This is a genomic window from Delftia sp. Lp-1, from assembly GCF_020523835.1.
Taxonomy (GTDB): Bacteria; Pseudomonadota; Gammaproteobacteria; order Burkholderiales; family Burkholderiaceae_C; genus Comamonas; species Comamonas acidovorans.
In genome coordinates, this window is record NZ_JAJALJ010000003.1 from 771,002 (window position 1) to 826,836 (window position 55,835).

Genomic DNA, 55,835 nt, shown 5'->3' on the forward strand with positions numbered 1-55,835 from the left:
CCGCGCGCAACAAGACGGCGCTGGTGATTGCCCACCGCCTGTCCACCGTGGTCGATGCGCACGAGATCCTGGTCATGGACGCGGGCCGCATCGTCGAGCGCGGCACCCACGCCCAGCTGGTCGCGGCGGGCGGGCGCTATGCGGACATGTGGGCGCTGCAGCAAAGCGGGGAGCCCGCTGTGCTGTAGCGCGGGGCGGCCGAGGGACCGGGCGGCCGGGCGCCTGGGTGGCTTCAGGGCTTGAGGTGCGTGACCAGGAACTGCTCCATGGCCTCGTAGAACTCGAACTTGTTCTCGTCGTTGTGAAAGCCGTGGCCCTCGTTGTCCTTGACCATGTACTGCACCTCGACGCCGCGCTCGCGCAGCGCCTTCACCACCTGGTCGCTCTCGTCCTTGTTCACGCGCGGATCGCGCGCGCCCTGGGCGATGAACAGCGGCGCCTTGATGCGGTCCACATGCAGGGCCGGCGAGGTGGCGGCCAGGCGCTCCCTGTCGCGCTCGGGATCGCCCACCATGGCGTGCATCTGGTCCAGCAGCGGCTTCCAGTAGGGTGGAATGGTCTTCATGAAGGTGAACAGGTTGGACACGCCCACATAGTCCACGGCCGCCGCATACAGGTCGGGCGTGAAGGCCACGCCGGCCAGCGTGGCATAGCCGCCATAGCTGCCGCCGTAGATGCCGATGCGCGCAGGGTCGGCAATGCCCTGGTCGATCAGCCAGTGCACGCCATCGGTGATGTCGTCCTGCATCTTCAGGCCCCATTGGCCGAATCCCGCTTCCCAGAACGCGCGGCCATAGCCCGTGGAGCCCCGGAAGTTCACCTGCAGCACGCAGAACCCCCGGTTGGCGAGGAACTGCACCTCGGGGTTGTAGCCCCAGCCGTCGCGGGCCCAGGGGCCACCGTGCGGGTTGATGATGCAGGCCAGGTTCCTGGGCTCGCGGCCGGCCGGCAGGGTCAGGTAGCCGTGGATGGTCAGGCCGTCGCGGCTGGTGTAGCTGACGGGCTGCACGCGCGACATGGCGGACTCGGGAATGGCCGGGTTGATGTCGGCCAGCTTGGTCAGCGCATCGGCGGCCGCGTCGTAGATGTAGCGCGCGCCCGGCGTGCGGTCGTTGAAGGCGGCAACGATGAACTTGTCCTCGGCGCGGTTGGCGCCCTGGATGGCGAAGTCGTAGCCCGGCAACTGCGCGGCCAGCCGGCCGTACAGGGCTTCGGTCTCGGCATCGAAGAAGTGGTACTGCGGCTTGTCGGTCTGGTAGGCGGCCAGGGTCAGCACGCGGCGCTTGCGCGAATAGGCGGCTGCGCCCAGATCGACTTCTTCGGGCACGAAGATTTCCTCTTCCTCGTCGGGCCGGGCCGGGTCGATGACCACCAGGGCCAGCTTGTCGCGGCCCCGGTTGGACAGGGCGTAGAGCCTGCGGTCATCGAAGGTGAAGAAGGCCGGGCTGACGCTGGTGCGGTAGTCGGTGGTGATCAGGGGCTGGAACTCGCCGGCCTCGTCGTCGCGGTAGAGCAGGGCGCTGTTCAGGCCGTCGCTGGCCACGGCGGCCCGTACGCGGCCCGCATGGTCGGTCTGCCAGCCGACGATGTTGCCGGGGTTCTGCGCCACCAGTTGCGCCGCGCCCGTGTGCACATTCACGCGGTACACGTCGAAGACCTCGGCATCGCGCTGGTTGTGGCTGATCAGCACATGGTCGGGGTCGTCTTCCAGATCGTCCTCGATGCTGGCGCGCACACCGTCCCAGGGCGTCAGGTCGGTGGCTTCGCCGCTGCGCGCGTTGACCGCCAGCACGTGGAAGTTCTCGTCGCCGCCGAAGTCCTTCTGGTAGAGCACCACATCCGAGCCCTTCCAGAAGAAGTTGCTGATGTCGCGCTCGGTCTCGGCCGTGATGCGGCGCGGCTCGCCCACAGGGGTGCTGCCCTCCAGCGCCTGCACATGGATGTTCATGCGCGCCGGATGGCCGTCCACGCTGACGGGCTGCATGAAGCCCAGCATGCTTCCGTCATCGGCCAGGCGGAAGAAGCCGCGCTCCGGATTGCGGAAGAAGTCCTTGATCGGATAGGCCTGCGGAGCCTGCGCATCGGCGCTGGCATCCCGTGCCAGGTTGAGGATGTGGGCGGCCATGGCGGGGTGTCGGGAAAACGTCGGCAAGGGTGACCTCCTGGGTTGCAGCGGCAGGGGAAAAGGGAGTCGGCCATGATGCCATGGCGATGTATACAAACAGGCGGGTCACTGTCTTTGTTGGGATTGGTTGTATACATTTGATTGGTGTTTTCCCGTGTTTTTGCGGAAAAATGCACCATGAATCGCCTTGGATGTATACATTCACGCCATTCCATCCAGACAAAGCCCCATGAGCCCCCAGCTTGCCCCCGCCGCCTCCGAAGCGGAAAGCCACTCCCAGGTCATCAAGGCCCAGCTGCAACTGCGCGAGATGATTCTTGCGGGCGAACTGCCCGCAGGCGAGCGCATCGCCGAGCTGACCGTGGTGCAGCGCCTGGGCATTTCGCGCACGCCGGTGCGCGCCGCGCTCATGCGGCTGGAGCAGGAAGGCCTGCTCGAAGCCATGGCCGGCGGGCGCGGCTACCGCGTGCGGCTGTTCTCCGAGGCCGATGTGGCCGATGCCATCGAGCTGCGCGGCACGCTGGAAGGCCTGGCCGCGCGCTGGGCGGCCGAGCGCGGCGTGGCCGAGCCGCTGCTGGCCCAGGCCGGCCGCTGTCTGGATGCCATCGACCGTGTGCTGGAGACGGCCGACTGGGGCGATGAGGCCTTCTCGCGCTATGTGGCGCTGAACTCCGAATTCCACGACCTGCTGCACTCCATGGCCGGCAGCAGCGTCATGCAGCGCGAGCTGGAGCGCGTGGTGCGCATGCCCTTCGCCTCGCCTTCGGGCTTTGTGCTGGCGCGGGCCGAATCGCCGCGTGCGCGCCACAGCCTGATGGTGGCCCAGGACCAGCACCGCCAGGTGCTGGACGCCATTGCCGCGCGCGAGGGCGCCCGGGCCGAGGCGCTGATGAAAGAGCACTCGCGCATCGCGCGCCGCAACCTGCGCGAGGCCGTGAGCGAGCCCGGCAGCCACGCGGTTCCTGGCGTGCAGTTGATCCGAGCCTGATTCGAGCCCGATCCGCGCTTGATCTGCGCTTGATACGTGCCGGCGGCCTCGGCCGCCCGTGCCCCAGCCACCGCAGCGCCAAGGACTGCGGAACCCACCCATAAAGGAGACCCCCCATGAGCACATTTCCCAAGAACACCTGGTACGTGGCCGCCACGTCCGACGAGATCCAGGACAAGCCGCTGGGCCGTCGCATCTGCGGCGAGCGCATTGCGTTCTACCGCGCGCAGCACGGCGTTGCCGCCGTGGAGGATTTCTGTCCGCACCGCGGCGCGCCCCTGTCGCTGGGCTTTGTCTGCGAGGGCAAGCTGGTCTGCGGCTACCACGGGCTGGAGATGGGCTGCGACGGCAAGACCATTGCCATGCCGGGCCAGCGCGTGCGCGGCTTCCCCGAGATCCGCAGCTATCCCGTCGAGGAACGCCACGGCTTCATCTGGGTCTGGCCCGGCGACAAGGCGCTGGCAGATGCCGCCCTGATTCCGAAGCTGCCCTGGCACGACAACCCCGAATGGGCCTACGGCGGCGGCATGTTCCACATCCAGGCCGACTACCGGCTGATGATCGACAACCTCATGGACCTGACGCACGAGACCTATGTGCACGCCAGCTCCATCGGCCAGGCCGAGATCGACGAGACGCCCTGCAAGACCGAGACGCGCGGCGAGGGCGCCGATGTCGAGGTCGTCACCAGCCGCTTCATGAACGACATCCCCGCCCCCCCGTTCTGGAAGATGGCGCTGCGCAGCAACGGCCTGGCCGACGAGGTGCCCGTGGACCGCTGGCAGGTCTGCCGTTTCACCCCGCCCAGCCATGTGCTGATCGAGGTCGGCGTGGCCCATGCAGGCCACGGCGGCTACGACGCGCCCGACGAGCACAAGGTCTACAGCATGGTGGTGGACTTCATCACGCCGGAGACCGAGGAGTCCATGTGGTACTTCTGGGGTATGGCGCGCCGCTTCAATCCGGGCGATGCCGAAGTCACCGACCGCATCCGCGAGGGCCAGCACAAGATCTTCAGCGAAGACCTGCAGATGCTGGAGCTGCAGCAGCGCAACCTCAGTGCCCACCCCGACCGCAAGCTGCTCAAGCTCAACATCGATGCGGGCGGTGTGCAGTCGCGCAAGGTCATCGACAAATGGATTGCGCAGGAGCAGCAGGCGGCGGCGGTGGCCGCAGCAGCGGCCCAGCCTGCCGCCGCCGTGGCCTGAGGCTGCCGACATGGCCAGGCCAGCAGGCGCGGGCGGCGCCGGGGATGGGGTAACCTCGGCGTGCTTCAACCCCAGGGCCGCAAGGCCTGCCGCCACCGATGGTCCACTCCGCCTCCGATCCGCTTTCCATCGACCTCTACGACCAGCCGGGCCACCTGATCCGGCGCGCGCAGCAGATCGCGGCGCAGCTGTTCCGCGACGTGCTGGGGCCGGACGTGACGCCCGTGCAGTACGCCATCCTGCGCATGCTGCAGGAAAAGCCGGGCATCGACCAGGTGACGCTGGCGCGGCTGGTGGCGCTGGACAACTCCACCACGGCCGACATCGCGGCGCGCCTGGAGGCCAAGGGCTGGGTGCTGCGCGAGATCCTGCCCCGGCGCCAGCGGCGCCTGACGCTCACGGCCGAGGGCGAGACCATGCTGGCCGGCTTCGTGCCCAATGTCCACGAACTGCACGAGCGCATGCTGGCCGCGCTCGAACCCCAAGAGCAGGCCGAGTTCAAGCGCCTGCTGCGCAAGTTCGTGCAACTGCACGACGCACGCGACGCCCTCGACGCTTCCTCATCCGACTGACGGCGGCCCGGCCGCCTCCGCGTCCGAGTCTGCGCGGCCCCGCCTGATCGGGGAAATCCCGGTATCTGGCGCAGATTTTCATTCAGTAAACTGAATCACATTCAGCATACGTAATGATGTGCTGAGAACACAAGAAAGCTTCCACAGAGCTTCAACCCAAGGAGACCCACGATGACTGCCTCTACCCCTGTCCCATGGCTGCAGCGGCCTTGCGCCGCTGCATCGTCCAACTGCCCGTTGCGGGAGCTGCGGCCATGAGCGCCGACCTGCGTGCAAGCGTCGACCAGCGGCCCATGACGCGCTTCCAGTGGTCGGTCATAGCCCTGTGCATGGTGCTCAACATGATCGACGGCTTCGACGTCCTGGTCATGGCCTTCACGGCCTCTGCCGTGTCGGCGCACTGGCAGCTCAGCGGAGCCCAGCTGGGCTTTCTGCTCAGTGCAGGCCTGTTCGGCATGGCGGGCGGATCGCTGCTGATCGCGCCCTGGGCCGACCGGCTGGGCCGCCGGCCGCTGATCCTGGCCTGCCTGGCCCTCTCGGGCGTGGGCATGCTGGGCTCGGCCTTCAGCCACAGCGCCATCCAGCTTGCCGCGCTGCGCGTGCTCACGGGCCTGGGCGTGGGCGGCATCCTGGCCTGCAGCAACGTGATCGCCAGCGAGTACGCCTCGCAGCGCTGGCGCAGCCTGGCCGTCACCCTGCAGTCCACGGGCTACGCGCTGGGCGCCAGCATTGGCGGCTCCATCGCGGTGTGGCTGCTGGGGCGTCATGACTGGCGTGCGGTCTTCCTGTTCGGCGGCTGCGTGACGCTGGGCGTGCTGATCCTGGCCTGGTGGCGACTGCCCGAATCCATGGATTTCCTGCTGGCGCGGCGCCCGGCCGGCGCGCTGCAGCGGCTCAACGCCCTGGTCGGCCGGCTGGGCCTGCCCACGCTGGTGGCGCTGCCGCCTGCCGCGCCCGCATCGGCGGGGCCGGTGCGGCAGGGCCCGCTGCAGCTGTTTGCGCCGGGCCTGCGCCGGCCCACGCTGCTGGTCTGGCTGTCGTTCTTCGCGGTGATGTTCGGCTTTTACTTCGTCATGAGCTGGACGCCCAAGCTGCTCGCCGCCTCGGGCCTCACGCCCGAGCAGGGCGTGACCGGCGGCGTGCTGCTGAGCCTGGGCGGCATCCTGGGCGCCACTTTGCTGGGCCTGCTGGCGGCGCGCTATCCCGTGCACCGCGCACTGGCCGGCTTCATGCTGGCCACGGCCGTGCTGCTGTGCTTCATCGTGAGCAATCCGGGCTCGCTGCTGCTGTCGTACGCGCTGGCCTTCCTGATCGGCGTCTTCGTCAACGGCTGCGTGGCGGGGCTCTATGCCATCGCGCCCATGGTCTATGGCGGCGAGGTGCGTGTGACCGGCGTGGGCTGGGGCATAGGCATAGGGCGCATCGGCGCCATCGTCTCGCCCATGGTCGCGGGCTCGCTGCTCGACGCCTCCTGGTCGGCCAGCCAGCTGTACGTGGGTTATGGCGCGGCCTTCGTGTTCGCGGCCTGCATCGTGTCGCTGCACCGGCTGCAAGGGCCCGAAGCCGGCAGGCCCGCAGCCACGGGCCGCACGCTGTCGGCGCATTGAGCGCGACTTGCAGACAAGAAGGAGAACCCCATGACCGAATGCACCACCATTGCACCCGCCTCCACGCCCGCCTTCCCGCTGGACCAGTGGTATGTCGCCGGCTTTGCCTGGGAGCTGCAGGACGCGCCACTGGCGCGCACCCTGCTGGGCCGGCCCGTCGTGCTGTTCCGCACGCCCGATGGCAGCGTGGCCGCACTGGAAGACCGCTGCTGCCACCGCGAGCTGCCGCTGTCCTGCGGCACGGTGGAGGCGCGCGGCCTGCGCTGCGGCTACCACGGCCTGCTGTTCGACCGCGCCGGGCAGTGCCTGGAGATTCCGGGGCAGCAGCGCATACCGCCCAAGGCCTGCGTCAAGTCCTTCGACCTGCGCGAGCGTGACCAGATCCTCTGGATCTGGATGGGCGCCACGCCCGATTCCGTGCCCGCGCAGGAGCCGCCCGCCTATCCCGTGCACGGCGATGCGCGCTACCGCTTCGGCGGCGATGTCTACCACTACGACGCGCCCTACCAGCTCATCCACGACAACCTGCTGGACCTCAGCCACCTGGGCTATGTGCACCTCAAGACCATCGGCGGCAATGCCGGCGTCCACATGAATGCCGAGCTCAAGGTCCGCCAGGAGGGCGACAGCGTCACCGTGCTGCGCTGGATGCCCGACTCCGACCCGCCGCCCACCTATGCGGCGGCCTGGCCGTTCGCGGGCCGCATCGACCGCTGGCAGGAGGTGGAGTTCCACCCCTCGCATGTGCGCATCTGGACCGGCGCCATGGACGCAGGCAGCGGGCAGCTGGACGACCCGCAGCGCGAAGGCTTTCACATGCGGGGCTTTCACGGCGTGACGCCGGAGACCGAGCATTCGGCCCACTACTTCTGGACCATTGCCACCAACCCGCATCCGGATATGCAGGACACCACGCGCCTGGTGATCGACCAGACGGCCGCCACCTTCGAGGAGGACAAGGTCGTCATCGAGGCCCAGTTCCGCAACCAGCAGCGCTTTGGCGCGCGCCCCGTCATCGACATCCACGTGGACGCCGGCCCCAACCGCGCGCGCCGCGTCATCCACCGGCTGCGCGAGGCCAGCGCCCAGGCGCTGGCGGCGGCCTGATTTTTCCGAACCCCTCCATTCCCACGTTTCCCCATGCAAGCCAACCCCATCCTTCAAGTGCGTGTCGCGCGCAAATGCGCCGAGGCGCAGGACATCTGCAGCCTTGAACTCGTGCCGCTGGACGGCGAAAGCCTGCCCGCCTTCACGGCCGGCTCGCACATCGACCTGCACCTGCCCGGCGGCCTGGTGCGCCAGTACTCGCTGTGCAACGACCCGCAGGACACCGGCCGCTATGTGGTCGGCGTGCTGCGCGAGGCCGCCTCGCGCGGCGGCTCGGCCGCCGTGCACGAACAGGTGCAGGAAGGCCAGCAGATCGCCATTGGCGCGCCGCGCAACCACTTCGCTCTGCATGCGGGCCAGCCCGCACGGCATCTGCTGCTGGCCGGCGGCATAGGCATCACGCCCGTGCTGGCCATGGCGCGCCAGCTGGCGCGCGAGGGTGCCGATTTCGAACTGCACTACTGCGCGCGTTCGCGCGAGCGCATGGCCTTCACGGCCCTGCTGCAGTCGGTGCCCTGGGCCGACCGCGTGCACCTGCATGTGGATGGCGAGGGCGCGCTCGACATGGCGCAACTGCTCGGCGCCCCGCAGGCGGGCCTGCACCTGTATGTCTGCGGCCCGCGCGGCTTCATGGACGCGGCCCTGGGCATGGCACGCACGTCGGGCTGGAGCGAGGACAGCCTGCACTACGAATTCTTCGCGGGCGAGGCCGTGCAGCGCGAGGGCGATGCCGGGTTCGAGATCGAGATCGCCAGCACCGGCCAGGTGGTGCGCGTGGCGCCGGAGCAGACCGTCGTCCAGGCGCTGGCCGGCATCGGCGTGGAGGTGCAGACCTCGTGCGAGCAGGGCGTGTGCGGCACCTGCCTCACGCGTGTGCTCTCGGGCGAGCCCGAGCACCGCGACATGTACCTGACCGAGGACGAACAGGCCGCCTGCGACCAGTTCCTGCCCTGCTGCTCGCGCGCCAAATCCGCCCGGCTGGTGCTGGACCTGTAGGGCTGGACCCGGCCGGCCGGCGCACAATGAGGTTTTCCCCCAAGGCCCGCCCTGTGGCGGCGGGCGCCGCCTTCCTGCCATGCAACCTGCCCTGCTCGTCCTCAACTTCAATACCGAGGCCCATCTGCGCCAGATGGCCCAGGCCTTTCCCTCCTTCGAACTGCTCTACGCGCCCGACGCCGCCCAGTGCGAGGCCGCCATCGCCGAGCACGGCACGCGCATACAGGCCGTGCTGACCATCGGCTCCATCGGCCTGTCGGCCGCGCAGATGCAGCGCATGCCCGCCCTCAGGCTGGTCTGCGCGCTGGGCGCGGGCTACGAGAACATCGATGTCGCCCATGCGCAGGCCCACGGCATTGCCGTGGGCAACGGCGCAGGCACCAATGACGACTGCGTGGCCGACCACGCCATGGGCCTGCTGATCGCCTCCGTGCGCGGCCTGGTGCGCCTGGACCGCGCCACGCGCGACGGCGTCTGGCGCACTGCCATGCCGCTGCCGCCCAATGTCTCGCACAAGCGCCTGGGCATCCTGGGCATGGGCGCTATCGGCGCCAAGATCGCCCAGCGCGCGCTGGGCTTCGAGATGGAGATCGGATACCACAACCGCAGCCAGCGCAGCGAGCTGCCCCACCGCTACTTCGGCGACCTGCTTTCCCTGACGCAATGGGCCGATGTGCTGCTGGTCGCCACGCCGGGCGGCCCGGGCACGCGCCACCTCATCAACACGCAGGTGCTGGATGCGCTGGGCCCGCAGGGCCATCTGGTCAATATCGCGCGCGGCAGCGTGGTCGATACCGTCGCCCTGGCCGCTGCCGTGCGCGAAGGCCGCCTTGCCGGCGCGGGCCTGGATGTCTACGAAAGCGAACCCGCGCCCCCGGCCGAACTGCTGGACCTGGACGCCGTGGTGCTCACGCCCCATGTGGGCGGCTGGTCGCCCGAAGCCGTGCAGGCCTCGGTGGACCGCTTCATCGCCAACATGCGCTGCCACCTGGAAGGCCGCCCGCTGGTCTCGCCCGTCACGGCCTGAAGCTGGATTCAGCCCCTTACCTCCCAAGGGCTGCGGCCAGGTGCAGCAGTCCCATGACCAGGCAGATGGCCGAGGACACATGCCAGAAGCGGTCGCTGTTGTCCGGAAAGCGTGGTTTCAGCCACGGATAGGCCACGGCCCGCGCCACCAGCACCAGGCCGGCCCCGGCCAGCACTGGGCGCATGAAGGGCAGGGGACCCAGCAGGCCCGCGCCTGCCAGCGCATACCCCGCCAGCAGCGACAGCACTACGCCGATGGCCGCCGACACCAGCGGCGGATACCAGTGCCCCGCCTCGGCCATGCGCGCCATGCGCTCGCCGGCACCCATGAGCCGCAGCCCACGTCCCCCCCAGACGATGCAGGCGAAGTGGGCCAGCGCGGTCGCCGTGTCGAACAGGGCGGCGGCCAGGGCCAGCAGTTGCACGCCCTTCACGGCAGGGCTTCCCACGCGCCGGTGTGCTGATGCTTCTTCATGGTGTATTCCTTGGGATTTGCTGCAATGGCCGGCCACTGTAGTGCTTAAACTCCGGGCAGAAAACTCGCCTTGTGCTCAGGTTTTGCCGCATGCCCTCCCATACCTCCGCTACCACTGAATCCCAGAGAAGAAGACAGCCCGTACAGGCCCGTGCGCAGCGCACGCTGCAGGCCATTGTTCAGGCAGCAGCTCAGATTCTGGTCAAGGAGGGCGAAGCCGCGCTCACCACCAACCGCATTGCCGAGCGCGCAGGCGTCTCCATCGGCACGCTCTACCAGTACTTCCCCGACAAGCAGGCCGTCTTCCGCGCCATGGTCGATGGCCAGCGCCGTGCGGCCGTCGCGGCCATCGAGACCTGGCTGGAGCAGGCGTCGGAGCAGGGCCTGCCCCGCGAGGCCGTGGCGCGCGGCGTGGTCGCCTGCATCGTCGAGGGCTTTGCGGGCCGCACGCCTGCGCGGCGCAAGCTGGCGCGCTTTGCCTGGCGGCAGGATGGTGACGAGCGCATTGCCCTGTCCATGCGCGAGACCGCCGAGCGCATGGCCGCCCACCTGCAGCGCTGGGGTGGCCCCTCGCTGTCCTATGCGCGCCTTTACGTGGCCACGCGGGCCGTGCTGGGCACGGTGCGCTTCGCCTCGCTGGAGGCCTCGCCGCTGATCGCCTCGGGCGCACTGGAGGAGCTGCTGTGCGAGATGGGGACAGACATGTTGCTGGGTGGCGCGACGGGTGCGGGAACCGCTGCCTCATCGTTGCCCCCTAGGCAGTAGGGGCTCATTTCGCTGGACCAGCTTCGCAGCAAGGCATGCCTTGATGGGCCGGCTGAAGTCCTGGTCGCCCTTGCGAAGCAAGATGGCGAAAAAAAGGCCCCGCAGAGCGGGGCCTTTTGCTTCTACCGGAGTGTGCGATCAACCGATAGCATTCTAACGAGTTCGCGCGGCAATGGCTTTCTCCGCCACATCCACCAGGTCGGCGCCGACCTGCTGCTTCCACTTGTCGTAGACGGGGCGGGTGGCCTTGACGAAGGCTTCGCGCTCGGCAGGCGTGAGCTGGGTCACGGTCACGCCGTTGGCGGCCAGGTCCTTGAGCAGCGGCTTGTCGGCCTCGATCATGCCCTTGCGCGCGATCACGATCTGCTCCTTGGCGGCGTCCACGGCGGCCTGGCGCACGATGTCCTGGTCTTCCTTGGTCCAGGTGGCCCAGATGTCCTTGTTGACCACGAAGATCAGCGGATCGTTGATGTAGCCCCACAGCGTCAGATGCTTCTGGCCCACGGACTGCAGCTTGGCGGCCATGTAGACCGAGACGGGGTTTTCCTGGCCGTCCACAGCGCCGCTGGCCATGGCGGGCTGGGCATCGGCCCAGCTCATCTGCGTGGGGTTGGCGCCCAGCGCGGTGAAGGTGTCCAGGAACAGCGGCGAGCCCACGACGCGGATCTTCAGGCCCTTGAGGTCGGCAGGGGTCTTGATGGCGTGCTTGGAGTTGCTGATCTCGCGGTAGCCGTTCTCGCCCCAGGCCAGCGGCACCACGCCGGCCTTTTCCAGGCGCTGGAACAGGCGCTTGCCGGGCTCGCCATGCGTGAGCGCGTCGGCGGCGGCGTAGTCGGGCATGAGGAAGGGCAGGGCGAACAGGTTCAGCTCCTTGATCTGGGGCGACCAGTTCAGCGTGGAGCCCACGGCCATGTCGATCACGCCCTGGCGCAGCGCGCTGAATTCGCGCGTCTGGTCGCCCTGGATCAGGGACACGCCCGGGTAGAGCTTGATGTTGATGCGGCCGTTGGTGCGCTCGCGCACCTTGTTGGCCCAGATCTCGCCGCCCTTGCCCCAGGGAAAGGCCGTGCCCAGCACCAGCGACATGCGGTACTCGCTCTTGTACTTGGCCTGGGCATGGGCCATCAGAGGCGCAGAAGACAGGGCCAGGGCCGCTGCTGCGGCCAGGCCGCTGGCGAGGAAGCTGCGAAGTTTCATTGCGAAGGTCTCCTTGTTGAATTTTTGGGAAATCAGTAGCCCAGACGGGCGGGCAGCCACAGGGCGAGCTGCGGGAAGGCGATCACGGCGATCATCACCAGGAACATGGCCAGCAGCATGGGGCCGACCCAGCGCACGGTGGACTCCATGCGCACGCCCGCGATGCGGCAGGACACCATCAGGTTCACGGCCAGCGGCGGCGTGAACTGGCCCAGCGCCACCTTGAGCGTGAGGATGACGCCGAACCACACCGGGTCCCAGTTGTAGTGCTGCATGATCGGCAGCAGCAGTGGCACGAAGATCAGGAAGATGGAGATGCCGTCCAGGAACATGCCCACGGTGATCAGCAGCAGGATCAGCAGCGCCATCACGCCGTACTCGCCCAGGCCCGAGTCCACGATGGCCTTGGCCACCGGATCGATCACGCCCAGCGTGGACAGCGAGAACGCGAAGATGCCGGCCAGCGACACCACCAGCAGGATCACGGCCGACAGCTCGCCGGCCTCGCGCAGGATGGGGTAGAGGTCGCGCAGCGTGATGGTGCGGTGGATCACCATGCCCACGAACAGGCCGTAGAACACGGCCACCACGGCGGCCTCGGTGGGGGTGAACCAGCCGGCTCGCATGCCGCCCAGGATCAGCACCGGAGCGGCCAGGCCCCAGGAGGCCTCCCGCAGGCTGCGCCAGAACGGCGGGCGCGGCATGGACGATTCCAGCGCACCCATCTTGTGCTTGCGCGACATCCACACGGCAGGAATGATCAGCGCCACGCCGGCCAGGATGCCGGGGATCATGCCGGCCGCAAACAGCGCCGGCACCGAGGCGCCGGGCACCAGCACCGAGTAGATGATGAAGGCCACGGACGGCGGGATCAGGATGTCGGTGGCCGCAGCCGCGCCCACCACGCTGGCCGAGAAGCTGCCGGGATAGCCGGCGCGGCTCATGGCCGCGATCATCACGCCGCCCACGGCGGCGGCATTGGCCGGACCCGAGCCCGAGATGCCGCCCAGGAACATGGCCACGGCAATCGCCACCAGGGGCAGCATGCCGGGGCCGCGGCCCACGATGGCCACGGCGAAGTTCACCAGGCGCAGCGCCACGCCAGAGCGGTCGAAGATCGAGCCCACGAGCACGAACATCGGAATCGCCAGCAGCGGGTACTTGCCCAGGCCCGCATAGAAGTTCTGCGGCACGGCCAGCAGGCCGTACCACTGCGTGTCGGGGCTGGCCAGCGCGATGGCGGCGGCGCCCGCCAGGCCCAGGGCCGCACCGATCGGCACGCCCAGGAACATCAGGCCCAGGAAGGCGATGAAGAGTAGGGTTGCGATCATTGCGCCTTCTCCCCGGTGCTGTCATCGAAGGCGCCAGGGCGGCCCTGGCGCTGGAACAGCTGCAGCGCGCGCACCGTGATCAGGGCCGAGCAAATCGGCAGCCACATCGAATACCACCACTGCGGCACGCCGATGCCGGGCGAGGTTTCCTCGAAACGGTAGTCGTCCCAGACCACGCGCACGCTCAGTGCGGCGATCACGGCGAACAGCAGGGCCACCATCAGCGTGCCGAAGCGCGCAAGGCGCTTCCTGCGCAGGGCGCTGCCGCCTTCGGCGAAGTACTCGATGCGGATATGGGCGTTGCGCGCCACGGCCGCCGAGCCCGCGACCATGGCCAGCAGGATCATCAGGAAGACCGAGATTTCCTCGGTCCAGGCGAAGGAGGAGGAGGTGAAGTAGCGCACCAGCACATTGGCGAAGGTGATCAGGGCCAGCAGGGCCATGATCACCACGGTGAGCCAGTCCTCGATGCGCAGCGAACGCGGCTCGTCCGGCTGCGAAGGCGTCTCAGCGGCGCCGTTTTCGGTGGGAGGGGATGACATGGACGCGGGGAGTCAGAAAATTACACATGGCGGGGCAGATGCAGTCACTGAGCTTCCTCGGCGTCGTGTGCCGGGGGCCGTGAGGAAAAAATGTCACATTGGGTAAATGCGGCGCAGCGCCATTATGTGCGCATCCATGCGGTGTGCCAGAGGGGCCATCCCTGCCCCGTCAGGCACCCGTCACGGCCCGGCGGATAATGGCGGGCATGGAAACCAAATGGCTAGAAGATTTCGTCAGCCTGGCTGAAACACGCAGTTTCAGCCGCTCCGCCCAACTGCGGCATGTGACGCAACCTGCGTTCTCGCGCCGCATCCAGGCACTGGAGGCCTGGGCCGGCACCGACCTTGTGGACCGCAGCTCCTACCCGACCCGGCTCACGCCGGCCGGCAAGACCATGTATGACCAGGCGCTGGAGATGCTGCAGTCGCTGCAGAGCACGCGCACCATGCTGCGTGCCCACGTCAGCGCGGGCAAAGGCATGGTGGGTTTTGCCGTGCCGCACACGCTGGCCTTCACTTTCTTCCCGAACTGGGTCTCCAGCGTGCAGGCCAAGTTCGGGCCGTTCCGCAGCCGGCTGTTCGCGCTCAACGTGCATGACGCCGTGATGCGCCTGGTCGAAGGCGGCTGCGACCTGCTGATCGCCTACTTCCATCCGTCCCAGCCCTTCCAGCTTGACCCGGCGCGCTACGAGATGGTCAGCCTGGGCCATGAGGTGCTTGCCCCCTACGCCAAGCCCGACGCCGACGGCCTGCCGCTGCACCAGCTGCCGGGCCGCCAGGGCCAGCCGCTGCCTTATCTGGGCTATGCGCCCGGCGCCTACCTGGGCCGGGTGACAGAGCTCATCCTCAAGGAAGCGGCCGAGGCCGTGCACCTGGAACGCGTCTACGAGACCGACATGGCCGAAGGCCTCAAGGCCATGGCGCTGGAAGGCCATGGCGTCGCGTTTTTGCCGTTCAGCGCCGTGCGCAACGAGCTGGAGGCCGGGCGCCTGGTCAGCGCCGCGCCTGCGGGCGACAACGGTTTTCGCATGGACATGGAAGTGCGCGCCTACCGTGAAAAACCCGCCAGCAAGGACGCGCCCCAGGGCGTGGCCGGCGCGCTGTGGAACTTCCTGCTGGAGCAGGGCGAGACCATCGGCTGACACGCCAAACGGCACGCATCAGGAAAAAAGGGGCTCTCGCAGCCCCTTTTTGCTGCACGTTGGTGCATGCGGGTGCCCGGCAAGAGCCCGACTTGGTGTACGGGTTATGCCTAGGGTAAACACCTATTATGCATAGCATGCATAAGGGCTTTTGCAAACGGCATTGGCTGTGCCACCGGCCCTGGCATTAGAGTGCGCGCACAGCAACCACGCCGTGTGCAGGACCGCCGGTGCGCTGGATCGGGCAAAAAACGCGTGCCATGGCACGGCAGTTGCTTACCTGAATCCGGCTGACGTGCTGGAAAGCCCTAGCACGTCTCGGTGCTCCAGCACCGTGCGTGATTGCACAATATGTGTCACATCGTTGATAGTTCGAGCCAGCCCACAAGGCGACTCGACCGTTCTCATCAAGACCGTTTTCGTTCTCATCTCAGGAGACCCGTATGAAGAAGCATTTGTTGGCCATCGCCGTGACCGCCCTGGCTGCAGGCAGCGCTTTCGCGCAGGCTGGTGACACCCTGGCCAAGATCAAGTCCTCCGGCGCCGTGACGCTGGGCGTGCGTGAATCCTCCGGCCTGGGCTACACGCTGGGCAATGGCAAGTACGTGGGCTTCCACACCGAGATGGGCGAGCGCGTGCTGGCCGACATCCAGAAGGAACTGGGCCTGGCCAAGCTGGACATCAAGTACCAGCCCGTCACCTCGCAGAACCGCATCCCCCTGGTGACCAATGGCACCGTGGACATCGAGTGCGGCTCCACCACCAACAGCCAGGCCCGCCAAAAGGATGTGGCCTTCGCCGTGACCACCTACGTGGAAGAAGTGCGCATCGCCGTCAAGGGCAACTCCGGCATCACCGGCATCAAGGACCTGAACGGCAAGACCATCGTCACGACGACGGGCACCACCTCGGTGCAGACCCTGCGCAAGAACAAGCGCGCCGACGGCCTGACCTTCAAGGAAGTCATGGGCAAGGACCACGCCGACAGCTTCCTGATGCTGGAAACCGGCCGTGCCGACGCCTTCATCATGGACGGCTCCATCCTGGCCGCCAACATCTCCAAGTCCAAGGCACCTGCCGACTACAAGATCGTCGGCGAAACCCTGTCGGTCGAACCCATCGCCTGCATGCTGCGCAAGGACGACCCTGCCTTCAAGAAGGCCGTGGACGACTCCATCAAGCGCCAGATCGCCGACGGCTCGCTGGCCAAGCTCTATGACAAGTGGTTCATGCAGCCGATTCCCCCGGTCAACGTGAAGGTCGGCCTGCCACTGTCCGACGCCACCAAGGACGCATGGGCCCACCCCAACGACAAGCCCATGGAGTCGTACGAAGTCAAGTAAGCACCAGCTGAATGCCGCCCCTTCTGCCATGCGGTTGGAAGGGGCGTTTTTTGTTGCGTCGCCGGTTTTCTGCCGGCACGCATTTCGTGTTTTGAATGAAGGGGTGCTCCTATGAGTTGGGATTGGCAGGTGTTCTGCCAGGACACCATTACCCAAGAGGTCGGTCAAAGCTGCTTCGGCAAGAACGGCGATATCACCTACCTGGACTGGATGCTGTCGGCCTGGGGCTGGACCATTTCCGTGTCGCTGCTGTCGCTGGTGATCGCACTGGTCGTCGGATCGCTGATCGGCACGCTGCGCACTTTGGAGGGCCGGCCGTGGATCGTGCGGCTGGGCAATGCCTGGGTGGAGCTGTTTCGCAATATTCCGCTGCTGGTCCACATCTTCATGTGGTACCACGTGGTTCCGTCCTTTGTTCCTGCGCTGAAGTCGCTGCCGGGCTTCGTGCTCGTGGTGCTGGCGCTGGGTTTCTTCACCTCGGCGCGTATCGCCGAGCAGGTGCGTTCGGGCATCCAGGCGCTGCCGCGCGGCCAGCGCTATGCGGGCATGGCGATGGGTTTCACCACGTTCCAGTACTACCGCTACGTGCTGCTGCCCATGGCGTTCCGCATCATCATCCCGCCGCTGACCAGCGAGACCATGAACGTGTTCAAGAACTCGTCCGTGGCCTTCGCCGTGTCCGTGGCCGAGCTGACCATGTTCGCCATGCAGGCGCAGGAAGAGACTTCGCGCGGCATCGAGATCTATCTGGCCGTCACCGGCCTGTATGTGGTTTCCGCCTTTGCCATCAACCGCATCATGGCCTTCATCGAGAAGCGTTCGCGCGTCCCGGGCCTGATCGCTGCCAGCGGCGGAGGACACTGACATGAACCTGCAAATCGACTGGTCGTTCTTCACCTGGGACCTGTTCAGCAACTTCGTGCTGAAGGGCCTGTACTTCAGCCTGACGCTGACCGTCATCGCCACCATCGGCGGCGTGCTCTTCGGCACCGTGCTGGCGCTGATGCGCCTGTCCGGCAAGAAGTGGCTTGATGTGCCCGCCACGCTCTACGTCAACGGCATGCGCTCCGTGCCGCTGGTGATGGTGATCCTGTGGTTCTTCCTGCTGATGCCGCTGATCATCGGTCGGCCCATCGGCGCCGAGGTCTCGGCCATCATCACCTTCATCGCCTTCGAGGCGGCCTACTTCAGCGAGATCATGCGCGCGGGCATCCAGTCCATCCCGCGTGGCCAGGTCTCCGCGGGCCAGGCCATGGGCATGACCTACGGCCAGAACATGCGCCTCGTGGTCCTGCCCCAGGCCTTCCGCAACATGCTGCCGGTGCTGCTCACTCAGACCATCATCCTGTTCCAGGACACCTCGCTGGTCTATGCCATCGGTGCCTACGACATGCTCAAGGGCTTCGAAGTGGCGGGCAAGAACTATGGCCGTCCCATCGAATCCTATCTGGCCGCTGGCGTGACCTACTTCGTGCTGTGCTACTCGCTCTCGTGGGCAGTCAAGCGCCTGCACAAAAAGATTGCCATCATTCGATGACACACCACCCCCTGAGTCGCTTCGCGCCTTCCCCCTTGAAGGGGGACGACGGCCTTGGCTGCGGGGCGGCCCTTGCTGGCCGTCCCGCCCCCATGACCGCGCCCCTTGTCGGCGCGGCGATGGACAACTGACACGAGTCGGAGTGAACCAATGATTGAACTCAAGAACGTTTCCAAGTGGTACGGCAGCTTCCAGGTGCTGACCGACTGCTCCACCAACATCCAGAAGGGTGAGGTCGTGGTGGTCTGCGGCCCTTCGGGCTCGGGCAAGTCCACGCTGATCAAGACCATCAACGCGCTGGAGCCCTTCCAGAAGGGCGAGATCTTCGTGGACGGCGTGGCCGTGCACGATCCCAAGACCAACCTGCCCCAGCTGCGCAGCCGCGTGGGCATGGTGTTCCAGCACTTCGAGCTGTTCCCGCACCTGTCGGTGACCGAGAACCTGACCATCGCCCAGATCAAGGTGCTGGGTCGCAGCCCGGACGATGCCAAGAAGCGTGGCCTCAAGATGCTGGACCGCGTGGGCCTGACGGCGCACAAGGACAAGTTCCCGGGCCAGCTGTCGGGTGGCCAGCAGCAGCGCGTGGCCATTGCGCGCGCGCTGTCCATGGACCCCATCGTGATGCTGTTCGACGAACCCACCTCCGCGCTGGACCCCGAAATGGTCGGTGAAGTGCTGGACGTGATGATCGGCCTGGCCAACGAAGGCATGACCATGATGTGCGTGACCCACGAAATGGGCTTTGCGCGCAAGGTGGCCAGCCGTGTGATCTTCATGGACGTGGGCGGCAAGATCCTGGAGGACTGCTCCAAGGACGAATTCTTCGGCAACCCGGAAGCGCGCCAGCCCCGGACCAAGGAATTCCTCAACAAGATCCTGCAGCACTGAACCGGTGCGGCCCTTGCGGGCACGGTAATCAAGGGGCGCTTCGGCGCCCTTTTTTTGTGGCCAAGGCGAGCTGATGATGAGAATCGTTCTCGATACAATCGCCGGCTAAGCTGTTTGCACCGTGCTCCAGATTCCGCCCCCATTACCCCGCCGCCGGACAACTTCCACGTCCGCCGTGCCATGCCTGCCATGAAGCGCGACGACGCCCCGGGAGAGCCCGGTGGCCATTCCCGCAGTCTCTACACCCGCTGGCGCAAGCCGCTGCAGCGCATGCTGGCGCGGTACTTCAAGAGCCCGGCCGATATCGAGGATGCCTCCCAGGAGGTCTTCGTGCGCATGCTGTCGGCCGACAAGTGCCTGCCCGTGGACGAAGAGCGGCCCTATCTGCATCAGGTCGTGCGCAGCGTGGCGGCCTTCGCGCACCGCACGGCGCCGCAGCAGGCCGGTGTGCGGCTGGTGTCCGTGGAGGATTGCCGCGACGAGGTCGAGTCCCTGCCGGCCCGCGACAGAGCCGATCATGCGCTGGACGATGAGCGCCGCCAGCGCCTGGCCCGGCTGCGCGATGCCCTGAACGAGCTGCCCGAGCGCCAGCGCCAGGCCTTCGTGCTTCACCGCGTGCAGGAACTGACGCTGGAGCAGACGGCCGAGCGCATGGACATCACCGTGCGCATGGTCTCGCGCCACCTGAGCCGGGCACTGTCCTATTGCGAGATCCGCGTACGCTACGCCAGCGCCGAGCAAATGCGTGCCCTGCTGCGCGCAGACGCGCAGTGGCCGGGCGCCGCAGAGAACACACGATGAGCAACGAACTTCCCCCGGGCGTTTCGCCGCAGGAGCTGGTGGGGCTGCATGACAGGGCGGCCGACTGGTTTGTGCGCCGCCAGCAGCCGGACTGGACGGGCGCCGACGAGCGCGCGCTGGACGCATGGCTGGGCGCCAACCCGCTGCATCGCAGCATCTTCGAAGGCATGTCGCGCCACTGGCATGGCGCGCCACAGCTCAGGGAACTGTTTCCCGATGAGTTTGGCGCAGCGGTGCCGCCCGCCGCGCCTGCCGTCTGCGCTGCACCAGCGGCCGCGCCGCCGCGCCAGCGCGTTCATGCCCGCTGGCCCGGCCGCCCTGCAGCAGCCCTGTCCGTGCTGGCGGTGGTCTCGCTGCTGGCCTGGGGTGGCTGGTACCGCTGGGATCACACGCCGGGCTATACGCTGCAGGCCCGCACGGCGCCCGGGCAGACTCAGAGCATCGAGCTGCCCGATGGCTCGCGCGTGGACCTCAACGTGGACAGCGAACTTCAGGTGCGCTACTACCCGCGCCGCCGCGAGGTGGTGCTGGATCGGGGCGAGGCCTTCTTCGAGGTCACGCCCGGCCCGGACCGGCCCTTCACCGTGGACTCCGGCGCCAGCCGCGTCCGGGTGGTGGGCACCGCGTTCAATGTGCGCGCCGGGCCGCCGCGGCTGGTGGTGAAGGTGCTGGAGGGCAAGGTGCAGCTGCGGCCCGAGCGGGAGCGGGCCGGGGGCGATGTCCTGCTGCTGGCGGCAGGCGCGGGCGTGGCTGTGGACAGCGCCGGCCGGCACAGCTCCGTGGTGGCCGATGCGGACAGCGTGGGCGACTGGCGCACGGGCCAGGTGCGCTTCAGCGGCACGCCGCTGGCGGAGGTGGCGCAGGAGCTGTCGCGCTATCTGGGTGCGCCCGTGGAGCTGGGCGACGAGTCGCTGGGCCGCCTGCGTGTCTCGGGCCTGCTGGCCACGGCCGCGCCCGAGCGCTTTGTGCGCGCGCTGCCGGCCTTGATTGCGGTACGCGTGCAGCCGCGCAGCGGCGGAGGGTGGCTGATTGTGCGGGGATGAATCGAAGATTGAAAAACATTTTGTTTCAAATTGACGACCAACCCCAGGTTCCAGCTTTGCACCCGTCCTGGCTTCTATAGGGCAGGGGCGTGGATTTTCCAGGCCCGCACGGCTGCCAGCCAAGGATCACCGAGGGCGCTCGTCCCTCACGCCCCAGCCAACGGCCGCAACACCTGACGCGCATGCGCGGGTGGGCTGGAATGGCTTGTCCGGCGCGGTTCCTGATCGCCCGCGACGGCTGCCTGCAGCCTGCCCGTCGCGTGCCCGTGCAACGGCACAGCAACGGAGTGGCAATGAGAGCGCAAGAAGCAGCAGGCAGGGAATTCGCAGGCAGGGGCACGCATGCCCGACACAGGAACATGAAGGAGCAGGGCGCCGGCCCGCAGGCCAGGCCGCGCCTGCTGGCGTGGCTGGTGGCCGGTGCCGTGGCCGGCATGGGGGCCGCGCCGTGCGCCCGTGCGCAACAGCTTCAGCAGCCGGCCGCCTCTTCACCGATGCCGTCATCCGGACAGCGCCTGGCCTTTGACCAGCCGGCGCAGCCGCTGATCAACGCGCTGCGCGCCTTTGGCCGCCAGACCCAGTTCCAGGTGCTGTACGACGAAGCCGTGCTGGGCGGCCGCCAGGCGCCGGCCCTCCAAGGCAGCTTCACGCCGCAGGAGGCCATGGACCGGCTGTTGGCTGGCACCGGTGTGACCGCGCACAGCACCGAGCAGGGCACGTTCACGCTGCGCAAGGCGCCTGCGCCGCAGCCTCAGCCGTCGGCGGGCACCACGCTGTCCACGGTCAACGTGACATCGCAGCGCATGGCCGCGCCGGGCAGCTACGTGGGCAGCGGCAGGAGCGCCAGCACCAAGCTGGACACGCCGCTGATCGAGACGCCGCGCTCCATCTCCATCGTCACCCAGGAGCAGCTGCAGAACCAGGCGCCCAAGAGCATCGAGCAGGCCCTGTCGTACACGGCCGGCGTGTCCACCGAAGTCACGGGCGCGGACCTGCGCATGACGGGTGCCATCATCCGGGGTTTCAGCGATGGCAGCTCCTACTACAAGGACGGCCTGCGGCAGTTTTCAGCCGGCACCTATGGTTCGTGGAACGACGAGATCGACGAGCTGGACAGCATCGAGGTCATCAAGGGCCCGGCCTCCGTGCTCTTTGGCCAAGGGCGGCCGGGCGGCGTGATCAACGTGGTCTCCAAGAAACCCGAGGCCGACCATTTGAACAGCGTGGGCCTGTCCTATGGCCGCTACCAGCGCGCCCAGGCCACGGCCGATCTGGGCGGCGCGCTGGATGCCTCGGGCGACCTGCTGTACCGGCTCAACCTCAAGGCGCGTGACAGCGACGGACGCACCGTGGGCTCGCGCGATGACCGCATCTCCATCGCGCCCTCGCTGCGCTGGAACCTCTCCGGCCGCACCCACCTGACCGTGCTGGGCAGCTATTCGCGCGAGCGCGGCACGCCCAAGTCCTGGTGGCCCAGCCTGTTCACCTACCCGCAGATCAAGGACCTGCCCGCGCACCTGACGGCCGGCGACCCGTCCTTCGACCGCTTCGACCGCGACACGCGATCGCTGGGCTACGAGTTCTCGCACCAGACCGACAGCGGCTGGCAGCTCACGCAGAATCTGCGCTACTCCACCATCGACATCGATTACCGCCACATCTACGCCATGGACGTGCTGGCCGACGGCCGAAGCGTCTCGCGCGCCAGCCTGGCCCAGCGCACCAAGGGCCGCACGCTGGCGCTGGACACCCGCCTGCAGAAGGACCTGCGCTGGGGCGGGCTGCAGCACCGGATGGCCTTCGGCATGGACCATGTGAAGTACAGGGAGCGCGGCGGCCTGGGCTTTGGCTGGGATGTGCCCGACCTGGACATGCTCGACCCCGCCTATGGCCAGTCCATCGCCTATCCAGAGCTGGAGGACAGCCGCACGGACCTGCGCCAGACCGGCATCTACACGCTCAACCAGTTCAAGTGGGACCGCTGGGTGGCCAATCTCAGCCTGCGCCATGACCAGGCGCGCACCACGCAGAACAGCAGCACCCAGCCGCGCATGAGCGACAGCGCCACCACCGGCAGCGCGGGCCTGCTCTACCTGTTCGACAGCGGCTGGGCGCCCTATGCGAGCTACGCGACCTCCTTCGATCCGGTCACGGGCCTGCAGTACGACGGCAATCCGTTCGAGCCCCGGCGCGGCAAGCAGTACGAGGCGGGCGTGAAGTACCAGCCTCCGGGAAGCACCTCGCTGATCACGGCCTCGGTCTTCGACCTGCGCCAGACCAACGTCACCACGCTGGACCCTGACCACCCGCGCTTCAGCATCCAGACGGGCGAGGTGCGCTCCACGGGGCTGGAGCTGGAAGGCCGCTTCGCGCTCACGCGCGAGCTGAACGCGCTGGCCAGCTACACCTACCTGGACCCGCGCACCACGCAGAGCAACCGGCCCGCCGAAATCGGCCGCCAGACCATACAGACCACACGCCACATGGCCAGCCTGTGGCTGGACTACCGACCGCGCGCGGTGCCGGGCCTGATGGTGGCCGGCGGCCTGCGCTACAAGGGTCGCTCTCCCTACAACGTGGCAGCGGACGGCACGCTGAACATCAACGACTCCGCCACACTGGCCGACCTGGCGCTGGCCTACGAGACGCCGCAGTACCGCATCGCGCTGAACATCAACAACCTGTTCAACCGCAAGTACTTCGCAGGCATCTTCCGCGGCGTGGATCGCGAGGCCACGCTGAGCTTCAAGTACTACTGGTCTATGTAGAAGACCTGCGCGCGGGTGGCTTGCGCGCGGCGCGAGCCGGCCCGCGCGGCTCGGGCGTCCTGATCAGCTGGTGGTTGAACTCCTTCCACAGCGCGTCGCGCCGGGCCAGGGCCTCGGACACATCCTTGTGGCGCAGCTGGGCCACGGCCGATACCAGGGCGTTGCACAGGTAGAAGGCCGCCGTGTAGGAGTGAAAGGGCGAGGCATTGGCCGTGCGTACCTGCAGCCAGTGGTGGGCCACGGTGGCCAGCGGCGCGGCGGGGCTGTCGGTGAGGGCCAGCACCTGGGCGCCGGCGTCGGCAAAGCGCTGCGCTATCTCGAAGGTGCCGCGCGAATATTGGCTGACGCTGAAGGCCAGCAGCGTGTCCGAGGGGCCGATCCACAGCAGCTGGTCGGCCGGCGCGATGGCTCCGGCATCCAGCTCCTGCACGCCGGGGCGGCACATGTTCAGGTGCAGGGCCAGCCAGGCGGATACCGGCGAGCTGTTGAGCTGGGCCAGCACGAACACGCGGCCCTCGCTTTGGGCCAGCTTGCGGGCCATGGCCTCGAAGGCCGCCATGTCCAGCCCCTCGCGCGTGGCCTGGATGTTGTGCTGGTCGTGCAGCAGCGCATCGTCCACGCACTCGCTCAGGCTGCGCTGCGCGCCCAGCAGCACGGGCGCGCGCTGGGCGGCCGTCTGCAGCAGCGCCGTCACCTCGCCGCGCGCCTCGCGCTGGGCCTCGGCATAGCTGGCATAGCCGAGCTTGGCGAACAGGCGCACCACGGTCGAGGCGCTGGTGCCCGTGTGCGCGGCCAGCGCCGTGGCCGACTCCAGCAGCGCATGCGGGTAGTTGCTGCCCAGGGTCTGGGCCAGCGTCAGCTCGCTGGCCGTCAGCTCCGCGCCCTGCTGCGCCAGGCGCTGCGGCAGCAGCAGTGTGGCTTTCTGCAATGGTGATTTCATATTTTTCTTGTATATGCAACGTGTGTTGCAAAATAGAGGGTCGCGTGCAACACTGCATGCACTCTGGAGATTCCACCATGCACGATACCCTCGAACAAAGCCGCGTGCAGCAGCGCGCGAGACTGCTGGACTGGCTGGGCGGCCAGCAGCAGGCCATGCAAGATCTGTTGCACAGGATTGTCGATATCGACAGCGGCAGCCGCGATGAAGCCGGCATCCTGGCCGTAGCCCAGGCGCTGCGCGAGCGGCTGGAGGCGGCCGGCGTGGCCGTGCGTTTCGAGGACGTGCCCGGCTACGGCGTGCTGCTGCATGCCGATGTCGCCGGTCCCGACGGGGACGGCCCGGCCGAAGGCGCGCCCATCTATCTGATGGGCCATATGGACACCGTCTTCCCGGCGGGCACCGTGGCGCGCCGCCCCTTCCGCGTGGAAGAGGGCAGGGCCTACGGTCCCGGCGTGGCCGACATGAAGTCGGGCCTGGTGCTCAACGTCTTCGTGGCCGAGGCCTTTGCGCGCTGTGGCGGCCTGAAGGCGCCGCTCAAGCTGTTCTTCTCGTGCGACGAGGAAATCGGCTCGCCCGCCACGCGCCAGACCATCATGGACACGGTGCGCGGTGCGCGCGCCGTCTTCAACGCCGAGCCGGGCCGCGTCAGCGGCAACCTGGTGACCAGCCGCAAGGGCTCCATGGCCGTGGAGTTCGAAGTGCAGGGCGTGGCCGCCCATGCGGGCATCAACCACGCGGCCGGCGCCAGCGCGCTGGAGGCCATGGCGCGCAAGCTGCTGGCCCTGCATGCGCTGACCGATCCCGCCACGGGCACGACCACCAATGTGGGCGTGCTGCAGGGCGGCATCGTGCCGAACATGGTGGCGCCCCACGCCAAGGCCGAGCTCGATGTGCGCTACACGGCCCAGACCGATCCCGATGCGCTGATGGAGCGCATCCGTGCCATCGTGGAGGAAGAATCCGTGCCCCGCACCCAGGGCCGCGTCACCGCCGTGCGCCGCACCCTGCCCATGGCGCCCACGCCCGATGCGCTGCTGCAGCTGTACCGGCGCGGCGCGCAGTCGCTGGGCTTTGATGTGCAGGGCGAGTTCACGGGCGGTGCGGCCGACAGCGGCCTGACCGCCTCGGTGGGCGTGCCCACGCTGTGCGCCACCGGCCCCGTGGGCGGCCATCCCCATACCGAGCGCGAGTACTGCGAGCTGGCCACCTTCGTGCCGCGCGCCCAGGCCGTGGCCCTCGCCATCTTCGACCATCCTTGACTCCGCTGATACCCATGAAAAACCTGTCCGTGAACCCTTCCCTGAACACCCGCCGCAAGCTGCTGGGCGCAGGCCTTGGCCTGGCGGGCCTGTCCGCGCTGGCGCCGCTGGCCGCACGCGCCGATGACAAGTACCCCTCGCGCCCGATCACGCTGGTCGTGCCGTTTCCGCCCGGCGGTTCGGTGGACATCATGGGCCGCCAGTACGCAGAGCCCCTGTCGCGCATCCTGGGCGCGCCCATCGTGGTGGAGAACCGGCCCGGCGCGGGCGGCTCGGTGGCCACGCAGTACGTGTCGCGCGCCAAGCCGGACGGCTACACCCTGGTCGTGTCCTCGCAGAGCAGCCACCTGGCCAATCCGCTGACCCAGCCCAAGGTGGGCTACGACCCCATCAAGGACTTCGAGAACATTGCCATCCTGGGCCGCCAGCCCAATGCGTTGATGGTGCATTCCAGCCTGCCCGTGAAGAACTTCCAGGAGTTCATCGAGTACGTGAAAAAGCGCCCCGGCCAGGTCAACTACGGCAGCGCCGGCATCGGCAGCATGGGCCAGCTCAATGTGGAAATGCTCAAGGCCGCCACGGGCATCTTCGCCACGCACATCCCCTACCGTGGCGGCTCGCCGCTGGTCACGGCCGCCATCGGCAACGAGGTGCAGTTCATCCTCGACAACCTGGTCTTCATGCTGCCCCACGTGCAGTCGGGCAAGGTGCGCGCCTTGGTCGTGGCCTCGGAGCAGCGCCTGCCCATGCTGCCCGACGTGCCCACCATGGCCGAGGTCGGCTATCCCCAGCTCAACATGAGTTCCTGGACCGGCATTGCGGCGCCTGCGGGCACGCCCGACGCCATCGTCCAGACGCTGTACAAGGCCATCCGCCAGGCGGCCACGGCGCCGGCCATGGTGGCCAGCCTCAAGGAGCGCGGCGTGGTCGCGCCCGAGGAGATGAGCCCCGCCGCCTTCGAGAAGATGATGGCCGAGCGCCTGAAGCTCTTCGGCGAGGTGGTGCGCAAGGCCCATATCGTGGCCGAGTAAGCAGGGCACGCCCAGGGCGCCCCCAGGGCGCCCCGGATGGCCGGGCGCAGCCGACGTATTTCCATAAGGAGGAGACATGAGCATGACCCCTATCGCCCGCCAGGCTGCCAGCCACCCTTCCCGCCGCCGCGTGCTCGGCGCGGGGCTGGGCCTGGGTGTGCTGGCGCCGCTTGCGGCGCTGGCCGCCGAAGGCAAGGCCGCCGGCTACCCCACGCGCCAGATCAGCTTCATCGTGCCGTTTCCGGCCGGTGGCTCGGTGGACGCCATGGCGCGCCAGTATGCCGAGCCCATGGCGCGCATCCTGGGCGTGCCCATCGTGGTGGAGAACCGGCCCGGCGCGGGCGGCTCGGTGGCCGCGCTGGCCGTGGCGCGCGCCAAGCCGGACGGCTACACCCTGGTCGTGTCCTCGCAGAGCAGCCACCTGGCCAATCCGTTGACCCAGCCCAAGGTGGGCTACGACCCCATCAAGGACTTCGAGAACATCGCCATCCTGGGCCGCCTGCCCAATGTGCTGGTCGTGCCCGCGAGCCTGCCCATCCGCAGCTTTGCGGAGTTCATCGCCTATGCCAAAAAGCACCCTGGCCAGCTCAACTACGGCAGCGGCGGCACGGGCAGCATGGGCCAGCTCAACATGGAGATGTTCAAGGCCGATGCGGGCCTGGACATCACCCATGTTCCCTACCGGGGCGGCACGCTGCTGGTCACCTCGGTGCTGGCGGGCGAGGTGCAGGTGTTCTTCGACAACCTCATCTCCATGCTGCCCCATATCCAGGCAGGCAAGGTGCGCGCCCTGGCCGTGGCCTCCGAGCAGCGCGTGGCGCAAATTCCCGATGTGCCCACGCTGGCCGAGGTCGGCTACCCGCAACTGAACATGAGCTCCTGGACCGGCCTGGCCGCGCCGGCCGGCACGCCTGCACCCGTGGTGCAGGCCCTCTTCAAGGCCGTGCGCCAGGCCGCCACGGCGCCGGCCATGGTGGCCAGCCTGCAGGACCGTGGCGTGACCCCGCCCGAGGAAATGAGCCCCGCCGCCTTCGAGGCCATGATGTCCGACCGCCTCAAGCGCTTTGGCGAGGTGGTGCGCAGGACGGGCATCGTGGCCGAGTGAGCCTGGCCCGCCAAGGGCCTGCCCTCAGTCCAGCTGCACACCCACCTCGCGCACCAGCCGCCCCCAGTCCGCCAGGTCCTGGCGCAGCGTGTCGGCGAATTGCGCGGGCGTGGTCCGGGGCAGATCGGTCAGGTTGAGCTCGCCCAGCTTTTTGGCCGTGGCCGGGTCCTGCTGCAACTGGTTGATGGCGGCGTTGAGCTTGTCCACGATGGGCTGCGGTGTTTTGGCGGGCGCGAAGACGCCGTACCAGGAATAGTTGTGAAACGGGTAGCCCGCCTCGGTCAGGCTGGGCAGGTCCGGCTGGCTGGGAATGCGCTTGTCGCCGCTGTGGGCGATGGCGCGTACGCGGCCCGCACGCACCAGTTCCACGGTGGACGAGGTGTCTGCAAACGCCGCCTGCACCTGCCCGCCCAGCAGGCCCTGCACGCAGGGGCTGCTGCCCTTGTAGGGCACATGCTGCATCTGCAGGCCGGCCTGCTTGAGCAGGAATTCCATGGTCAGGTGCCCGCCCGAGCCCTGGCCCCAGGAGCAATAGCTGAGCTGGCCGGGCCGTGCGCTTGCATAGGCCACGAACTCCTTGAGCGTGTGCACGGGCAGATCGCGCGAGACCAGCAGCAGATTGCCCGCGCGCCCTATCTGCGCAATGGGGGCGAAGTCCTTGATCGGGTCATACGGAACCTTGCGGTAGAGGCTGGGATTCACGGCCATGGACGCCGTGTAGGTGAACAGCAGCCGGTAGCCGTCCGGCGCACTGCGCGCGGCCTGCTCCACGCCGACCAGGCCGTTGGCGCCGGGCCGGTTGTCCACCACGAAGGGTTGCCTGAGCAGCCGGGTCAGGCCTTCGGCAAACACCCGCGCGATGGTGTCCGTGCCGCCGGCGGCGGCCGTGGGCACGATCAGCGTGACGGGGCGGGCGGGGTAGTTGCCGGCATCCTGCGCCGGCTGGGCGTGGCCTGTGCAGGCCATGGCCAGCAGCAGTGCCCAGGCCATGCCGTGCTTCTTCATCGTCTTCATGCACTTGTCTCCTTGTGTCGCCTTGTGTCGCCTTGCCTGTGCGCGGCCCCGTCAGCGCAGCCCCAGGCGCGCCTGCGTGCCCTGCTCGATCATGTCGGCCCCCACCCGGTAGAGGTTGCGCGAGACATAGCTGTCCACCTCGCGCGCACGCTCGCGCAGCCAGGCGGCCTTGAGGCTGCGGGCCTGGCCGATCTCGGGCGCGTCGCCGGCCGCGGTGGCCAGCACGTCGATCACATGCAGGGCCAGCTGCCACTGGCCCGCGTCGGCCAGCGCCTGGGCGCTGGCCACCAGGCCGGGCTTGTCGGTGATGGCATCGGCAATGGCGGCGCCTGCGGCCTCGGGCGGGGCCGGGTGCAGCGTGGTCGGGTTGCGGTCCCACCAGCCGTTTTCCGAACGGTAGATGTCGCGCACGATGTAGCTGGGGTCGCCATAGGTGGGCTTCATCCACTCCACGCCGAACAGCTCCTGCGGATAGTCCATGGCCGCGAGCACCTGCTGCTCGTTCAGGCCCTCGTTCATCAGGCGCACGACTTCGGCGCGCAGCCAGCGCAGCGCCTGTGCGGTGTGCATCAGCACCTGCTGCACGGCCTGCTCGCCCTCGATCACGGGACCGAACTCGCGCACGGCCTTGAGCGGGCGCAGCGCGGCCATGGCCTGCAGCGTGTCGGCCCAGCGCACGGTGTCGCGCAGCGTGCGAAAGGGCGTGCCGATGTTGGGTATGGAGTCCAGCAGCGCCGCGCCGCCGTACAGCACGCGCTGGCCGGGGCTCCACAGCGCGATGGCATCGTCGGTCTCGGACGGCGCCCAGAACAGCTCGATGCGGCTGTCCCCGCTGCCTATCTTCAGCCGCGTGTCGAAGGTTTCGGTGGGCTCGTGCATGTCCAGCCGGTGCTCGAAAAAGCCCGCGCTGCGGTTGAACTGGATCTCGGCCATGCGGTGCTGCAGCGCCCGGGTCTCGCGGTAGCGTGCCTGGCGGCGCGGCAGGTTGCGGTGCGCGATCAGGCGCGGCACAGGCTCGCCGCGCGCGGCCGCATGCTCCAGCCAGGCGGGCACGCCCGCGTTGTAGCCGATGTGGCCGTGGCTGTAGCACAGCGCATGCACGGGCGCGTCGCTGAGCTGGCGCAGGCTGGCGATCATGTCCTGGCTGACCTTGCCGCCGGGGCCGGCGTCGATCACCACCAGGCCCGCGTCGGTCTCGGCCACGAAGGACTGGCCCTGGCCGCGCAGTATGTGCAGGCCCGGCGCCACGGTTTCGCTGCCGGTGCCCACCAGCAAGAAGGGCTTGTCGTCGTCTCTGGCGTTCATGGGGTCTCCGGGTCTGGTTCGATGGGGGGCAGGGCGTAGCGGCCGTCCAGCAGTTCGGGACTGGGCATGTAGGCGCGCAGGCACAGGTAAAAGCCTTCGCGCGGCGCGGGCAGCCAGTTGGCGCGGTGGTCTTCGCTGGCCGGCGGCGCGTGGCTGATGTGGATAGTCAACCCACCATCGCTATCGCCATCGCCATCAGCGTCGGGGCGCAGGCCCGGCGTGCGGTCGCCGATGGCATGGCGGTCGATGGGGTTGTCCACCAGCATGCAGTCGTGGGCGCTGTAGAGGGTCAGGGACCAGAAGGCCTGCACGGGCGGCAGCGCGCCTGGGGCAAAGCGCAGCCGGTAGCGGCGGCTGCCGTGCAGGGGCTGGCCCCGGGCGTCATGCCAGGCCAGCGGGTAGATGGCCTCGCGGCTTTCCAGCATGCCGATGTACTTGAGCGCAATTTCGGCGCGGGCCTGGAAGTCGTCGCCAAAACTGCCTTCGACCAGGGCGGGAAGTTCCCAGCCCGAGTCCAGGCGCCGGCCCGTGCTGGCCGCGCGCAGCCGGGGCAGCACGCTGTCCAGTGCGCGCTGCAGTGCGGCTTGCTGTTCCGCGTCGGGTGCGCCCAGCCCGGCGCCCAGGCCCACGGCCGCAAAGCGCGCGACCCGTGCGGTGTGTTCCTCTGGTGGCGGGTTGTCGCGTAGCGCGGCATTGACCTGGGCGGCGTAGTACGCAGCGGTGGGCACGGCATTGGGCACGGCGTCGGGTGCGGCCTGGGGATTGCAGTCCGGGTCGAAGGCGCGGGCCTGCGAGGGCGTGCCCGCCTGCCAGTCGGCCAGCGGGCGCACCGCAAAGCCGTCCTGCAGCGCGTGCACGGCGGGCAGGTCGTGCTCGCCATCGACCAGGATGCGGCCTATCACCCACAGCCAGGGCGTGGGCGCGGCAATGTGTGCGCCGGGCGCATCGAACGGTGGCGGCAGCGCCCCCTGCCAGCCGGGCGGCGTGACAAGGAAGGAGCGCGCCGCCGTGCCCGTCAGGCGCTGGCCCAGGTGGGCGAAGGGGTTGGTGAAGAAGTCCAGCAGGCCCAGCACGTAGTAGCGGCCCGCCGTGTCGGGCACGTCGATCACCAGCGGCCCGGCGCCCAGGTCCAGCCAGGCGTTGGTGTAGAGCGTGTCGTTGTTGGGCGTGACCACGCGGCTGGTGCCGGCGCGCAGCAGCTGGCGCGCATGCACGAACTGGTTGCACCAGCGCAGCGGTGCGGGCGCAGCCTCGCCCGCCGCATTGCGCCGGGGCGAGGTGGCCGCGCGCATGCGGCGCATCTCGTACAGCGGGCAGGTGTGGATGACGGCCTCCTCGGCCAGGGTGCTCAGGTCCATGGCGTGTCTCATGCGGCCACGGGCTGCAGGGGCGGAACAGGCCATTGGTGCGCGCCTGCCTGCGGGTGGTACATGCGCAGGATGAGGTAGAAGCGCCCGTGCGGCGTGGGCAGCCAGTTGGCGGCGCCCTGTGCCGGTCGGGCATGGCCCAGGTCGATCTGCAGGCTGCCGTCGGCCTCGCGCAGCAATCCCGGCGTGCGGTCGCCGATGGAGTGGCGGCCGATCTCGTTGCCGTAGAGAAAGCGGTCGGCGTCGTACAGGGTGACCGACCAGAAGGCATCGGCCGGCGGCATGTCGGCGGCATTGAAGCGCAGCACATAGCGCTGGCTGCCGTCCAGCGGCTGCAGGCCTGCGTCGTGGTGGGCGGCCGCGTAGATGGCCTCGCTGGTGGCCAGCGCGCCCAGGCCCAGGTAGGCGGTGCGTGCGCGGCCCAGGTACTCGCTGCCGTAGCGGCCGGTGGACGGCGTCATGGTCCAGGGCCGGGGACGGCGGTTGCGCCCCATGGCGGCCACGGTGCGTACGCCGTCGGCAAAGCCCTCGGTCAGGCCTTCGCGCACGGGCTCCTCCAGCTGCTCCCACGCCATGTGGGCGCTTGCCACCAGGCCGGCCTGGCCGAACCAGGCCAGCAGCCCCTGGTCCTCCTTGCGGCCAGGCGCCTCGGCCAGCGCATGGCAGAGGTTGGCAAAAAAGCGCGGCGCAACCTCGGCCGCAGGCTCCTGGTTCTCGAAGGCGGCCGCCATGGCGTCCACGGGCGGGCCGACCCAGTTCGCGACGGCGGCCGGCCGGCCTCCTTTCGGCACGCCCGGCGCGGGCTCCAGCCGGATGTCGGCCTGCAGTGCGCGGGCTGCAGGCCAGTCGGGCGCATCGCCCACCACGGTGCGGCCTATCAGCCAGACCAGGTTGCTGGGGCAGTGCACCAGACGGTGGCCGGCCAGGTGTTCCGGCACCTGGCCGCCCGGCCCGACCAGGACCACGGTCTCGCCTTCGGGCGCGCAGTTGCGCGGGCCCAGGTTCTCGAAATTCTCGGTATAGGCGTCGTACAGGGCCAGCACGAAATAGCGGCCCGGATGTGCGGCGCTGGAGGGCACGGTCAGCAGGCGCGGGCCTTCGGCCAGGTGGATCCAGGCCAGCGAGTACAGCAGGTCGTTGGCGGGCGTGACCACGTCGCGGTCCTCATGGGTGGAGGGGCGCTGGCTGTGGTGCAGCGTGTCGAAGTCGCCGCGCATGTCCAGGCCCAAACCGGTGGCACGTGCGGCGCCGGCATCGGTCTGCAGGCAGCAGGTGCGGTAGGTCTCTATCAGCGGATAGCCGTAGACAAAGGCGGCCAGGCCGATGGAGCGCGCCAGGGCGCGGCGGACTTCGGGCAGGGAGGGAGGGGTCGGGTTCATGTCCATTGTTTTCTTCAGGGGAGGAGGGGGTCAGTCGAGGGTCACGCCCGTGGAGCGCGCCAGGTCCAGCGCCACGGGCAAGAAGGCGGCGTAGGCGGCGCTGGCCTCGGCCGGGCTGTTGCCCTGGGCCTCCAGGCCCAGCGCCTCGACACGCTGGCGCACCTGGGGCTCGCGCATCACGGCGGCGACCTCGCGGCCCAGGCGTTCGACGATGGCGTCGGGCGTGCGCGCGGGCGCCATCAGCGAGATCGATCCCGTGATGGCGTACACGGGCTCGCGGTAGCCCTGCTCGGCAAAGGTGGGCACATCGGGCAGGGCCTTGCTGCGGCGCGGTCCGGCCACGGCCAGGGCGCGCAGCTTGCCGGCGTCGATGAAGGGCTTGAGCGTGGCGGCCGAGCCCAGCGTCATCTGGATCACGCCGCTGATCAGGTCGATGGACATGGGCCCTTCGCCCTTGTAGGCCACGTGCAGCGACTGCAGGCCGTAGGCCTTGTCCATGAAGACCTGGACCTGGTGCGGCTGCGTGCCTGCCCCCCAGGAACCCATGGCGTACTTGCCCGGCGACTGGCGCACGGCCTCGACCAGGCCCTTGAAGTCCTTGGCCGGCACGGCCGGGTTGACGGCCATCACCATGGAGGGCGAGACCACATCCGAGACCATGCGCAGCTCGGTGCGCGGGTCGTAGGGCAGCTTCTTGTAGAGCACCAGGTTGGCCGTGATGGGCCCGGGCACGGTCAGCAGCAGGGTGTGGCCGTCGGGCACGCTCTTGGCCACATGCTCGGTGCCGATGATGCCGCCCGCGCCGCTGCGGTTGTCCACCACCACGGGCTGGCCCAGGCGCTTTGCCAGGCCCTCGGCCAGGATGCGCGCCACGGTGTCGGTGGAGCCGCCGGCCTGGTATTGCACGACGATGCGCACGGGCCGGGAGGGATAGCCGTCCTGGGCCAGCGCGGCGCTGCAGGCCAGGGCAAGGCAGGTCAGTGCGGCGGTGCGCAGCAGGGGTGTGTTCATGGGGGTCTCCGGGCGGGCGATGGGGTGGGTGTCGGCTTTCATGCAGCCTCCCTGCCGATGACCAGCGCATCGACGGCCACGCAGCCGCCGTCCGCGTGCGGGCGGGCGATCAGGGGGTTGATCTCGGCGCTTTCCAGCGTGGCGCCTGCGCGCTGCGCAAAGCCGGCCAGGGCGCACAGCGTGTCGGCAATGCTGTCCAGGTCCACGCGGGGGCGGCCGCGGGCGCCGTCCAGCACGGCAAAGGCCCGCAGCTCGCGCACCATGGCCAGCGCGTCGTCGCGCGTGATGGGCAGCAGGCGCAGCGAGACATCGCGCAGGATCTCGGCATGGATGCCGCCCAGCCCGAACATCAGCACCGGGCCGAATACCGGGTCGCGGTGCACGCCGGCGATGCACTCCACGCCGCCCTGCACCATGGGGGCGGCCAGCGCGCCGTCGATGTGCGCATCGGGCCGGGCCTGGCGCGCATTGGCCAGGATGCGGTCGAAGGCGGCCTGGGCGCCGGCCGCATCCGCCAGGTTCAGTGCCACGCCGCCCACGTCGGACTTGTGGGCGATGGCATCGCTGCAGACCTTGAGGACAATGCGTCCGCCCATCTCCTGCGCGGCCTGCGCTGCCTCGGCCGCCGTGCGCACCAGTCGGTGCGGCACCACGGGCACGCCGGCCTCGGCCAGCAGGGCCATGCTGCGCTGCTCCGACAGCGTGCCCGCCGGCAGGTGCAGTGCGCTGCCTGCATCGGCCATCGCGGGCAGAGCCTGCGGTGTTTCATGCAGGCGGGCCAGCGCGCCAATGCAGCGTATGGCTGCGCCCGGGTCGGCAAACACCAGGCAGCCCAGCGCCTCCAGCGCATCGCGGCGCTCGGGCGGGCACAGCGTGCTGACGGCCAGCAGGGTGTCGGGATGGTGGGTGCGCAGCGTCTGCACCAGGCTTTGCAGCACGGGCCAGAAGGCGTCGGACAGGCCGCCTGCCGCGAAGAAGCCCAGCCAGCTGTCGAACTGCCGGTCGGCCAGCATCAGGCGGGCGCTGCGCTCCAGCAGCGTCATGTCGTTGGTGACCTGGCCCGTGATGTCCACGGGGTTGCGCGGCGCGGCAAACGGCACCCATTCGCGCAGCTGGCGCTGTGCCGCGTCGGACAGCGGTGCCACGTCCAGGCCGGCTGCGCTGGCGTCGTCGGCCATCATGGCGCCCACGCCGCCCGAGACCGTGAACAGTCCGATGGACCGCCCCTTGGGGGCCCGCGCGATGGAGGCACTGGCCGCCAGCGCGAAGAAGTCCGTGATGGAATGCGCGCGCAGCACGCCGTAGCGGCGGAACACCGCGTCATAGACGGCATCGTTGCCCGCCAGCGAGGCCGTGTGCGATGCGGCGGCGGCCGCGCCCAGGGCGCTGGTGCCCACCTTGCACATGACCACGGGCTTGCCGCGCTCCTGCGCCAGGGCCAGGGCCGCGCGCAGCCGGGGGCCGTCGCGGCAGCCTTCCATGTAGGCCATGATCACATCGGTCTCGGGGTCCTGGGCCAGCCAGGCCAGGCCATCAGCCAGCTGCACATCGGCCTCGTTGCCCGTGGTGGCCCACAGCGACAGGCCCAGCCCGCGCTCGCGCGCCAGGCTGTAGGCATAGGCACCGAAGGCGCCAGACTGGCTGACCATGCCGATGCGCCCGGGCCGCACCAGCCCGCCGCCCGGCGCGGGCGAGAACGTGGCGTAGACCTGGTGGCCGGGGCGCATGAAGCCCAGGCAGTTCGGGCCGATGAGGCGTATGCCCGCCTCCTGCGCGCGCCGCGCCAGTGCCTGCTGGGCGGCCGTGCCGTCGGAGCCGGTCTCGGCATAGCCCGAGGAAAACAGCACCATGGACTGCACGCGCGCGGCGGCCGCATCCTCCAGCACGCCGGCCACCTGCGATTGCGGCACGGCGACGATGGCCAGGTCCACCGGCGCGCCGATGGCGGCCAGCCGCTCGTGCGCGGGCAGGCCCTGCACGTGGCTGGCGCGCGGGTTCACCGCATACAGCGCGCCGCCGTAGCCGAAGCGCAGCAGGTAGTCCAGCGGAATGCCGCCGATCTTGCTGGCCTGGTCCGAGGCGCCGACCACGGCGATGGAGCGCGGCGCGAACAGCGCGTCGAGCCGGGAAGTGTCGAAGCAATGGCTGTCGGTCATGTGTGTCCCTCAGAAGTTGTGGCGCACACCCAGCGCCAGGGACCGCACGCCGTCGCCGCTGTTGGCGGCCACCGGCACGTTGGCAATGGCGGCCGAGGCATTAGCCGCGTTGCCCAGCTGCAGCCAGCGCGCGTAGAGCACGGTGCGCTTGCTCAGCGCGTAGTCGTAGCCCAGCGTCCAGGTGTTCTGGGCGCGGTCCGTACCACCCACCTCGCGCCGCGCCACCGAGACCAGCAGCTTGGAGCGCGCATCCACGCTCCAATCGGCGCCCAGCTGGGCCAGCTTCGCCTTGGGTGTGCCTGCACGGTCCACGCGGTTGATGACGTAGTTGCCCGTCAGGCGCAGGCCGTCCAGGGCTTCCCAGCTGGCCGACAGTGCCTGGTACTGGCTGGTGGCGGGCGCGGCCACGGGTGCGGCGGCGCTGCCTTCCACGGACTTCTGGAAGCTGTATGCCAGGAACCAGGGCTTCTGGTTCCAGCCCAGCGTGGCGCCGTAGAGGCGGCCGTTGCTGCTGTTCGGTGAAGCCACTTCGCCAAAGGAATAGGCCAGGTCCGCCAGCCAGGGCTGGCCTGCCGGCGTGCGGTAGCGCACCAGGTTGTTGGCCCGCGCCGCAAACGGCCGCAGGCCGGCCTGGGCATCGGTGGCCGACACCAGGTTCAGCGAGGAAAACAGCGCGTTCATGCCCAGCGGATCGGCGCGGAACAGCGCGCCGAACATGGGCGTGTACATGCGGCCCATCTCCACGGCGCCCCAGCCGCTGTTCAGTCCCACCCAGGCCTGCCGCGTGAAGGCCAGGCCCGGGCCGGGAATGGTGCCCAGGCCCGTGTCCGGCGCCACGCCGGCCTCCAGCATGAACTGGGCGCGCAGGCCGCCGCCCAGGTCCTCGCTGCCGCGAAAGCCGATGCGCGATGCCGCGCTGCCCCCGTCCTCCAGCCGGCTCAGGCGCGTGGCGCCCGACCTTGCGCTGTTGATGTGGACGTCGACGATGCCGAACATCTCCACGCTGCTCTGGGCCCACGCGGACGTGCCCAGGGCCGCCATGCCGCCGGCGGCCAGCCAATGCTTGTGCTTCACGAACTTGTCTCCTTGGTAGCGCCCCGGATGCTTTGCCCGGTGGCTTGCTTGCTACTATCCCGAGCGACAGGGGATGCACTCTGTCAAGCCATTGACAAATGGCGGTACATGGGCACCGGACTAACCCGGGGCCTTCGACATCGTGAGAGAACCATGCGCTCCAAGCCTGCTCCCGTGGCCGACCCTTCGGCGCTGATCCGCCGCGCCCTGGGCCTGTGCCGCATGCTGCGCAACTGGCCGCCCGAGGTGCTGGATGAGCTGACGGCGCTGTCCCGCCTGGGCCGCTACGAGCGCCACCAGCAGGTGCGCGCCGCCGACCCCAAGCGGCGCGAGGTGCTGGTGGTGGCTTCGGGCTGCGTGGAAGTGGGCGGCGTGGACGCCACGGGCTCGCGCTTCGTGCTGTCCATGCACAGCGCAGGCGACATCGTCGGCCTGGCGCGGCTGCTGGAGCACACGCAATTCGTCTACGACTACCACGCGCACCAGCCCACGGTGCTGGTGGAGATTCCCGGCGAGTCCTTCCTGGCCCTGCTCGATGCCCATCCGCCGCTGTGGAAGGACATCTGCCTGCTGGTGCTGGCACGCATGCACGAGCTGATCGTCGTCCAGCAGCGCCACGCCTTCAGCAACATCGACAACCGCGTGGCCGAACTGCTGGCGCGGCTAGCCCCCACGCATGGCCAGCCCGCGCCCGACGGGCAGGGCGTGGTGCTGCGCATCTCGCAGAGCGACCTGGCCGCCATGCTGTCGGTCTCGCGCCAGACCATCAACAAGGAGCTGCGCCTGCTGGAGCAGCGGGGCCTGCTGCAGGCCGCCTATGGCCGGCTGACCATCGTCGACCTGGCGGGCCTGCTGCGCCTGTCCGATGCGGGCGCGCGGCCGGGGCCCTAGCCCCGGCCCGCGGGAATCAGTCCTCGTCCAGAGGCGAGGCATCCTCGCCGAACAGGGCCTGGCCGTCGGCGCGCAGCAGCTCCAGCATGTGCCGGGCCGCGGGCGACAGATAGCCGTCGCGCCGGCAGGTCACGCCCAGGTGGCGGCGCAGCGTGGTGGCCGGCAGGCGCACTTCCCTGAGCGTGCGGCTGCGCTCCAGCCGCAGCGTGTGGCGCGAGACGAAGGTCAGCAGATCGGTCTTGGCCACCATGCGCGGCAGCAGCGGGATGGAGCCCGCCTCCACCTGCACCGTGGGCGCCGGCATGCCGCGCGAGGTGAAGGCCTGGTCCAGCCATTGCCGGCTGGGAATATTGGCGCTGGGCAGGGCCCAGGGATGGCGCAGCAGCGCGGCCATGGTGATGCGCTGGCGCTCGAAGACGGGATGGTCCTGGCGCGCCGCGACCACCACCACGTCCTCGGCGATCGGGTGGGAGACCAGCTCCGGATCGCCCTCGGCCGTGAGGCCGATCAGCAGGTCCAGCTGGCCCTCGCGCAGGCGGTCGCGCAGTTCCCAGCTGGGGCCGATCACGATGCTGATGGTGATGCGCCGCCCGTCGGCCAGGGCCTTGCTGCACAGCTCGGGCAGCAGGTGGTCGGCGGCCACAGGCCCGCTGCCGATGCGCACATGGCCGGCATGGCCTTCGTTGAAGTCGCGCACCTCGCGCAGCGCCTCCTGGCTGGCATTGCGCAGCATGCGCGCGCGGGCCAGCAGCACATCGCCCAGCGGCGTGAGGCGTATGCCGCGCCCGGCACGCTCGAACAGCGCGCCGCCCACGGTCAGTTCCAGGCGCTGTATGCATTTGCTCAGCGCGGGCTGGGTGCGCCCCAGCTGTTCTGCGGCCCGGCCCAGGTGCCCGAGGTCGGCCACGATCTCGAAGAAGCGCAGGTCGCGCAGGTGCAGGTCCATCGATGAATAAAAGTGATGTTTGAATGAACATTATCGAATGGACGGAATGGATGGCGCTCACAAGAATGCGGTGCATCGACAAAGCGAATTGCCCGTTCCCATGACCGCCACTACCCACCCGCCCACCGTTTTCGTGACCGCGCCACGCCTGGCACCCGCCGGGCTGCAGCGCCTGCAGGCGGCGCACTGCCGCGTGCTGTACCTGCAAGACGGCGGCGGCGAGGCCGAGGTTGCCGCCGTGCTGGCACGCGAGAGCGTCGATGCCGTGATCTCGCGCACGGCCACGCTGTCGGCCGCTGCCATCGCGGCCTGTCCCACGCTCAAGGTCATCTCCAAGCACGGCGTGGGCGTGAGCAATATCGATGTGGCCGCGGCCAGCCAGCGGGGCATTCCGGTCTATGTGACGCCGGGCGCCAATGCCCAGTCCGTGGCCGAGATGACGCTGGGCCTGATGTTCGCGGCCGCCCGCCGCATCGCCTGGATGGATGCCGAGCTGCGCGCCGGCCGCTGGTCCCGCGCCCAGGACGGCCTGGAGCTGAGCGGCCGCACCCTGGGCCTGCTGGGCTTTGGCCAGGTGGGCCAACGCGTGGCGCGCGTGGCGCTGGCGCTGGGCATGCAGGTGGTGGCCTTTGATCCTGCGTTCGATCCAGCGTTCGATCCGGCCTGCGCCCCAGGGCCCGGCACCGTGGCCGGCGTGCGCATGCTGGGCTCGGTGGACGAACTGCTGCCCCTGTCCGATGTGCTCAGCCTGCACGTGCCCCTGAATGCCCGCACGCGCCATCTGCTCGATGCCGCCCGCATCGCCCAACTGCCGCGCGGCGCCCTGCTGGTCAACACCGCGCGGGGCGAGGTGGTGGACGAGGCGGCGCTGATCGACGCCCTGCGCAGCGGCCACCTGGCCGCCGCCGGCCTGGACACCATGGCCGAAGAGCCCCTGCCTGCGGGCCACGCCCTGGCCGCGCTGGACAACGTGGTGCTGACGCCCCATGTGGGCGGCTCCACGCCCGCTGCGCTGGCGGCCATGGCCGGCATGGCCGCCGCCAATGTGCTGGGCTGGCTGCAGGGCAGCCCCGCCGATCCGTCCCACTGCGTGAACCCCGAGGTTCTGCGCTGAGCTGTTTTTTCCCGGAGATTTGCCATGACCACCCCATCCAGCCAATGGCCTGCGGGCTACCGCATCCATCCGCGCGCCGAAGGCCCCGAGGCCGGCGTCGTCCAGGCCTTCAAGGCCATTCCCGTGGCCGCCATCGGCGACGCCATGAGCCGCAATGTCGGCGCCATCGGCCTGCGCCAGTACCACGCGCGGCTGGAGGCCGTTCTCTGCGGCCCCGCCGTCACCGTGCGCGTGCGGCCCGGCGACAACCTCATGATCCACAAGGCGCTGATGATGGTGCAGCCCGGCGATGTGCTGGTCATCGACGGCGGTGGCGATGTCTCGCAGGCCCTGGTCGGCGGCCTGATGCGCACCACCTGCCTGGCGCACGGCCTGGGCGGCCTGGTCATCGACGGCGCCATCCGCGACCTGTGCGAATGGGCGCAGGACGGCATGCCCATCTTTGCGCGCGGCCACACGCACCGCGGGCCCAGCAAGGATGGCCCGGGCGAGATCAATGTGCCGGTGGCCTGCGCCGGCTTGGCCGTGCTGCCCGGCGACCTGATCGTGGGCGATGCCGACGGCGTGATCGCCGTGCCCGCGGCCGAGGCCGTCGAGGTGCTGCGCCGCAGCCAGGCCCACCTGGCCCGCGAGGCCGTCATCCGCGAGACCAACCGCAGCGGCACGGCCGACCCCGAGCGCTTCGACGCCGTGCTGCGCGCCAAGGGCCTGCCGGTCTAGCGTCCCGCGCGCAGGCTGCGCCCGACTTTTTCCCGCCATAACGATTCCAAGGAGACAAACAATGACAATGCGCAGACGGCATCTTCTGGGCGGCGCTGCCGCCGCCCTGGCCACGGCCTTCCCTGCACTGGCGCTGGCCCAGGGCGAATGGCCGCAGCGGCCCGTGCGCCTGGTCGTGCCGTTTCCGCCCGGCGGCGGCACGGATGCCACCTCGCGCCTAGTGGCCGACCGGCTCAACATCGCCATGGGCTGGACCATGGTCATAGACAACAAGCCCGGCGCGGGCGGCAACATCGGCCTGGATGCCGTGGCCAAGGCCGCGCCGGACGGCTACACCATCGGCATGGGGCAGGCCGCCAACCTGGCCATCAATCCCAGCCTCTACGCCAAGATGCCCTTCGATGCGCTCAAGGACTTCACGCCCATCGCCAGCGTGGCCCTGCAGCCCGTGGTGCTGACCGTGCGGCGCGACTCGCCCTTCAAGAACCTGCAGGACTTCATCAAGGCGGCCAAGGCCAGGCCCGGCACCTACGGCATCGCCCAGGCAGGCAATGGCACGGTAGGCCACCTGGCCGGGGAAATGCTGGCACGCCGGGCGGGCATCGAGGTGCTGCAGGTGCCCTACAAGGGTGCCAATACCGCGCTCACCGACCTGATGGGCGGGCAGGTGGACCTGTACTTCGGCAACACGGTGTCGGTGATGTCGCAGCTGGCCACGGGCAAGATCCGTGCGCTGGCCGTCACCTCCGCACAGCGCGTGCCGTCCCTGCCCGATGTGCCCACGGTGGCCGAGCAGGGCTATCCGGGCTTCGAGGCCTCCACCTGGCTGGGCCTGGTGGGGCCGGCCAACCTGCCTGCCCCCATCGCCGAGCGCATTGCCGACGCGACCATGAAGCTGCTGGCCACCAAGGAGGTCAAAGAGAAGCTGGCCCAGGAAGGCAGCATGGCCACGCCCGCCAATGGCGCGCAGTTCGGCGAGTGGATTCGCAGCGAGCACGCCAAATGGGGCAAGCTGATCCGCGAGGGCAAGTTCCAGATCAACTGACCATGGCAGCCCCAATCGAGGTCGACCGGCTCGACACCCCCAGTTCCTCCGCACCCGCACCCGCACCCGCACCCGCACCCGCACCCGCACTCTTGGGCGCGGGCCAGGCCTCCTCCACGCCGCGCAGGCTCAGGCGCATCCTGTCGCTCGATGATTTCGAGCGGGCGGCGCGCCACCACCTGCCTGCGCCGATCTTCGCCTACGTCAGCGGCGGCTGCGAGACCGACAAATCCCTGCGCGCCAACCGCGAGGCCTTCGATGCCCACCGCTGGGTGACGCGCGTGCTCACCGACACTTCGCGCCGCACGCTGGCCACACCGCTGCTGGGCCAGACCTGGGCTGCGCCCTTCGGCATCGCGCCCATGGGCATCAGCGCGCTGTCGGCCTACCGGGGCGACCTGGTGCAAACGCGCGCGGCGGCGGCCGCCCGCATCCCGGCCATCCTGAGCGGCACCTCGCTGATCCGCATGGAGGAGGTGGTCCAGGCCAATCCCCAGGCCTGGTTCCAGGCCTATGTGCCCGGCGAGACCGAACGCATCGTGCAGTTGCTGGGGCGCGTGGAGGCCGCAGGCTTCGCCACCCTGGTCGTCACCGTGGACACGCCCGTGTCGGGCAACCGCGAGAACAACATCCGCGCGGGCTTCTCGACGCCGCTGCGGCCCGGCCTGCGCCTGGCGTGGGAGGGCATCACCCATCCGCGCTGGCTGCTGGGCACGGCGCTGCGCACCCTGGTGCGGCACGGCATGCCGCACTTCGAGAACTCGCAGGCCACGCGCGGCGCGCCCATTCTCTCGTCCACCGTCACGCGCGACTTCGGCGCACGCGACCACCTGAGCTGGGAGCACCTGGCCCTGATACGCCGGCGCTGGAAGGGCCGCCTCGTGGTCAAGGGCATCCTCAGCCCGCAGGACGCGCTGGCCGCGCGCGATGCCGGGGCCGACGCCATCATCCTGTCCAACCACGGCGGCCGCCAGCTCGATGGCGCGGTCGCGCCCCTGCACATGCTGCCCCTGGTGGTGGGTGCGCTGGGGCCGGACTACCCGGTGATGATCGACAGCGGCTTTCGCAGGGGCAACGACGTGCTGGTGGCGCTGGCCCTGGGCGCGCACTTCGTCTTCGTGGGCCGGCCCTTCAACTATGCGGGCGCCGTGGGCGGCGAGGCCGGCGTGCTGCACGCCATCGCCATCCTGGCGGCCGAGATGCGGCGCAACATGGCCCTGATCGGCGTGCAAAACCTGCAGGAGCTGGGGCCGCAGCACCTGCGACCGCGTTAGCCACGCGCCAGTCCCGAGGGTGGCGTGCCCCGCAATTGGCCCGCGGTTTCGCGGCGATGGGAAAATGGCGGAATGACCGCCTCCACCAACACCCTCACGATCACCCGTCCCGATGACTGGCACCTGCACGTGCGCGATGGCGAAGCCATGCGCAGCGTGGTGCCGCATACGGCCGCGCAGTTTGCGCGCGCCATCATCATGCCCAACCTCAAGCCGCCGGTGACCACCGCCGAGCAGGCGCTGGAGTACAAGCAGCGCATCCTCTCGGCCGTGCCCGAAGGCATGGCCTTCGAGCCGCTGATGACGCTGTACCTCACCGACAACCTGCCTCCCGAGGAAATCGTGCGCGCCAAGGCCGCCGGCGTCGTGGCCTGCAAGCTCTACCCGGCTGGCGCCACCACCAACAGCGACCACGGCGTCACCGACCTGCGCAAGATCTACCCCACGCTGCAAGCCATGCAGCGCGAAGGCCTGCTGCTGCTGGTGCACGGCGAAGTCACCAGCAGCGACATCGACCTGTTCGACCGCGAAGCCGCCTTCATCGACCAGCACCTGATCCCGCTGCGCCGCGACTTCCCCGAACTTAAGATCGTCTTCGAGCACATCACCACGCGCGAAGCCGCCCAGTACGTGACCGAGGCCGACCGCTTCGTGGGCGCCACCATCACGCCCCAGCATCTGCTGTTCAACCGCAACGCCATCTTCACGGGCGGCATCCGTCCGCACTACTACTGCCTGCCCGTGCTCAAGCGCGAAACGCACCGCCTGGCCCTGGTGGAGGCGGCCACCAGCGGCCTGCCCAAGTTCTTCCTGGGCACGGACAGCGCGCCGCACGCGGCCCATCTCAAGGAACACGCCACGGGCTGCGCCGGCTGCTACAGCGCCCATGCCGCCATCGAGATGTATGCCGAGGCCTTCGACAATGCCGGTGCGCTGGACAAGCTCGAAGCCTTCGCCAGCTTCAACGGCCCGGACTTCTACAGCCTGCCGCGCAACACCGGCAAGGTCACCCTGGTGCGCGAAAGCTGGACGCCGCCGGACAGCTTCGCCTTCGGCGAGGCGCAACTGAAGCCGCTGCGCTCCGGCGAAGCCCTGCCCTGGAAGCTGGTTTAAGCTGGCGGGACTGCCACCCGCCAGAGGATTGCCATGCCTGAGCCGCAACCGCGCATCGCCCTGCTGATCGACGCCGACAACGCGCCGGCCGAGATGATCGACGAGATCCTGACCGAGCTGTCGACCTTCGGCGTCATCGACATCCGCCGCGCCTACGGCAACTGGACCAAGCATTCGCTCAGCGGCTGGCAGCGCAAGCTGCTCGATTTCGCACTGCGGCCCATGCAGCAGTTCGACTACTCCAAGCACAAGAACGCCACCGACATGGCGATGACCGTGGATGCCATGGAACTGCTCTACACCGAGCGGCCCGACGCCTTCGGCATCGTCTCCTCCGACGCCGACTTCACGCCACTGGTCATGCACCTGCGCTCCAAGGGCGCGGCCGTCTACGGCTTCGGCATGGCGCAGACGCCCCAGCCCTTCGTCAATGCCTGCTCGCGCTTTCTGTACCTGGAGGCGTTGGGCGAGGCGGCGCCAGCCAATGGCAATGGCCAGGACGCCGCGCATGAGGCAGCCCAGGCGGCGGTGCCGCCCGTGGCTGCAGCTGCGGTGCAGCCCCCCACTGGTACGGGCAAGGAGCGCGCCCAGGCCGAGCAGGCACCTGCTTCCTTGCCCGCTCCCGAGCCGCAGCGCCCCTGCCTGCGTGTTCCTTCGCAGGAACTGCGCCAGGACACGCGCCTGCTGAGCATGCTGCGCAGCGCCGTCAACGCCACGCAGGACGAAAGCGGCTGGGCCCATGTGGGCGCCGTGGGCGCGCAGATCGGCAACAAGGCCTCGTTCGATGCGCGCAACTACGGCTACGCTACGCTCACCAAGCTGCTGGCGGCCACGCAGGCGTTCGAGATGCGCGACGAAGGCACCTCGCGCGTGGCCGTGCGCGACAAGCGCCTGGCCAAGGCGCAGTCCAGGCCGTCCGGCAATTGACGTTTCCCATCGACTGGAATGCGCCCTGGCTGCAGGGGCTGCAAACGCAGGGCAGGGCAGCCTGCCTGCAGGTGGCGCAGGGCCGGCCGGTCTGGCAGGCCTTGCAGTCACTGGCCGACGCACAGGCGCTGCCCTGGCGCTTTGTGCCCCAGCACGATCTGCCCGAAGGCACAGCCTACGAACAATTCATCTTCGAGACGCGCTGCATCCCCACGCGCGACAACCTGCATGACTTCTTCAACGGCCTGATCTGGTTGCGCTGGCCCGCGCTCAAGCAGCGCTGCAATGCCCTGCAGGCCGGCGCCATTGCCCAGGCGGGCGTGGGTGCGCAGCGCGGGCCGCTGCGCGATGCCGTCACCGTGCTGGACGAGAACGGCGCCCTGCTGCTGGCGCCGGCCGCGCTGTGCGAGGCGCTGCGCCACCGGCGCTGGCACCAGCTCTTCGTGGAGCGGCGCGCGCTGTGGCTCCAGGCCAGGCTGCTGCCCATAGGCCATGCGCTGCTGGAAAAGCTGGTGCAGCCGCGCAAGCCCATCACGGCCCATGTGCTGTGCGTGCACACGGATGGTGCAGGCGCCATGCCAGCTTCTGCCGCAGCGGATATCGACACTTGGCTGGCCGGCAGCATCTGGCTGGAGGCCGACACCCTGGCGTGCAAGCCTTTTGCACCCTTGCCCGTGCTGGGCGTGCCCGGCTGGTGGCGCGAGAACGAGAACTTTTCCTTCTATGATGACTCTCTCGTGTTCCGGGCGCCCCGTTCCGTACAAGCATCACAACAAGGAATGGCAACGGCGCAGGACCCGGCTTGAAAACAGCCGGTGGGGCCCTCACTTTTCAACGCTGTAGGGCCCAGATCCTTCCCCCTTTCCCCACTTTGTGGAGAACCCACTGATGAAACGCATCGCACTTTTTCTTTTGACCAACGTCGCCGTCGTGGTGGTGCTGGGCATCGTCGCCAGCCTGCTGGGCGTCAACCGCTTCCTGACCTCCAATGGCCTGAACCTCGGGGCCCTGCTGGGCTTCGCCTTCATCATGGGCTTTGGCGGCGCCATCATCTCGCTGCTGATCTCCAAGCCGCTGGCCAAGTGGAGCTCGGGCGTGCACGTGATCAACGAGCCGCGCAACGCCGATGAGGCCTGGATCGTCAACACCGTGCGCGGCTTCGCCGACCGTGCCGGCATCGGCATGCCCGAAGTCGGCATCTACGAGGGCGAGCCCAATGCCTTCGCCACCGGCGCCTTCAAGAACTCGGCCCTGGTGGCCGTGTCCACGGGCCTGCTGGAAGGCATGACGCGCGAAGAGGTGGAGGCCGTCATCGGCCACGAGGTCGCCCACATCGCCAATGGCGACATGGTGACCATGACCCTGATCCAGGGCGTGATGAACACCTTCGTGGTCTTCCTGTCGCGCGTCATCGGCTATGCCGTGGACAGCTTCCTGCGCAAGAACGACGAAAGCAGCTCGGGCCCCGGCATCGGCTACTACGTGACCACCATCGTGCTGGACATCGTGCTGGGCTTCCTGGCCGCCATCATCGTGGCCTGGTTCTCGCGCCAGCGCGAATTCCGCGCCGACGCGGGCGCCGCCCAGCTCATGGGCCGCAAGCAGCCCATGATGAATGCCCTGGCCCGCCTGGGCGGCATGCACCCCGGCGAGCTGCCCAAGAGCGTGGCCGCCATGGGCATTGCCGGCGGCATCGGCAAGCTGTTCTCGACCCACCCGCCGATCGAAGAGCGCATTGCCGCGCTGCAGAACGCGCAGAACCTCTGATTCAGGATCAGGTTCGACACGCTGGAGCCTGTCCAGTGGGAGCCCGGTCATCGACTGGGCTCCGCTTCCCGAAGCCCCATCAGAAATGCTTGTCCGGTGCTGCATTTTTGCGAATGTAGTAACGTACAAGCATTTTCTTTGACGGAGGTGCGTCATGCAGATTTCGACCTTCAGCAGCCGTGAATTCAACCAGCATGTTTCCGCTGCCAAGAAAGCGGCCAGCGGTGATGACGTGGTCTACATCCTGGACCGGGGGCAACCTGCCCACGTGCTGATGAGCATTGAGAAATTCCGTGAACTGTCGGGGCAGACCCGGAACATTCTTCAATTGCTGGACATGCCCGAGGCCGCCGATATCGATTTCGACATTGAGCGGACGAAGGATTTGCCGCGCGCCGTGGACCTGTCCTGATGTATCTGGTGGACTCCAACATCGTTTCCGAACTGCGCAAGGCATCGTCGGGCCGCGCGAACGATGGCGTTGTGGCCTGGGCGCAATCGGTCGCGGCCGAGTCCCTTTTCATCAGCGCGATCACGCTGATGGAGCTGGAGAAAGGCGTGCAGTTGAAAGCCCGGCAAGACCCGATTGCCGGGCAGGTGCTGCGCCGCTGGCTGGTGGAACGCGTGTTCACGGCCTTTCAGGGGCGTGTGCTGCCAGTGGATGCGATGGTTGCCATGGAAAACGCGGCCTATCACGTGCCTGCGCCGCGGCCGCTGGCCGACAGCCTGATCGCGGCCACGGCGAAGGTGCATGGCTTGTGCGTGGTCACTCGCAACATCAAGGATTTCGAGCCGTTCCATGTTCATGGAGTGCGCGTCTTGAACCCTTGGATGTAGGGCCCGTCTCAACCTCACGTACAGACAGACTTGATCTTTACCCAGGCTTCACAAGCCCCTGTCAACAACCGGCAGGGGCTTTTTCGTTGTATCTGCATGGCCGCACTAAGCGCGGCCAGGAGTGCATCGTGAAGTCTGTATCGATTCAAACGCCGGGCCGTCGCCTGGTTCCGGCCCTGGTCCTGGCTGCCGCCACCGTGGCATTGACCGGCTGCGTGGTGGCGCCTGCCTATCCCGTAGGTCCTTCGGGCGAGGTGGTCTACGCGCCCATGGCGCCGCCGCCGCTGCAGACCGAGGTCATTCCGGTCGCTCCCTCGCCCGTCCATGTCTGGATCGGTGGCTCCTGGGGCTGGGGCGGTGGCCGCTATGCATGGCGCCCCGGTTACTGGGCCGCGCCGCCGCACCCCGGCTATGGCTGGCGTCCGCACGGCTGGGACCATGGCCCGCGTGGCTGGTACCAGCGCCCGGGCGGCTGGTACCGCCGCTGATTCAGGTGGCGGCAGCGTCGCCGCTGCCGCTGCCGCCCTGGCCGGCCTTGGCCAGCAGGAAGTCGATGCAGGTGCGCACAGCCCGCGTCTGGTGGCGGTCGGGCAGGTACAGCAGGTACATGTGGGTGCCGAAGATGCTCAGGCGGTACTCCTGCAGGGTCAGCACCACCTCGCCGCTGGCCACCTTGTCCTGCACCACGTAGTCGGGCACCAGGCCCACGCCCAGGCCCGCCAGAATGCCCTGGCGCAGGAACGGGAAGTGCTCGGAGATCATGGTCGGCGCCAGCAGCACCTCCTGGCGCTCCGTGCCCTGGTAGGCCGACAGGCGCAGCTGGCGGCCCATCACTCCGGCCGTGATCAGCGGGCTGTTGCGCAGCTCGTACAGCGTGGCGGGAAGGCCGTGCTGCTGCGCATACTCGCGTGAGGCGCAGGCTACGTAGTGCACATTGCCCAGGCTGCGCGCAATCACCGACAGCGGCGGCTCCTGGATCACGCGGATGGCGATGTCCACCTCGTCGCGCAAATGGTCGGCGCGGTTCTCGAACAGCACATCCAGCACGATGCCCGGATACAGCCGCTTGAATTCGATCAGCCAGTCGCTCATCACGATCTGCCCATAGCCGCTGGGCACGCTCAGCCCCACGCGCCCCGCCATCCCCTGGCCCAGCGACGTGATCGTCTCGCGCGCCGACATCATCTCGTTCTGGATCGCGCGGCCATGCTCGTACATCCGCATCCCCACCTCGGTCGGCTCCACGCGCCGCGTGGTGCGCCGCACCAGCTGCACCCCCACCGATTTTTCCAGCTGCGTCAGGTGATAGCTCACATTGGCCCGCGTCATCTTCAGCTTGCGCGCCGCCTGGCTCAGATTGCCGCTATCGATGATTTCCACCAGCAGGGTCAGCGAGTTCAGATCCATGGATATGTCCAGATACTTTGCTTCGCCCACAGCCTATGAAATGGGCGGGGCTCCAAAACCAGGGACACCCAGCAAGGGCCTACGCCGGCCGTGCCGCCCTGCAGCGATGGTGTCGTCCCCCTCCCTCGCGCAGCGAATAGAGGGGGAAGGCGCGCAAGCGCCTCAATGTCAAAGATTTTTTTACAGTCTGTCAATCATTCATGGGATTGTAAAGAACCATTGTCGTAGCAAGAATGGATGTTTTGAGTGGAAAACCCAAGTTCGGAGACATACAGATGAGCGAACAAGCCCAGGCTTCCGTGGTCCAGACCCGCCTTGATGGTGCCGTGCTGGTGGTCAGCATCAACAACCCCCCCGTGAATGCCCTGGGCCAGGCCGTGCGCGCCGGCCTGCTGGCTGCCGTGGAGCAGGCCGAATCGGATGCCGCCGTGAAGGCCGTGCTCATCGTGGGTGAGGGCAAGGCCTTCATCGCCGGAGCAGACATCCGCGAATTCGGCAAGCCCGCCATGCCGCCCTCGCTGCCCGAGGTGCTCAATCGCCTCGAAGCCTCCGACAAGATCGTGGTCGCCGCCATCCATGGCCCGGCCCTGGGCGGAGGCCTGGAAGTGGCCATGTCGGCCCACTACCGCCTGGCTTTGCCGGCTGCCAAGCTCGGCCTGCCCGAAGTCAACCTGGGCCTGCTGCCCGGCGCCGGCGGCACGCAGCGCGCACCGCGCCTGATGGGCGTGAAGGCGGCAGCCGACCTCATGCTCAGCGGCAAGCACCTGTCGGCCAAGGCCGCGCTGGCCGCCGGCCTGGTGGACAAGCTGGTGGACGGCACCGACGCCACGGCCGCAGGCCTGGCCTACGCCAACGAGCTGCTGGCAACCAATACCGCGCCGCGCCGCACGCGTGACATCGAGATTGCCGACAAGGCCGCCGCCCTGGCCGAACTCGACGCGCTGGCCGCCGACACCGCCAAGAAGAGCCGCGGCCTGTTCTCGCCGCTGAAGATCGTGGAATGCGTGCGCGCCGCCGTGGAGCTGCCCTTCGACGAAGGCATCGCCAAGGAGCGCGCCCTGTTCGTGGAATGCCTGAACAGCCCGCAGCGCGCCGGCCTGATCCACGCCTTCTTCGCCGAGCGCGAAACCGCCAAGATTCCCGAAGCCAAGGCCGCTGCGCCGCGCCACTTTGCCAAGATCGCCGTCATCGGCGGCGGCACCATGGGCGCCGGCATCACGGTGTCCGCGCTGGACGCAGGCCTCACGGTGACCATGATCGAGCGCGACGCCGAGTCCATCGCGCGCGGCCAGGCCAATGTGGAGAAGGTCTACAACGGCCTGATCGCCAAGGGCCGCATGACCGAGGAGGCCAAGGCCGCCGTCATGGCGCGCTACACGCCTAGCACCTCCTATGACGACATCAAGGATGTGGACCTGGTGATCGAGGCCGTGTTCGAGGACCTCGAAGTCAAGAAGGCCGTGTTCAAGGAACTGGACCGCGTCTGCAAGCCCGGCGCCGTGCTGGCCACCAATACCTCCTACCTGGACATCGACGCCATTGCCGCCGCCACCGCGCGGCCGCAGGACGTGATCGGCCTGCACTTCTTCAGCCCCGCCAACATCATGAAGCTGCTGGAGATCGTGGTGCCCGCCAAGGTGGCGCCCGACGTGGTGACCACGGCCTTCGAGCTGGCCAAGCGCATGAAGAAGGTGCCCGTGCGTGCCGGCGTCTGCGACGGCTTCATCGGCAACCGCATCCTGGCCGTCTACAAGCAGGCTGCCGACTACATCATGGAAGACGGCGCCAGCCCCTACGAGATCGACGAGGCCGTGCGCGGCTTCGGCTACCCGATGGGCCCGTTCCAGGTCACCGACCTGGCCGGCGGCGACATCGGCTGGGCCACGCGCAAGCGGCGCGCGGCCACGCGCGATCCCAAGGCCCGCTACGTCGAAGTGGCCGACCGCGTCTGCGAGCGCGGCTGGTTCGGCCAGAAGACGGGCCGTGGCTTCTACCTCTACCCGCAGGGCGCGCGCGTCGGGCAGCCCGACCCCGAAGTGCTTGCCATCGTCGATGCCGAGCGCGCCAAGAAGGGCGTGACGCCGCGCAAGTTCACCCCTGAGGAAATCATGCGCCGCTACATGGCCGCCATGGTCAACGAAGGCGCCAAGGTGGTGGAGGAGGGCATTGCCCTGCGCCCGCTGGACGTGGACGTGACCTTCCTGTCCGGCTACGGCTTCCCGCGCTTTCGTGGCGGCCCCATGAAGTGGGCCGACATGCAAGGTTTGGACAAGGTGCTGGCCGACATCCGCGAATTCGCCAAGGAAGACGCGCTGTTCTGGAAGCCCGCTCCCCTGCTCGAAAAGCTCGTGGCAGAAGGCCGCGATTTCGAAAGCCTGAACAAGGCGGCGTAAGCCGCCCCCGCGTTTCCCCGCCATGCCCTTGACCCGCTCCGTCCAACGCAGAGCGGGCAGGGCCGTGCACAACCACAACAATTTTCCAGAGACAAGCAAGGACCGACCATGCGCGAAGCCGTCATCGTTTCCACTGCCCGCACGCCCCTGACCAAGTCGCACCGCGGCGAGTTCAACGTCACGCCCGCCGCCCAGCTGGCGGCCTTCTCGGTCAAGGCCGCGGTCGAGCGCTCGGGCATCGACCCGGCCATGATCGAGGACCTGATCCTGGGCTGCGGCAACCCCGACGGCTTCCAGGGCCGCAACCTGGGCCGCCAGACCGTGCTGCGCGCCGAGCTGCCCCTGTCCATCGCGGGCACGACCATCACGCGCTTTTGCGCCTCGGGCCTGCAGTCCATCGCCATCGCGGCGGGCCGCATCGTGGCCGAGGGCGTGGACGCCATGCTGGCCGGCGGCATCGAGACCATCTCGGGCATCCGCCCCGGCAACAACCTGCCCACCGACATGGACCCCTGGCTGGTCGAGCACAAGCCCGCGCTGTACATGGCCATGATTGACACGGCCGACATCGTGGCGCGCCGCTACGGCATCAGCCGCGAGGACCAGGACGCCTTCTCTCTGCAAAGCCAGCAGCGCACGGCCGCCGCCCAGGCCGCCGACCTGTTCAAGGACGAAATCATTGCCTGCGCCACGCGCATGGCCGAGAAGAACAAGGACACGGGCGAGATCACCTACCGCGACGTGGTCGCCACCAAGGACAACTGCAACCGCGCCTCCACCACGTTGGAAGGCCTGGCCAAGCTGGAACCCGTCAAGGGCCCGGACCAGTTCATCACGGCCGGCAATGCCTCGCAGCTGTCCGATGGATCGTCGGCCTGCGTGCTGATGGAAGCCAAGCAGGCCGAGCGCCTGGGCCTGTCTCCGTTGGGCGCCTTCCGCGGCTTTGCCGTGGCCGGCTGCGAGCCTGACGAAATGGGCATCGGCCCCGTCTTCGCGGTCCCCAAGCTGCTGGCGCGCCACGGCCTCAAGGTCGAGGACATCGACCTGTGGGAACTCAACGAGGCCTTCGCCTCCCAGGCCCTGTACTGCCAGCGCAAGCTGGGCATTCCCAACGAGCGCCTGAACGTCAACGGCGGCGCCATCTCCATCGGCCACCCCTTCGGCATGACGGGTGCGCGCCTGGCGGGCCACATCCTGCTGGAAGGCCGGCGCCGCAAGGCCAAGTGGGGCGTGGTCACCATGTGCATCGCAGGTGGCATGGGCGCCGCAGGCCTGTTCGAAATTTATTGAATAAGCACCCCCTGAGCGGCTGGCGCCGCTTCCCCCTCTCTCGCTTCGCGGGAGGGGAACGACGCCCTTGCTGCGGGGCGGCCCTTGCTCGGCGTCCCTCGCTTAGGGCACGCCAATTTCAGGGCTGCAAACGGCTTACAACGCCACGGATTACTGGGGAATAGCAATGGATTTGCAATTTACGACTGAAGAACTGGCCTTCCGCGATGAGGTTCGCGGCTTCCTCAAGGACAAGCTGCCCGAGGACCTGTCGCACAAGGTCAAGAATGGCCTGCAACTGAGCAAGCAGGACATGGAGCGCTGGCACGCCATCCTCAACGAGCGCGGCTGGCTGGCCAACCACTGGCCCGAGCAGCACGGTGGCCCGGGCTGGAGCGCGGTGCAGAAATTCATCTTCGAGCATGAATGCGCGCTGGCGGGCACGCCGCGCATCGTGCCCTTCGGGCTGAGCATGCTGGGCCCCGTCCTGATCAAGTACGGCAACGAGGCGCAGAAGGCCCACTGGCTGCCGCGCATCCTCAATGGCGCCGACTGGTGGTGCCAGGGCTATTCGGAGCCGGGTTCGGGCTCGGACCTGGCCTCGGTCAAGACGTCGGCCGTGCGCGATGGCGATCACTACATCGTCAACGGCCAGAAGACCTGGACCACGCTGGGCCAGCACGCCAACATGATCTTCTGTCTGGTGCGCACCAATCGCGAGGCCAAGGCGCAGCAGGGCATCAGCTTCCTGCTGGTGGACATGAACTCGCCCGGCGTGGAAGTGCGCCCCATCATCACGCTGGACGGCGAGCACGAGGTCAACGAAGTCTTCTTCACCGACGTCAGGGTGCCCGTGGAGAACCTGGTCGGCGAGGAGAACAAGGGCTGGACCTACGCCAAGTACCTGCTGACCTACGAGCGCACCAACATCGCGGGCGTGGGCTTCTCGGTGGCCGGCCTGGAAAAGCTCAAGGCCGTCGCCGGCCGCATGCTGCGCAACGGCAAGCCGCTGACGCAGGACCCGCTGTTTGCGGCCCGCCTGGCCAAGGTCGAGATCGACCTGGAGAACATGAAGACCACCAACCTGCGCGTGATCGCCGCCGTGGCCGGCGGCGGCGTGCCGGGCGCCGAAAGCTCCATGCTCAAGATCCGCGGCACCGAGATCCGCCAGGAAATCCTGTCCCTGGTGCGCCGCGCCATGGGGCCGTACGCCGCGCCCTTCATCGAAGAGGCCCTGCAGGCCGGCTACGACCAGCCTGCCATCGGCGACGCGGCTGCCGCCACGGCCGCCGCCGCGTACTTCAACTACCGCAAGCTGTCGATCTTCGGCGGCTCCAACGAAATCCAGAAGAACATCATCTCCAAGATGATCCTCGGCCTCTGATCCGGCAAGGAAAACGGAACATGAACTTCGAACACACCGAAGACCGCCGCATGCTGGCGGACAGCCTCAACCGCTTCGTCTCCGAGCAGTACGCCATCGAGGCGCGCAACCACGTCGCCTATGGCGAGGAAGGCCACAGCCCGCTGCTGTACGGGCAGTTCGCGGACATCGGCGCCATCGGCGCGCTGTTCCCCGAGGACGCTGGCGGCTTCGGCGGCCAGGGCTTCGACATCAGCGTGGTCTTCGAATGCCTGGGCCGCGGCCTGGTGGCCGAGCCGCTGCTGGGCGCCCTGGTCGTGGGCCAGGCCCTGATCGCGGCTGGCAGCGATGCGCAAAAGGAACAACTGGCAGCCATCATCGGCGGCACGTCCATCGCGGCCCTGGCCCATGACGAGCCCGGCAGCCACTACGAGCTCAACAACGTCGCCACCACGGCCGTGCGCAGCGGCGACGGCTGGGTGCTGAACGGCGCCAAGGGCGTGGTCGCCTTCGGCGAGAAGGCCGACCTGCTGCTGGTCTCGGCCCGCACCTCGGGCAGCCAGTACGACGAGGCCGGCATCAGCCTGTTCCTGGTCCCCGGCAATGCCGCAGGCATCCAAAAGCGCGGCTACAACCGCATCGAAGGCGGCCGCGCGGCCGAGCTGGTGCTGGACAAGGTGCAGGTCGGCGCAGACGCACTGCTGGGCGAAGAAGGCCGGGGCCTGCCCCTGCTGGAACGTGTCAGCGGCTACGCCGTGCTGGCGCTGACCGCCGAGGCCGTGGGCGCCATGGACGTGGCCAAGGACCAGACGCTGGAGTACCTGCGCACGCGCAAGCAGTTCGGCGTGCCCATCGGCAGCTTCCAGGCCCTGCAGCACCGCATGGCCGACCTGCTGCTGGAAGTGGAGCAGGCGCGCTCGGCCGTGATCAACGCGGCCGCCGCCATTGCGGACGAAGACCGCGTGGCGCGTGAGAAGGCCCTGTCGGCCGCCAAGTACAGCATCGGCCGCATCGGCACCCTGGTGGCCGAGGAAAGCATCCAGATGCATGGCGGCATCGGCATGACCTGGGAGCTGCCCCTGGCCCACTACGCCAAGCGCCTGGTCATGATCGACCACCAGTTCGGCGACGAGGACCACCATCTGTCGCGTTACATCGCACTCGGCTCGCAACACTGAGCCAAGGAAAGCCGCCATGACCGAAGCGAACCAAGTCCTGCTGACCCGCCGCGAAGGCGCCGTGCTGGTGCTGTCCAACAACAACGTGGCCGCGCGCAATGCGCTGTCGCCCGAGTTCTACGCGGCCGTCTCGGCGGCGCTCAAGAGCGCGGCGACCGACCCCACCGTGGGCGCCGTGGTGCTCACGGGCGAGGGCGGCCACTTCTGCGCGGGCGGCGACCTGCGCCAGCTGGCCAAGCGCCGCGAGCTGCCGGTGCAGGAGCGACGCGCCAAGCTCGAAGGCCTGCATGACCTGATCCGCAGCGTGCGCGACTTTCCCAAGCCCGTGATCGCCGCGGTCGAAGGCGCGGCGGCCGGCGCGGGCCTGTCGCTGGCCCTGGCCTGCGACATGCTGGTGGCGGCGAAGAACGCCGTGTTCTCGGTCGCCTACGTCAAGGTCGGCCTCACGCCCGATGGCGGCGCCACCGCCTTCCTGGCCGAATTCGT

Annotated in this window: 52 protein-coding genes (2 of these 52 running past the window's edge); 37 read left to right on the plus strand and 15 right to left on the minus strand. The window is 68.6% G+C overall.

The annotated features are described in order from the left end of the window. On the plus strand, window positions 1-188 hold the end of the coding sequence (locus LGR64_RS24505; RefSeq protein WP_230357194.1) for an ABCB family ABC transporter ATP-binding protein/permease. It extends 1,639 nt beyond the left edge of the window; only the last 188 of its 1,827 coding nucleotides appear in the window; its start codon lies off the left edge, out of view; the stop codon is at window positions 186-188. A 44-nt stretch (window positions 189-232) separates the two neighbouring features. On the opposite strand, the gene LGR64_RS24510 is transcribed toward LGR64_RS24505, so the two are convergent. After that, window positions 233-2,125, minus strand: coding sequence for a S9 family peptidase (locus LGR64_RS24510; protein ID WP_230357196.1), 1,893 nt, complete (start codon window positions 2,123-2,125; stop codon window positions 233-235). 229 nt (window positions 2,126-2,354) lie between these two features. Here LGR64_RS24510 and LGR64_RS24515 point away from each other — a divergent pair, with 229 nt between their 5' ends. From LGR64_RS24515 to LGR64_RS24545, 7 genes are all read left to right on the plus strand, one after another. Further along, entirely contained in the window at window positions 2,355-3,113 is a 759-nt protein-coding gene (locus tag LGR64_RS24515) for a GntR family transcriptional regulator (protein WP_012203281.1), read from the plus strand. A 116-nt stretch (window positions 3,114-3,229) separates the two neighbouring features. Then, window positions 3,230-4,321 (plus strand): aromatic ring-hydroxylating oxygenase subunit alpha, encoded by a 1,092-nt coding sequence (locus tag LGR64_RS24520; protein ID WP_013804187.1) that lies wholly within the window; start codon window positions 3,230-3,232, stop codon window positions 4,319-4,321. A gap of 98 nt (window positions 4,322-4,419) precedes the next feature. After that, window positions 4,420-4,893: a MarR family winged helix-turn-helix transcriptional regulator gene (locus tag LGR64_RS24525; RefSeq protein WP_230357198.1), complete on the plus strand. Its 474-nt coding sequence runs from the start codon at window positions 4,420-4,422 to the stop codon at window positions 4,891-4,893. Window positions 4,894-5,147: 254 nt separating this feature from the next. After that, window positions 5,148-6,500, plus strand: coding sequence for an MFS transporter (locus tag LGR64_RS24530; RefSeq protein ID WP_034390336.1), 1,353 nt, complete (start codon window positions 5,148-5,150; stop codon window positions 6,498-6,500). A gap of 30 nt (window positions 6,501-6,530) precedes the next feature. Continuing rightward, complete coding sequence (locus LGR64_RS24535; protein ID WP_034390339.1) at window positions 6,531-7,607, plus strand: aromatic ring-hydroxylating dioxygenase subunit alpha; 1,077 nt, start codon at window positions 6,531-6,533, stop codon at window positions 7,605-7,607. Window positions 7,608-7,640: 33 nt separating this feature from the next. Continuing rightward, window positions 7,641-8,603 (plus strand): PDR/VanB family oxidoreductase, encoded by a 963-nt coding sequence (locus LGR64_RS24540; RefSeq protein WP_034390341.1) that lies wholly within the window; start codon window positions 7,641-7,643, stop codon window positions 8,601-8,603. Window positions 8,604-8,682: 79 nt separating this feature from the next. Next, window positions 8,683-9,630 (plus strand): 2-hydroxyacid dehydrogenase, encoded by a 948-nt coding sequence (locus LGR64_RS24545; RefSeq protein ID WP_230357200.1) that lies wholly within the window; start codon window positions 8,683-8,685, stop codon window positions 9,628-9,630. 16 nt (window positions 9,631-9,646) lie between these two features. Here LGR64_RS24545 and LGR64_RS24550 read toward each other — a convergent pair whose 3' ends face one another. Beyond that, window positions 9,647-10,078: a hypothetical protein gene (locus LGR64_RS24550; RefSeq protein WP_230357202.1), complete on the minus strand. Its 432-nt coding sequence runs from the start codon at window positions 10,076-10,078 to the stop codon at window positions 9,647-9,649. Window positions 10,079-10,194: 116 nt separating this feature from the next. Here LGR64_RS24550 and LGR64_RS24555 point away from each other — a divergent pair, with 116 nt between their 5' ends. Beyond that, a complete protein-coding gene (locus LGR64_RS24555) occupies window positions 10,195-10,869 on the plus strand; it encodes a TetR/AcrR family transcriptional regulator (protein ID WP_034390346.1) in 675 nt (224 codons plus the stop codon). Between the two features lie 153 nt (window positions 10,870-11,022). Here LGR64_RS24555 and LGR64_RS24560 read toward each other — a convergent pair whose 3' ends face one another. From LGR64_RS24560 to LGR64_RS24570, 3 genes are read right to left on the minus strand one after another with little or no spacing between them, the layout of a single operon-like run. Continuing rightward, window positions 11,023-12,066 (minus strand): DctP family TRAP transporter solute-binding subunit, encoded by a 1,044-nt coding sequence (locus LGR64_RS24560; RefSeq protein ID WP_043819922.1) that lies wholly within the window; start codon window positions 12,064-12,066, stop codon window positions 11,023-11,025. A 32-nt stretch (window positions 12,067-12,098) separates the two neighbouring features. After that, complete coding sequence (locus LGR64_RS24565) at window positions 12,099-13,397, minus strand: TRAP transporter large permease (protein WP_012203291.1); 1,299 nt, start codon at window positions 13,395-13,397, stop codon at window positions 12,099-12,101. Next, window positions 13,394-13,939: a TRAP transporter small permease gene (locus LGR64_RS24570; protein WP_013804178.1), complete on the minus strand. Its 546-nt coding sequence runs from the start codon at window positions 13,937-13,939 to the stop codon at window positions 13,394-13,396. Before LGR64_RS24570 ends, LGR64_RS24565 begins: the two co-directional genes overlap by 4 nt. Window positions 13,940-14,145: 206 nt before the next feature. Between LGR64_RS24570 and LGR64_RS24575 the strand changes: the two genes are divergently transcribed. From LGR64_RS24575 to LGR64_RS24610, 8 genes are all read left to right on the plus strand, one after another. Then, the gene (locus LGR64_RS24575) at window positions 14,146-15,081 is read left to right on the plus strand and encodes a LysR substrate-binding domain-containing protein (RefSeq protein ID WP_170962088.1); all 936 of its coding nucleotides are present in this window, start codon (window positions 14,146-14,148) and stop codon (window positions 15,079-15,081) included. A 443-nt stretch (window positions 15,082-15,524) separates the two neighbouring features. After that, window positions 15,525-16,424 carry a transporter substrate-binding domain-containing protein gene (locus tag LGR64_RS24580; protein WP_013804177.1) on the plus strand — a complete coding sequence of 300 codons (900 nt, stop codon included), beginning with the start codon at window positions 15,525-15,527 and terminating at the stop codon, window positions 16,422-16,424. Window positions 16,425-16,535: 111 nt separating this feature from the next. Beyond that, entirely contained in the window at window positions 16,536-17,288 is a 753-nt protein-coding gene (locus tag LGR64_RS24585; protein ID WP_012203295.1) for an amino acid ABC transporter permease, read from the plus strand. 1 nt (window position 17,289) lies between these two features. Then, window positions 17,290-17,961 carry an amino acid ABC transporter permease gene (locus LGR64_RS24590; protein ID WP_012203296.1) on the plus strand — a complete coding sequence of 224 codons (672 nt, stop codon included), beginning with the start codon at window positions 17,290-17,292 and terminating at the stop codon, window positions 17,959-17,961. Window positions 17,962-18,111: 150 nt separating this feature from the next. Next, complete coding sequence (locus LGR64_RS24595; protein ID WP_012203297.1) at window positions 18,112-18,849, plus strand: amino acid ABC transporter ATP-binding protein; 738 nt, start codon at window positions 18,112-18,114, stop codon at window positions 18,847-18,849. A 180-nt stretch (window positions 18,850-19,029) separates the two neighbouring features. After that, a complete protein-coding gene (locus LGR64_RS24600; protein WP_230357204.1) occupies window positions 19,030-19,650 on the plus strand; it encodes an RNA polymerase sigma factor in 621 nt (206 codons plus the stop codon). After that, complete coding sequence (locus LGR64_RS24605) at window positions 19,647-20,693, plus strand: FecR family protein (protein WP_088166049.1); 1,047 nt, start codon at window positions 19,647-19,649, stop codon at window positions 20,691-20,693. Before LGR64_RS24600 ends, LGR64_RS24605 begins: the two co-directional genes overlap by 4 nt. A gap of 359 nt (window positions 20,694-21,052) precedes the next feature. Continuing rightward, window positions 21,053-23,461 carry a TonB-dependent siderophore receptor gene (locus LGR64_RS24610; protein ID WP_230357206.1) on the plus strand — a complete coding sequence of 803 codons (2,409 nt, stop codon included), beginning with the start codon at window positions 21,053-21,055 and terminating at the stop codon, window positions 23,459-23,461. Here LGR64_RS24610 and LGR64_RS24615 read toward each other — a convergent pair. After that, window positions 23,454-24,401 (minus strand): MurR/RpiR family transcriptional regulator, encoded by a 948-nt coding sequence (locus LGR64_RS24615; RefSeq protein WP_230357208.1) that lies wholly within the window; start codon window positions 24,399-24,401, stop codon window positions 23,454-23,456. The two genes, LGR64_RS24610 and LGR64_RS24615, sit on opposite strands and share 8 nt — an antisense overlap. Before the next feature lie 77 nt (window positions 24,402-24,478). Between LGR64_RS24615 and LGR64_RS24620 the strand changes: the two genes are divergently transcribed. The 3 genes from LGR64_RS24620 to LGR64_RS24630 all read left to right on the plus strand — a co-directional run bounded on the left by LGR64_RS24620 (window position 24,479) and on the right by LGR64_RS24630 (window position 27,799). Then, on the plus strand, window positions 24,479-25,663 hold the full coding sequence (locus LGR64_RS24620) for a M20 family metallopeptidase (protein WP_012203299.1): 1,185 nt from the start codon (window positions 24,479-24,481) through the stop codon (window positions 25,661-25,663). 14 nt (window positions 25,664-25,677) lie between these two features. Then, entirely contained in the window at window positions 25,678-26,694 is a 1,017-nt protein-coding gene (locus LGR64_RS24625; protein WP_088166052.1) for a Bug family tripartite tricarboxylate transporter substrate binding protein, read from the plus strand. A gap of 76 nt (window positions 26,695-26,770) precedes the next feature. After that, the gene (locus LGR64_RS24630; RefSeq protein ID WP_230357209.1) at window positions 26,771-27,799 is read left to right on the plus strand and encodes a Bug family tripartite tricarboxylate transporter substrate binding protein; all 1,029 of its coding nucleotides are present in this window, start codon (window positions 26,771-26,773) and stop codon (window positions 27,797-27,799) included. A gap of 24 nt (window positions 27,800-27,823) precedes the next feature. On the opposite strand, the gene LGR64_RS24635 is transcribed toward LGR64_RS24630, so the two are convergent. Genes LGR64_RS24635 through LGR64_RS24665 form a run of 7 tightly spaced genes read right to left on the minus strand, consistent with a single transcriptional unit; the run spans window position 27,824 to window position 37,105 of the window. Continuing rightward, window positions 27,824-28,813, minus strand: a complete 990-nt coding sequence (locus LGR64_RS24635; RefSeq protein ID WP_230357211.1) for a Bug family tripartite tricarboxylate transporter substrate binding protein — start codon at window positions 28,811-28,813, stop codon at window positions 27,824-27,826. A gap of 51 nt (window positions 28,814-28,864) precedes the next feature. Beyond that, window positions 28,865-30,118: an alkyl sulfatase dimerization domain-containing protein gene (locus LGR64_RS24640; RefSeq protein ID WP_230357213.1), complete on the minus strand. Its 1,254-nt coding sequence runs from the start codon at window positions 30,116-30,118 to the stop codon at window positions 28,865-28,867. Next, entirely contained in the window at window positions 30,115-31,476 is a 1,362-nt protein-coding gene (locus LGR64_RS24645; RefSeq protein WP_230357215.1) for a DUF1254 domain-containing protein, read from the minus strand. Before LGR64_RS24645 ends, LGR64_RS24640 begins: the two co-directional genes overlap by 4 nt. A gap of 8 nt (window positions 31,477-31,484) precedes the next feature. Then, window positions 31,485-32,870: a DUF1254 domain-containing protein gene (locus LGR64_RS24650; protein ID WP_230357217.1), complete on the minus strand. Its 1,386-nt coding sequence runs from the start codon at window positions 32,868-32,870 to the stop codon at window positions 31,485-31,487. 24 nt (window positions 32,871-32,894) lie between these two features. Beyond that, on the minus strand, window positions 32,895-33,875 hold the full coding sequence (locus LGR64_RS24655) for a Bug family tripartite tricarboxylate transporter substrate binding protein (RefSeq protein WP_442873853.1): 981 nt from the start codon (window positions 33,873-33,875) through the stop codon (window positions 32,895-32,897). Between the two features lie 38 nt (window positions 33,876-33,913). Further along, window positions 33,914-36,031 (minus strand): acetate--CoA ligase family protein, encoded by a 2,118-nt coding sequence (locus LGR64_RS24660; RefSeq protein WP_230357221.1) that lies wholly within the window; start codon window positions 36,029-36,031, stop codon window positions 33,914-33,916. Between the two features lie 9 nt (window positions 36,032-36,040). Then, window positions 36,041-37,105, minus strand: coding sequence for a porin (locus tag LGR64_RS24665; protein WP_071954377.1), 1,065 nt, complete (start codon window positions 37,103-37,105; stop codon window positions 36,041-36,043). Between the two features lie 153 nt (window positions 37,106-37,258). Here LGR64_RS24665 and LGR64_RS24670 point away from each other — a divergent pair, with 153 nt between their 5' ends. Beyond that, window positions 37,259-37,996, plus strand: a complete 738-nt coding sequence (locus LGR64_RS24670) for a Crp/Fnr family transcriptional regulator (RefSeq protein ID WP_034390390.1) — start codon at window positions 37,259-37,261, stop codon at window positions 37,994-37,996. A gap of 16 nt (window positions 37,997-38,012) precedes the next feature. Here the strand turns inward: LGR64_RS24670 and LGR64_RS24675 are convergent, their stop codons facing one another. Further along, window positions 38,013-38,942 carry a LysR family transcriptional regulator gene (locus LGR64_RS24675; protein ID WP_013804160.1) on the minus strand — a complete coding sequence of 310 codons (930 nt, stop codon included), beginning with the start codon at window positions 38,940-38,942 and terminating at the stop codon, window positions 38,013-38,015. Between the two features lie 100 nt (window positions 38,943-39,042). Between LGR64_RS24675 and LGR64_RS24680 the strand changes: the two genes are divergently transcribed. The 11 genes from LGR64_RS24680 (at window position 39,043) to LGR64_RS24730 (ending at window position 48,227) form a co-directional block, all read left to right on the plus strand. Beyond that, entirely contained in the window at window positions 39,043-40,056 is a 1,014-nt protein-coding gene (locus LGR64_RS24680) for a hydroxyacid dehydrogenase (RefSeq protein ID WP_230357223.1), read from the plus strand. Window positions 40,057-40,080: 24 nt separating this feature from the next. Continuing rightward, window positions 40,081-40,776: an RraA family protein gene (locus LGR64_RS24685; protein WP_230357225.1), complete on the plus strand. Its 696-nt coding sequence runs from the start codon at window positions 40,081-40,083 to the stop codon at window positions 40,774-40,776. Window positions 40,777-40,837: 61 nt separating this feature from the next. Beyond that, entirely contained in the window at window positions 40,838-41,821 is a 984-nt protein-coding gene (locus LGR64_RS24690) for a Bug family tripartite tricarboxylate transporter substrate binding protein (RefSeq protein ID WP_065347864.1), read from the plus strand. Window positions 41,822-41,823: 2 nt separating this feature from the next. Beyond that, window positions 41,824-43,095: an alpha-hydroxy acid oxidase gene (locus LGR64_RS24695; protein ID WP_230357227.1), complete on the plus strand. Its 1,272-nt coding sequence runs from the start codon at window positions 41,824-41,826 to the stop codon at window positions 43,093-43,095. Between the two features lie 72 nt (window positions 43,096-43,167). Continuing rightward, entirely contained in the window at window positions 43,168-44,208 is a 1,041-nt protein-coding gene (pyrC, locus tag LGR64_RS24700) for a dihydroorotase (RefSeq protein WP_096915113.1), read from the plus strand. A 33-nt stretch (window positions 44,209-44,241) separates the two neighbouring features. Then, window positions 44,242-45,135, plus strand: a complete 894-nt coding sequence (locus LGR64_RS24705; protein WP_096915115.1) for an NYN domain-containing protein — start codon at window positions 44,242-44,244, stop codon at window positions 45,133-45,135. Next, a complete protein-coding gene (locus LGR64_RS24710; RefSeq protein WP_096915117.1) occupies window positions 45,132-45,941 on the plus strand; it encodes a DUF3025 domain-containing protein in 810 nt (269 codons plus the stop codon). Before LGR64_RS24705 ends, LGR64_RS24710 begins: the two co-directional genes overlap by 4 nt. 82 nt (window positions 45,942-46,023) lie before the next feature. Further along, the gene (gene htpX, locus LGR64_RS24715) at window positions 46,024-46,902 is read left to right on the plus strand and encodes a protease HtpX (RefSeq protein ID WP_013804154.1); all 879 of its coding nucleotides are present in this window, start codon (window positions 46,024-46,026) and stop codon (window positions 46,900-46,902) included. Between the two features lie 154 nt (window positions 46,903-47,056). After that, a complete protein-coding gene (locus LGR64_RS24720) occupies window positions 47,057-47,314 on the plus strand; it encodes a type II toxin-antitoxin system Phd/YefM family antitoxin (protein WP_180318095.1) in 258 nt (85 codons plus the stop codon). Further along, window positions 47,314-47,739: a type II toxin-antitoxin system VapC family toxin gene (locus LGR64_RS24725; protein ID WP_063327248.1), complete on the plus strand. Its 426-nt coding sequence runs from the start codon at window positions 47,314-47,316 to the stop codon at window positions 47,737-47,739. Before LGR64_RS24720 ends, LGR64_RS24725 begins: the two co-directional genes overlap by 1 nt. A 128-nt stretch (window positions 47,740-47,867) precedes the next feature. Next, entirely contained in the window at window positions 47,868-48,227 is a 360-nt protein-coding gene (locus LGR64_RS24730) for a YXWGXW repeat-containing protein (protein ID WP_034398157.1), read from the plus strand. A gap of 1 nt (window position 48,228) precedes the next feature. Here LGR64_RS24730 and LGR64_RS24735 read toward each other — a convergent pair whose 3' ends face one another. Continuing rightward, window positions 48,229-49,146, minus strand: coding sequence for a LysR family transcriptional regulator (locus LGR64_RS24735; RefSeq protein ID WP_230357230.1), 918 nt, complete (start codon window positions 49,144-49,146; stop codon window positions 48,229-48,231). 275 nt (window positions 49,147-49,421) lie between these two features. Here LGR64_RS24735 and LGR64_RS24740 point away from each other — a divergent pair, with 275 nt between their 5' ends. The 5 genes from LGR64_RS24740 to LGR64_RS24760 form a co-directional block, all read left to right on the plus strand. After that, the gene (locus LGR64_RS24740) at window positions 49,422-51,539 is read left to right on the plus strand and encodes a 3-hydroxyacyl-CoA dehydrogenase NAD-binding domain-containing protein (protein ID WP_088166064.1); all 2,118 of its coding nucleotides are present in this window, start codon (window positions 49,422-49,424) and stop codon (window positions 51,537-51,539) included. 108 nt (window positions 51,540-51,647) lie between these two features. Further along, entirely contained in the window at window positions 51,648-52,829 is a 1,182-nt protein-coding gene (locus LGR64_RS24745; RefSeq protein ID WP_043819975.1) for an acetyl-CoA C-acyltransferase, read from the plus strand. A 166-nt stretch (window positions 52,830-52,995) separates the two neighbouring features. Then, window positions 52,996-54,192 carry an acyl-CoA dehydrogenase family protein gene (locus tag LGR64_RS24750; RefSeq protein WP_013804149.1) on the plus strand — a complete coding sequence of 399 codons (1,197 nt, stop codon included), beginning with the start codon at window positions 52,996-52,998 and terminating at the stop codon, window positions 54,190-54,192. A 20-nt stretch (window positions 54,193-54,212) separates the two neighbouring features. Next, window positions 54,213-55,349 carry an acyl-CoA dehydrogenase family protein gene (locus LGR64_RS24755; RefSeq protein ID WP_192367222.1) on the plus strand — a complete coding sequence of 379 codons (1,137 nt, stop codon included), beginning with the start codon at window positions 54,213-54,215 and terminating at the stop codon, window positions 55,347-55,349. Window positions 55,350-55,365: 16 nt separating this feature from the next. After that, window positions 55,366-55,835 carry the 5' portion of an oxepin-CoA hydrolase, alternative type gene (locus LGR64_RS24760; RefSeq protein WP_013804147.1) on the plus strand. The gene runs 331 nt beyond the window's last position, so 470 of the gene's 801 nt are visible here — the first part of the coding sequence; its start codon is at window positions 55,366-55,368; the stop codon falls past the right edge of the window.

Excerpts from the sequence above, each read along its gene's own strand:
- LGR64_RS24635 (WP_230357211.1), bottom strand. The coding sequence starts at position 28,813 with ATGAAGACGATGAAGAAGCACGGCATGGCCTGGGCACTGCTGCTGGCC.
- LGR64_RS24675 (WP_013804160.1), bottom strand. The coding sequence starts at position 38,942 with ATGGACCTGCACCTGCGCGACCTGCGCTTCTTCGAGATCGTGGCCGAC.
- LGR64_RS24520 (WP_013804187.1), top strand. The coding sequence starts at position 3,230 with ATGAGCACATTTCCCAAGAACACCTGGTACGTGGCCGCCACGTCCGAC.
- LGR64_RS24610 (WP_230357206.1), top strand. The coding sequence starts at position 21,053 with ATGAAGGAGCAGGGCGCCGGCCCGCAGGCCAGGCCGCGCCTGCTGGCG.
- LGR64_RS24685 (WP_230357225.1), top strand. The coding sequence starts at position 40,081 with ATGACCACCCCATCCAGCCAATGGCCTGCGGGCTACCGCATCCATCCG.
- htpX (WP_013804154.1), top strand. The coding sequence starts at position 46,024 with ATGAAACGCATCGCACTTTTTCTTTTGACCAACGTCGCCGTCGTGGTG.
- LGR64_RS24680 (WP_230357223.1), top strand. The coding sequence starts at position 39,043 with ATGACCGCCACTACCCACCCGCCCACCGTTTTCGTGACCGCGCCACGC.
- LGR64_RS24535 (WP_034390339.1), top strand. The coding sequence starts at position 6,531 with ATGACCGAATGCACCACCATTGCACCCGCCTCCACGCCCGCCTTCCCG.
- LGR64_RS24650 (WP_230357217.1), bottom strand. The coding sequence starts at position 32,870 with ATGGACATGAACCCGACCCCTCCCTCCCTGCCCGAAGTCCGCCGCGCC.
- LGR64_RS24540 (WP_034390341.1), top strand. The coding sequence starts at position 7,641 with ATGCAAGCCAACCCCATCCTTCAAGTGCGTGTCGCGCGCAAATGCGCC.
- LGR64_RS24605 (WP_088166049.1), top strand. The coding sequence starts at position 19,647 with ATGAGCAACGAACTTCCCCCGGGCGTTTCGCCGCAGGAGCTGGTGGGG.
- LGR64_RS24745 (WP_043819975.1), top strand. The coding sequence starts at position 51,648 with ATGCGCGAAGCCGTCATCGTTTCCACTGCCCGCACGCCCCTGACCAAG.
- pyrC (WP_096915113.1), top strand. The coding sequence starts at position 43,168 with ATGACCGCCTCCACCAACACCCTCACGATCACCCGTCCCGATGACTGG.
- LGR64_RS24620 (WP_012203299.1), top strand. The coding sequence starts at position 24,479 with ATGCACGATACCCTCGAACAAAGCCGCGTGCAGCAGCGCGCGAGACTG.
- LGR64_RS24590 (WP_012203296.1), top strand. The coding sequence starts at position 17,290 with ATGAACCTGCAAATCGACTGGTCGTTCTTCACCTGGGACCTGTTCAGC.
- LGR64_RS24580 (WP_013804177.1), top strand. The coding sequence starts at position 15,525 with ATGAAGAAGCATTTGTTGGCCATCGCCGTGACCGCCCTGGCTGCAGGC.
- LGR64_RS24555 (WP_034390346.1), top strand. The coding sequence starts at position 10,195 with ATGCCCTCCCATACCTCCGCTACCACTGAATCCCAGAGAAGAAGACAG.
- LGR64_RS24510 (WP_230357196.1), bottom strand. The coding sequence starts at position 2,125 with ATGGCCGCCCACATCCTCAACCTGGCACGGGATGCCAGCGCCGATGCG.
- LGR64_RS24570 (WP_013804178.1), bottom strand. The coding sequence starts at position 13,939 with ATGTCATCCCCTCCCACCGAAAACGGCGCCGCTGAGACGCCTTCGCAG.
- LGR64_RS24585 (WP_012203295.1), top strand. The coding sequence starts at position 16,536 with ATGAGTTGGGATTGGCAGGTGTTCTGCCAGGACACCATTACCCAAGAG.
- LGR64_RS24690 (WP_065347864.1), top strand. The coding sequence starts at position 40,838 with ATGACAATGCGCAGACGGCATCTTCTGGGCGGCGCTGCCGCCGCCCTG.
- LGR64_RS24630 (WP_230357209.1), top strand. The coding sequence starts at position 26,771 with ATGAGCATGACCCCTATCGCCCGCCAGGCTGCCAGCCACCCTTCCCGC.
- LGR64_RS24560 (WP_043819922.1), bottom strand. The coding sequence starts at position 12,066 with ATGAAACTTCGCAGCTTCCTCGCCAGCGGCCTGGCCGCAGCAGCGGCC.
- LGR64_RS24740 (WP_088166064.1), top strand. The coding sequence starts at position 49,422 with ATGAGCGAACAAGCCCAGGCTTCCGTGGTCCAGACCCGCCTTGATGGT.
- LGR64_RS24615 (WP_230357208.1), bottom strand. The coding sequence starts at position 24,401 with ATGAAATCACCATTGCAGAAAGCCACACTGCTGCTGCCGCAGCGCCTG.
- LGR64_RS24600 (WP_230357204.1), top strand. The coding sequence starts at position 19,030 with ATGCCTGCCATGAAGCGCGACGACGCCCCGGGAGAGCCCGGTGGCCAT.
- LGR64_RS24575 (WP_170962088.1), top strand. The coding sequence starts at position 14,146 with ATGGAAACCAAATGGCTAGAAGATTTCGTCAGCCTGGCTGAAACACGC.
- LGR64_RS24660 (WP_230357221.1), bottom strand. The coding sequence starts at position 36,031 with ATGACCGACAGCCATTGCTTCGACACTTCCCGGCTCGACGCGCTGTTC.
- LGR64_RS24750 (WP_013804149.1), top strand. The coding sequence starts at position 52,996 with ATGGATTTGCAATTTACGACTGAAGAACTGGCCTTCCGCGATGAGGTT.
- LGR64_RS24595 (WP_012203297.1), top strand. The coding sequence starts at position 18,112 with ATGATTGAACTCAAGAACGTTTCCAAGTGGTACGGCAGCTTCCAGGTG.
- LGR64_RS24565 (WP_012203291.1), bottom strand. The coding sequence starts at position 13,397 with ATGATCGCAACCCTACTCTTCATCGCCTTCCTGGGCCTGATGTTCCTG.
- LGR64_RS24725 (WP_063327248.1), top strand. The coding sequence starts at position 47,314 with ATGTATCTGGTGGACTCCAACATCGTTTCCGAACTGCGCAAGGCATCG.
- LGR64_RS24735 (WP_230357230.1), bottom strand. The coding sequence starts at position 49,146 with ATGGATCTGAACTCGCTGACCCTGCTGGTGGAAATCATCGATAGCGGC.
- LGR64_RS24695 (WP_230357227.1), top strand. The coding sequence starts at position 41,824 with ATGGCAGCCCCAATCGAGGTCGACCGGCTCGACACCCCCAGTTCCTCC.
- LGR64_RS24705 (WP_096915115.1), top strand. The coding sequence starts at position 44,242 with ATGCCTGAGCCGCAACCGCGCATCGCCCTGCTGATCGACGCCGACAAC.
- LGR64_RS24530 (WP_034390336.1), top strand. The coding sequence starts at position 5,148 with ATGAGCGCCGACCTGCGTGCAAGCGTCGACCAGCGGCCCATGACGCGC.
- LGR64_RS24755 (WP_192367222.1), top strand. The coding sequence starts at position 54,213 with ATGAACTTCGAACACACCGAAGACCGCCGCATGCTGGCGGACAGCCTC.
- LGR64_RS24720 (WP_180318095.1), top strand. The coding sequence starts at position 47,057 with ATGCAGATTTCGACCTTCAGCAGCCGTGAATTCAACCAGCATGTTTCC.
- LGR64_RS24645 (WP_230357215.1), bottom strand. The coding sequence starts at position 31,476 with ATGGACCTGAGCACCCTGGCCGAGGAGGCCGTCATCCACACCTGCCCG.
- LGR64_RS24545 (WP_230357200.1), top strand. The coding sequence starts at position 8,683 with ATGCAACCTGCCCTGCTCGTCCTCAACTTCAATACCGAGGCCCATCTG.
- LGR64_RS24670 (WP_034390390.1), top strand. The coding sequence starts at position 37,259 with ATGCGCTCCAAGCCTGCTCCCGTGGCCGACCCTTCGGCGCTGATCCGC.
- LGR64_RS24640 (WP_230357213.1), bottom strand. The coding sequence starts at position 30,118 with ATGAACGCCAGAGACGACGACAAGCCCTTCTTGCTGGTGGGCACCGGC.
- LGR64_RS24655 (WP_442873853.1), bottom strand. The coding sequence starts at position 33,875 with ATGAACACACCCCTGCTGCGCACCGCCGCACTGACCTGCCTTGCCCTG.
- LGR64_RS24515 (WP_012203281.1), top strand. The coding sequence starts at position 2,355 with ATGAGCCCCCAGCTTGCCCCCGCCGCCTCCGAAGCGGAAAGCCACTCC.
- LGR64_RS24625 (WP_088166052.1), top strand. The coding sequence starts at position 25,678 with ATGAAAAACCTGTCCGTGAACCCTTCCCTGAACACCCGCCGCAAGCTG.
- LGR64_RS24525 (WP_230357198.1), top strand. The coding sequence starts at position 4,420 with ATGGTCCACTCCGCCTCCGATCCGCTTTCCATCGACCTCTACGACCAG.